The sequence below is a fragment of the Pseudoalteromonas sp. MMG006 genome, assembly GCF_018101025.1.
GTDB lineage: Bacteria > Pseudomonadota > Gammaproteobacteria > Enterobacterales > Alteromonadaceae > Pseudoalteromonas.
Genome location: NZ_JAGJEJ010000008.1, coordinates 115,344 through 173,014, shown reverse-complemented (window position 1 = coordinate 173,014; position 57,671 = coordinate 115,344). Strand labels below are relative to the sequence as shown.

Genomic DNA, 57,671 nt, shown 5'->3' with positions numbered 1-57,671 from the left:
TAATGGTTACCAATTCGGGGATCTAAACCCACCCCTTGTATTATTTGTTTTGCATTTAGTCCATGCGATTCGGCATAACTGTCAAGCTCGTTAAAATAAGAAACTCGCATTGCTAAATAGGTGTTCGAAAACAACTTAATGGCTTCAGCCTCAGTTGAATCAGTAAACAGTATTTCAACGTTTTCTTTAATGGCACCTTGCTTAAGCAAGTTTGCAAAAACCTCTGCACGCTCACTTTGTTCACCCACTACAATGCGCGAAGGATGTAAATTGTCGTATAACGCTTTGCCTTCACGTAAAAACTCAGGTGAAAACATTAAGTTTTCAACATTTAATCGCTGTTTAATATCTTTAGTAAACCCTACAGGAATCGTTGATTTTATTATCATGACTGCATTAGGGTTATACTCAATAATCTCTTTAATAACCGCCTCTACAGAACTCGTATTAAAGTAATTGTTCTCAACATCGTAATCAGTTGGAGTAGCTATGATGACAAAATCTGCATTTTTATAAGCTAAAGTTTTATCTGTCGTAGCTGTAAAGCTTAAGTCGCTACGCGTTAAAAACTCACTAATTTCAGCATCAACAATTGGAGATTGCTTATTATTTAGCAGCGCAATTTTCTTAGCGTCTATATCAAGTGCTACCACTTCATTATGTTGTGATAAAAGCATTGCGTTCGAAAGGCCTACATAGCCAGTACCTACCACAGCAATTTTCATATTCTTCCTTTAATTGATCTTTCTATAACTCAAATAATAAAAGTTATAATTTTTTTAATTTCAATAAAATAGCATCAACTTTTTTATAGTTAATAAGTACTAATAAGTACACTGAGAATAAAATGATAAAACCATAAAACATGACGAACTCAGGTATATTTAATACCTCACCTAACACACCAATACCGGCAAAAAGAGTAGCAATAAAACAAATCAAACATAGTGTTTGCAAAGGACTATACCCTAAGCGCTGGCATATATGATGTAAGTGCTCTCTATCGGGCTTAAAGGGAGATTTCCCCTGTTTTACTCGGCGTACCATAATTGCCGTCATGTCCATTAACGGCACTGCTATTAACCATAATGCCGTTACAGGCCGTATTATTGGGTTACCAGGAGTTTGGCTTGCACCAATAAGCAACCAAATAACAGTAAAGCCTATCATCATACTACCGGCATCGCCCATAAATACCTTACGCTTATGCCCCACTAAGCCTAAATTCATCAGTATATAAGGCACCACACTCACAACTAATAAAATACATAAATAGCTCAAACTTTGCTCGCCTGACAGCGCCAGCAAAATACCAATACTGCCAAATGTTACAATCGAAAGCCCGCCTAAAAGGCCATCAATACCATCCACCATATTAAAAGCGTTAATACAGCCAATAACAGCAAAAACAGTAATAATAGCGCCAAGGTAACCTAAATGAATATCACCAAATCCGAATAAATTGCCTAAGCTTATTAATTGCGCACTTGCATAATAAATCATTGCAAACGAAATCATAGCTTGAACTACCATACGTATTTTAACGCTTAGATCAAAGCGGTCATCTAACGCACCTACTGCTGTTAATCCGGTGATACATAACATGTAAAGGCCAGCATGATTAATCATATCAGGGTGAGAGTACACGTACTGCACTATAGTAATACAAATTGCCAACCCCCCCACTAACGGGATATTACCTGTATGCATTTTTCTGCCTGAAGGCTTATCCACCAAACCAACTTTACGTGCGACCTTCCGCATTAAAAAAAGTATCGCAAAAGCAATAAAAAAAGTAAAAAAAAGGTCGATGAACATAAAATTCCTATTTAATTTGAGCTTTAGTAAGTTATAAACGATTTAAAAACTAAAAAGAAAAGTTATTCTTTGAAAAGTTTCATCAAATAATCGAGATTTGCTTATATCTGGTGAGGTTGCTTCAATATAAGTCATTTAAACATTACTTTAATAATGTCTGTATTAATTTTATATCAATTTCTCAAAAAAAACTGAGGTATTTTTAATAAGTTCTTCCCTAAAATAGCAAAAATAACAGGTAACTTATTTTTCTTCATTGCTCGAATATCTTCTTGTGTTTTTAGTACTATATTTTTTAAGCTTCTATTGCTCGCACCACCTACCCGCATTTTAATGGTTACTTTTGGTAAATAGGATAAACTAATCTCTTTCGTCCATAAAAAACGTAATAATGAGTCATAATCGGCCGAAATTTTAAAATTCAAATCAAATAACCCATATTTCTTATATAGCTCTCGCTTCATATAAAAAGTAGGGTGCGGCGGCATCCAGCCGCTTTTTAGTTTTGTCTTAGAGTAAGTACCTGATTTCCACAAACGTACTACATTGTGAATGTTATCTTTAGATACATACTCAAGATCTGAATAAATTGCATCACATTTATCGGTAGTAAATGTGTCGACTATATCTTTTACTGCATCTGGGTAAGCAAAAAGATCGTCTGAATGTAAAAAGCCTACAACATCGCCTGTAGCAGCACTCACACCTTTATTTAGAGCATCGTATATTCCAGCGTCAGCTTCACTCACAACAGTACTCACACGAGGGCAATTCTGTTTAACAACACTTAATGTATTATCAGTAGAGTTACCATCTATAATAATATATTCAATATTTGGGTACGATTGTTCATTCAAGGTTTTTAGAGTGTCAATAATTGTTGATTCACTGTTATATGTTGCTGTTATAATGCTAACTTTCATAATGTCCTAACCATAATATTCTATACATTTACTTTCCTTTTCTACTTATTCATCAGCAAACTATTCAAACTATTGATATATTGTTCAATACTATAATTGTCCTTTGCATGTAATTTATTATTCAACTGAATACTTCTTAGTTTTTCATTATTTTTAAAGAAAACTTCAATTCCGCTCACTAAACTCTCAATTGATTTAGGCTCTATTAGAACACCATTAGCTGCTGTAACTACATCGGGTAAATACTTATAATTTGTGGTTACAATAGCATTGCCGCAAGCCATACCTTCTATTATAGAAATTGGAAATGCCTCAGAGTCATAGTATGTAGGTAAAACAAATATATCAGAGCGCTGTAGTAGCTTTATTTTTTCATCACCGAAAACTTTACCTAAATATACTATGCGTGAATGACCTGATATTTCATGCAAAAATTTATCTTTTATCTCAGCACACCCCATATATTTATCTGCAATATATCCTCCAGCAATATACAGATGTACGTTAGTATATTTTGTCGCTAATAATTTAAATGCAGATATCAAATCAAAAATACCTTTACTGCACATGATATTCGATAGATATACTAGATTAATTTCATTTATGTTTTTATTTTCAAGAGACTCATTTAAACTGTTATCATAAAAATTAGGTACGACTTCAACAGTCATATTTTGAAAATCTTGAAACTGATCTCTCATACGTTCTAATAACACAATAGAAGTATCTACTTTATTGTATGAATGAATCAAAAGCTTTTTATACCACTTCGGACTGCCATGTAAAAAGTCATAAAAATCAGAACCATGTAGATGATTTATAATTCGACTCCCTTTTACAGATGCAAGGTTTATCAATAGAATATCTTTTAAACTTCCAAGAAAGCTCCGACTACAAGTAAAATAAACAGTATCAAACTTTTTCACTGTTAATTTTATAAAAATAAAAAACAAAACTTGAATTGAGAAAAAAACTTTTCTAACCCCATCATAATCTTCACCGTTAGTATTAATTATATACTTTTCATTTATCTTCAAACTTTCAACTAGTCTTGTAAAAGCTAAAGATTGACCATGTACTGGGTAAATCAAAGGCCCAACAAATAAAATTTTCATTTACATTTCCCTCATAAAAAAGTCGTTCACATTACTGAATAAACATTCGAATACTTCAAAGGAATGCAATTTATATCAATATTAAAAGTTTTCACTTTAAAAAATTCCAACTAAGGGACCTTCTAAAAAACTCCACTCCTAAACTTGTAAAATATGAAACAAGCAATAAAAATAGAAAAATTAAAAGACTAAACTGAGGAAAGAAAATAATTGATGGGAATAAATAGTAACAATAAAAGCTATGCGTAAGCCAGATATTCATTGAGTGTTTACCAAGTTCGTGAATAACTTTTCCTCTCCCCCCCCTGGAGATGTAAATTAAAATATAAACGAAAAAAGGTGTACCCAATATCAAACCAACCGTTGCAAGGTAGTAATAAAGAATAGTAATTATAGCTATAGATAAAACAACTGTATTAACTTTAAAATTAAAAAATATATTAAAAATATTTTTTTTATTTTCAAAATGATTATGCAATATCCCTAAAGCGAATGGTAATTGCCAATAGAGAAAATCTTTAATTGAAATATAACTGCTATCTAACTTGAGATACCTTAGTATTGCAAAGCCAATAAAAAGAAAAATAATTACAAATAGAAAAGCAAATAAACTCTGCTTTAACTTCAGTAAAAATGGGGTGAATAATACGAGTAAAAAATATGTATCAAGAAACCACCACTCTAAATTATAAGAACTACTTAATGTAAATAAGTTTAAAATAAAAGTAACAGGACTAAAATTATAACGAGGGTTATCACTAAAAAACACTAAAGCTACAGGTATAAATAAAATAAATATAAATAAATAACCCAGATAAACCTGCTGTATTTTTATATAGTAATAACTCATAGGCTTCAATCCAGATTTTGAAAAACCATAGCCGGAAATATATAAGAATATCGGTACGCAAATCTTTCCGAAAGCCCCAACAATTAATTCAATATCAACCCCTGAAAAAAGATGAACATAATTAAACGGCACCCTTTCAGGGAAAGCAAACAAATGGTGTATTAACATTAAACATATTGCTACACCTTTGATAAACATAGAGTCTTTTTTACTCAACGAAAACATTTCTATTCCTTAGATAGCAAATAATTATATTTAATTAAAAGGAGTGGAAAAACATAAATACCGACATTCCCAGTCATTAAATCCCCACTAAATAAAGCAAGAATGAAGGAATAGAAAGTGCATACAAATAAATATATTTGGTAATCATCGTTAATTTTTTTCAATTTAAAAATCTTTACTGTATATAAAATTAAGAGACATAAGCCTATAATTCCTAACTCTAAAAAGGCCTCGGCATAAATATTATGAGGATATAAAAAAACAGCGGCGTAATCCCCAAAAACATAGAAGTTACCAAAACCTACACCAGACAAAGTAATATTCGAAAAGTCAAAAACATTTGAAATCATTTCTTTCCTGTAAAAAAATGATGCTGGCAACTCAAAATTACTCACGGTAAAGAACCAATAACAGGCAATACAAAGTAAAATAAAGATCAAATACTTCAACTGTAGAAAAAACCTATAAATAAAATAAAATATTTTAAATTTTTTATAAGTTTTATGTACACAATATATAAGAAAAAATAAACTTAACATTACCGCTAACAAAGGACCAATCGAAGATGTTTTAAAAACAACAAAAAGAGGAATCCCACATAATAACAGATATAAAAAACTCTTTGTTCGGACAAATAAAATTACGAACCATAAAAACTGAAATAATGCTAACCGACCTAGCCAAATCGGGTTCATATCCCATAATACTAGGCGTGAATTCTCATACCTCCCAAGTAACAAAGCTAAAATCGAGATGAAAAAAGAGTATAAAACAAGAAAGTATACTATAGTTTTTATCTGTTCTTTATTAACAATCAACAGCACAGGTATTAACATATTAAGTAAAACTAAAAAAAGCTGGCCTCTTTTGGTTTCACTATACGGGTTACTTGTAGGGTTTAACAAAAGACTAACTGTACAAAATACAAGAAATAGAATTGACGTCCAGAATATTTTACTTTTAAAGCCGGATAATGACATTTTTTTTTGTAGTAAAAGAGTAAATATTAATAGGCTTACTTGTATAATTGAAACACTACCAAAACCAATTGAACTTATAACATATTGATAAAATGCAATTGGAAATAAAGCTAAAAAAATCAACACGCCCGATAACTTATGCTTAAACATAATAAACTCTACTTGGATAGTTTTTCAATTAATTTCCTAACAAGTTCGGGCTTAGTATAACCACTATTTCTTGAGACTGGATTTGTGGATAAATGTTGCAAATAATCTATGAAATAAGCGGTTAAATTAGTTACATTAGAAAAACTTCCACCGCACTTTCTAACTATTTTAGCTGTAGGGCTTTCTATATTTCCCAAATAAAATACATTATTATTGAGTGCTGTATATTCAAACACTTTACGATTCAGTCGTTGCCCACTATCAGATCCTAATATTAATAAACCAGAAGAGTCAGCCATTAGTTGTAAGGCCTCTTTATGTGGAATATAGTCTTTAAACTCAAAGAACCGCAATAAAGAGCTATCAAGCGCATCTTGCATAAACTTATTTTTCCTTCCTACAAATAAAAACTTAAGTTTTTTTTCTAACAATAGTGATTGCACTTGTTTGTTTTTTACTAAGTTTACAAAGTCATCAAGATTCATATCAATATCAGCATTCCCAATATGAGAAATATACCCATTTGGTTCCAACGAAGGCTGTATATCAGCTATATCTTCTGGGTCATATCCAGTAGAAATAACCAGTGTATTTTTATTATGTAAGAAAGGGTATTGTATGAGTTGGTCATTTAACATTTCTTGTGAAACGTAATACGAAAGAAAAGCCGATTTCAATACAAAAGGTTCAATGACTTTTGATAATAAACGAAATACCTTACTTTTTATACCTCTGACCGGATAAGGGTCAGCGACCCATAAATCGCGGTAATCGAGTAAATATTTAGTACCAAATTTTTTATTTAAATATAAAGCTAATAAAGAATTCATAAATGTCGGCATAGAAACAAGTATATAATCCGGTTTTTCCTCCTTGGTTAGTTTTACAGCCTGTTTAAATGCTTGAAATAGGTATGCTACACCTAAATCGTTTACTATTATTTTTTTGGGTATACCGCACTTTTCGATTCTCACATCAGTTAAATCTTTAAGTAGTCCTTGGTGCGCATCATCTTTATGATCAAAAGTTAATACGGTAACATCCCACCCAAACCTAGAAAGATATTTAGCAAACTTCGCAGGGCGTATCGCACCAGTTAATTTTGAGGGTGGAAACTCAGGAGTTAAAAATAATATTTTAGACATTCGTAATTGCTTTACACATTTTATGCGCCTGGTTATCTATCGTAATACGCTTTGTTTTCTTTAAAGAATTGGCTTTATAAGTTGAAAGCTGCATACTTATATTGTGTAGTTTTTCACAAAAATCTATATGATTATTCAACTCAAACACTTGACCGTTATCGGTTACCAGTTCATGACGGCAACCGACTTTATTTGACACAAGAATAGCTAACCCGCTGTTAATCGCTTCATTTACAACCAAGCCCCAAGGTTCACTACTAGATGGAAGAATAAAAATATCGCTTTCATTAAAAGTTTTAGCCAATTCAACACCTTCCTGATAGCCTTTAAACTCGACTAAACTTGTGGTCTCTATATTTTTCAGCTTAGCCTCTTCTGGCCCCGAACCTACAATAATTACACGATAGTTAAATCCAGAATTTTGAGGGATATTATTTAGAATAAAAGCTAAATTTTTTTCTTTTGCTAAACGACCAACATACAAAATATTTATATAATCCTCGTTCAACCTTTCATTTTCAGAGTGTTGCTCATTGTTATCGTGAACAAATGGGGCAATTGCGTTCTCTGCGATAGTTATTTTATTAGGGTTTATATTATAGCTTTCTAAAAACTTTTTTGATTCAAGCCCTGGTACTATATAAGAACTAAAAAAAGACTTTAACAAAATACACTTTAATTTATGTTTTGCCCCTGAAATACGAGGCTTATCTGATAATGTAGATTCACAAAATAATATTGTTTTTTTTAGTAAAATCGTCCTAAAAAACATAATGAGTAAATATGTAAGATAATTATACCCAAATAAGACTACTATATGACTAAAACAATACTTCCCAAAGCCTGAGTTTATTATAGTATCAGAAGTTGTGGTGCTTTTATTTCTTCGTTGATAAATGTTAGGCAAAATTTCGTAATCAAAATTAATTGAATCATAGTCGACACTCCATTTTCTAACAGTCTCCTTTTCACATAAAAAAACAGCCTTCATATTTAAATCGTTTTCGGCAAACAGATCTTTTATCTTATTAAAAAGCGGTATTCGATAAGGTGCAACTGTGTTATTAATGAATACTATGTCTTTAGTACAAGCTTTCATACTTTTTAACCATTTCCTTTACATCAAATCTTTTAGCTGTATTTAAAGCTTCTAAACCGATAGCACGCGCTAAACTTTCAGATTGATATACTTCTTTTATTTTTACAATCAGCTGTTCTTTTGAACTAACTAAAAAGCCATCGAAACCATCTTTAATAATTTCAGCGTTTGCTCCTAAGTTGTAAGAAATAACAGGTAATCCAGAGCTCATTGCCTCAACAATAACCAAACCAAAGCCTTCTAATGGCTTATTTAAAAAAACAAAAAGATCACTATTTTGCAAAACCTCTGGGACATCATTTCTCCTTCCAAGAAATGATACAACATCGTCTGCCTGACAACTATGTGCCAATTGCTCTAACCTGCCACGATCGTGCCCGTCACCCACTATATTTACTTGTAGATTCGGGATTAACTTTTTAACCTCAGGAGATATATTTATAAGAGTGTCAAAATCCTTACTTCCATCTAGCCGGCCAACCATAGTAATAACAAAAGAAGAGCTATGATCGTATGTAACTTTTGGCGTAAATCGCTTAGTATCAATTCCATTATGAATCACCCGACTATTTTTAAAATTAACAGCAAAAGTTTCTTTATTCTTATTCTGTATATAGTCAGAGGCAAAAACGAACTGCCCCATGTTTCTTTTATAAAAATGTACCAGCAGTAAGTTTTTTACCCACTGCTTAGCAGGGCTTTTTAATGGAGCCGTTCCTATATGGTGAACAAAGTTTACATTTGGAATATCTAACCTAAGTACAAAAGGATAAAACCAAGTTACCACAGTACAAAATCCGCTTTCATCAACAAAATCCTTATACTTTTTTTTAAAGCAGGAGAAACTTGACTCTTTATGAGGTATCACTTTTATAGCACAACCCAAAGATTCAAACTCATTTCTCATCTCTAAATCATCTTGTAATGATAATATTGAATGAGAGTATTCGGGTGATGAATAACGTATTATGTTATACGCTAATGCTTGGTTACCGCCATACTTTAGATTTCGGAAAATATGTAAAACTTTTTTAGTCATTTTATGAGTTACTTTAAAAATAAAAATCAGTGCTTAAATACGCCTAGATAATTAAGTCTTCGACTTTTTTTCTAGGCGCGTGAAAAGGGATAAACTCTGGATATCCAAAAACAACTCCCATAATGATTAAATCATTTTTTGCTAAATTTAATTTTCTTCTTAATTTATCCTCAGATTCTTTAGTCTGGCTAGACCAATTCAACATACAAGATCCTATGCCTTTTTCCCAAAGACTACGACAGAACCCAGTAGCAAATATAGAGCCATCAATATAAGGAGCAAAAACCTCTGAACGTGCATCATAAGCAGTTAAATCAACAACAACAACAGCGATTTCATATGGCCCTTCAATGCAAGAAAAGCCACTAAAGCAGCTTGCAACAGCTGATTTATCTTTTCTCGCAAGGTAAATTTTTATAGATTCTCTTGAGCAACTTTTTGGGTATTTATTTGCACAAACCACACTAGACTCGATTTTGTTAGTTTCAACGTCAAGATTAAGAAAGCGCCTGACTGTCGGCAACTCCATCTGGCTATCGAAACCAAAAGTTTCAGGCATACTGCTTAAACGCTTAATTAGTAGATGGTTCTCAGCTGCTAGAATCTCGGTTTTATCACAAAGAGCTTTTAAATTTTTTTTAGCTCTCTCACCTCGATTAGGATCTGAGTTCTTCATAGTCATTGATTTATCAATACTATGTGCAACCTCTCGTATTTTATGATTTTTATCTCTTAAATCAACAACAGAGCCACTATAAAGAATATGTTGTCGCAACTTATAAATAAAAAATGATAATTTATCAAAATATCTATAGATGCTTTTAAAAAAGTTAAACAATGTATATTCCTTTCTATATATTAAAAATTGTTATATTTACTTTATTTAATTTAAACTTTTGAGAATCTGTTTCTTAAATAAGTAAAGTGATAGCATTAATGCAGGAAGTTGTAATATGACTTGAAATTCAATTGAAGTAATATAATACATAATTACACTTTGAAATAAAAATATAGCACTACAGCAAGTCAGTAAACTATAGTTAAATTTTATATCTTTATATTGAGGCGTTTCATACATTCTTATTCCTAATAAAATAATGAAAGAAACCAAAGTCGCAATTGACGCCCCCATAACTTCGTAATATGGAATTAAAATAATATTTAAAATTATATTTACTACTGCAGCAACTATTGTAGAAAAAAGTGCCTTTTTGGTTTTTTTTGCGACATTATAATTAATCCCTAAAAACCCAGCTAATGCAGAAAAAACAGCACCTAGTAGTAAAAAAGGAATATACTTCCAAGCGATATAAAAATCATCTGCAACCAAAATTAACATCAACGGCTTAATACAAATTAAAATCAATGATGATATTAAAAATAAAATTACAGCATAGCCATTAAAAACCTTTGTATGGTATTCACTTGAATCTTTTGCTGCATCTTGTTCAATAGCAGAGCTTTGCCAAGATTTAAAAAAAACGGTACTAAATTGGGCTAAAATAATAGGGAATTTTGTTGCAACACTATATATACCAACACTACTCATTCCAACCATAGCAGCTAAAAGGTACCTATCCGATGCATTTGAAATCCACCACATCACAGAGTTAGGTATAAGAGGAATGCCAAAATACATCATCTCTTTTCCGTACGTAAAATTTATACCCGAACGGAATGATTTATATGCTGTTGAAACAATAAATAATAATAAAAAATCTATAAATAATGATATGATTTTAGCGTAAATAAAGCCCAATAAGCCCATATCATATTCACCTACAAATACAAAAATAAACCCTACAAACGAGATGACTTGTACAAAGTCACTTATCATATAAAGATTTAATTTCTCTATTGCTCTTGTATATTGCTTAAGAATACTTTGCAATACAAAAGCGATTAACAATACACTAAAACATATAAGTAAATGCATATTGTTAAAATATAGGTTTACTAATGGTAAGGTTAAAATGGTAACAAAAAAACCTAGTATGGATATTATTAAACCTGCATTTAATACTTGTTCTTTATTGTACTTTTTATCCACGGAGAATCTAAAAACAGCTTCCCCCATATTTACTGAAACAAAAGGAGACAATAAAATAAGGCTAATTAAAACAATATCTATTGAGCCATACTCTGCCTGCGTTAAAACCCGCGTATAAAATGGAAGCAATAAAATATTTAATGCCTTTGAACCAAAGTTTCCTATCGCATAAATAACGGTATGCTTTAAAAGTTTTTTCTCCCTGCTCACTATTTTACTGCTTCTACTAAGAATTTAAGCGATCTCTCTTTTAAATCGTCAAGTTTCCTAACAACCATTGCATTATCATATTGAAAGAGTGTGGCAACATCTTTTTCTAGCGCAGCATTACAAGCTTTACTATCTAACTGTTGGGACAATATACCTAAATTATCAAGTATACTTTCAAGTCGCGTATTTCTAGAGCCATGAGCAACAGTTATAAACTTTTTCTCAAAAATAATAGAGAAAGCTGTCCCATGAAATGAATTAGTGCAAATATAATCAGCATTAACTATTAAGTCTAAAAATTCAATTGGCCCTTGGGTATACAATACCTTACCTGGTAACTTGAGTGATTTTAAAACTGTTTTTATATTTGCATTTGGACTAACAATTATAATTTTTTTATTTTCTTGTTTTGAGAGCTTTTTAGCTAATTTAAATAGCTCTTCATTATATTCCATAATATAAATCAAAATATAATTAGAAAAGCGTTTAGTTTTAGGAAGGATTTCTAACCATTGTTCTGCGGGTTTTAAAAATACAGGATCTAGAACTTGGGTAACACTCTTGTTTGGCAGAGCTTTTGCGACTATAGGAACAGCACTTTCTTCTCTAACTGAGACATTATCAACTAAGCTAATTGCTGTAGACAAATAGCTTAACTCACTTTCATTCAAATTATCTTTACCAATACTCGCTGCATACGATACTTTTTTTGCCAGACTTTTAGGAAGGTTTAAATAATATGGTGCCAACCTAGTTATTCCAGGGTTCCAAACTTGATCACTACCAGCAATTAACACATCATATTCTTCCCAAATCCCCTCATAATAGTTATCGCTCAACTTAATATGGTTAGAAAGAAAAGATTTAAACTTTGCGTTTTTTTGTTTTTTAAAAGGATATGACAACAGGTTACTTATTAATTTTATAACACTCTTATTTTTTGGAATGATAGAAAAAGAATAGTTTTTTGTTATTTCTATTGGTCTATAGTCCACTATATCAACATCTAAGTTAGATATTTTTTTAACTGTATCTTGTAAAGAATATGCTTGTAAAACTGCACCATAATTATCTACGCAATGATATGTTATTATTCCAATTTTTTTCACATTTAACCTCAATGATGCCATGAATGAACTTTATACTACTTAGATCTAAAATTATCTTGGTTCTTCAGAAACCAATTATAAGCTTTTTGTAAACCTACCTCTAAAGCGACAGAGTATTTCCAGCCTAAAGATTCTAGTCTATCTACACTCATTAACTTTCTCGGTGCACCATCAGGTTTAGTGGTATCAAATTTTATCTCACCTTCAAATTCGACGACTTTTGCAACGGTTTCAACTAATTCACGAATAGTACAGTCAACACCTGTACCTACATTTATATGGCTTAGCATTGGCTGAGTATTACTACTGTAAATTGAAGACTCTAAATTCATTACATGAATTGAAGCAGCTGCCATATCATCAACATATAAAAACTCACGCATAGGTTTACCACTCCCCCAAGCAACTACTTCGCTATCACCGTTTAATTTAGCTTCGTGGAAACGACGAATTAATGCAGGAATGACATGTGAATTTTCTGGATGAAAATTATCGCCTGGGCCATATAAATTTGTAGGCATAACGCTTCGGTAATCACGCCCATATTGGCGATTGTAACTTTCACATAACTTTATACCGGCAATTTTAGCAATGGCATACGGTTCGTTTGTTTCTTCTAATGTGCCTGTAAGTAAGGCATTTTCACCCATTGGCTGTGGTGCTAACTTAGGGTAAATACACGAAGAGCCTAAAAATAACAACTGCTGTATATTGGCTAAATGAGCACTGTGAATAATATTACATTCGATCATTAAATTTTCGTAAATAAAATCAGCGGGGTAAGTGTTATTGGCTACTATCCCACCCACTTTTGCCGCGGCTAAATATACTTGGTCTATTTGTTCTTGCTGAAAAAAATCTAGTACCGCCTGCTGATTGGTTAAATCAAGCTCTTTTCGGTTTCGTGTAATAATTTCTACATCGCTTTGTTGCTGTAACTGTCTAACAACAGCAGAGCCGACCATCCCATTATGGCCAGCAACAAATATTCTTTGTAATTTTTCCATTGTTAAGCGTTCTCTACCGAAACAGCTAAATCAAAACCATGTTTTTTTAATATGGCATGCTGCTTCGCTTTATTTAAATCGTTTTCGACCATTTCTGCACACATTTCTTCAACGGTGATTTCAGGAGTCCAGCCTAGTTTTGCTTTAGCTTTAGCTGGGTCGCCTAATAGTGTTTCAACCTCAGCTGGGCGGAAGTAGCGAGGGTCAACCTTAACAATCACATCGCCAACTTTTACAGCAGGCGCATTATCGCCAACAATTGCTTTAACTGTTGCGATTTCATCGATACCTTCGCCAGTAAATTCAAGCTCAATACCGGCTTCTTTAGCTGATAATGCAACAAATTCGCGCACACTAATTTGCTTACCTGTCGCAATAACAAAGTCGTCGGCTACATCTTGTTGAAGCATCATCCATTGCATACGAACGTAATCTTTTGCATGACCCCAATCGCGTAATGCATCCATATTCCCAAGGTATAAACACTCTTCTAAACCTTGCGAAATATTAGCAATCGCGCGAGTAATTTTACGTGTTACAAAGGTTTCACCACGGCGCGGTGACTCATGATTAAATAAAATGCCATTACATGCATACATACCATATGACTCACGGTAATTAACAACTATCCAATAGGCATACATTTTAGCCACTGCGTAAGGCGAGCGAGGGTGAAAAGGCGTTGACTCTTTTTGCGGTATTTCTTGCACTTCACCGTAAAGCTCAGAAGTTGATGCTTGATAAAACTTGGTTTTTTTCTCAAGTCCTAAAAAGCGTATTGCTTCTAACAAACGTAACGTTCCCATTGCATCTACATCAGCTGTATATTCAGGGCACTCAAAAGAGACGGCTACATGACTTTGTGCGCCTAAGTTATACACTTCATCGGGTTGAACATCTTTAATTATGCGCGTTAAGTTAGATGAGTCAGTTAAATCACCGTAATGTAAAAAAAACTTTTGGTTTTTCTCATGATTATCTTGATAAATATGGTCTACCCTTTCAGTATTTAATGACGATGCGCGACGTTTAATACCATGTACTTCATAACCCTTGTCTAATAAAAATTCAGCTAGGTACGAACCGTCCTGTCCTGTAATCCCAGTTATTAGTGCAACTTTTTTATCTGTCATTGTAAAATTCCTTTGCTCAAACTTAAATAACCGCAATTGCTATATATAAGTTTTAATAATATCAATTAATTTAAATCTTTTATCTTATTAAGAGTACTAACAACCAATTGCTTGGCTGTTAAAAAGCTTTCGGCTTCACCATAACAACGTAATTCAGGCGCATTTCCCGATGGCCTTAAGTGAATAATATCGTTATTTATAAAAGTAATCCTTAAACCGTCTGTGTGATGAATACTTTTCACTTCCATACTACCAAAACCAAGCTTTGCCATTAAATCGGCTATATTTTTTTTACCAAGCTCAATTATCCATAAGCTTTTTTCGGTAGCAAAGTTTTGTACTCTATCGCTGTATGTATAACGGCTAGGCAAATGCTCAAGTAAGCTAGTAATACTACTGTTTTTAGCGGCGGCTAAAAGCATTAAAGCTGGTAATATGGCATCTCGTGTTGGTAGCGCTTTTAATGGCATGTTATTAATTAACACATCACTACCAAGTAAAAAGCCGCCATTGGCTTCAAAACCAGCTACTGTATTGTATTTTTTATTTAAGTTAGCAAACTCAGCTATAACATACGGTGAACCGATTTTAGTACGTGAAACATGAGTAAACTTTTCACACTTTTCTATTGCCGTATTACAACTTACTGGTACAGCTAACGCTTCTATATCTAAAGCATTAGCGCAAAGCAAACCTAAAATATCACCACGTAACCAATTGCCATTTTCATCCGATACTAATGGTCTATCACCATCGCCATCGGTTGAAAACACTATATCTAAATTATATTGTTTAACCCATTCAAGCGCTTTTAATGTGTCTTCTTCCGACACTGCTTCGGTATCAATAGGTACAAACACATCACTGCGCTCTAACGCTATAACGTCTGCACCTAAAGCAGTAAATATTTTATGATATAAGTCTCGCCCAGCACTGGAGTGTTCGTAAATACCAATACGATTACCTTTTAAAAAATCAGAGGTAAATAATGATGTATAGCGGGTAATATATTCATTTTCAGCAGCTGTATTAACGTTTAGCTCGGTTAAGCTATTTAAAGCGTTGTAGATACTCACACTGTTTATTATTGCTTGCTCATCGGCTTTGGTTATTTCACCATCGGGCCGATAAAACTTAAGTCCATTTCGATCAAACGGGATATGACTCCCCGTTATCATAATACTTGGCATATTATCTTGCATTGCTTTATAAGCCAGCGCCGGAGTAGGAATAACACCGTAATATACAACATTTAAATTAAGTTGCTTTAGGCTTTCTGCACAAGCCTGTGCCATTGCATAACTACTAGGTCGGTTATCAATTGCAATGGCAACCGTATTAAAACTAAACACTGCTTGAATTGATTTAATAAAAGCGATTGCAAATGCAGCACACACATTAGGAGTAAAATCACTCACAAGCCCTCGAGCGCCACTGGTACCAAAAGCAATACCGCTTTGCGCGATAACAGCCGCGCTTGCTAATTTACTCTTCATTTTAATCCATACAAATTAAGCTATCTTTAGATTCGCCCATAGCGATCTTCAAAACGTACAATGTCATCTTCACCTAGGTAACTTCCGGTTTGTACCTCTATCATTTCAAGTGGTATCTTCCCTGGGTTTTCTAATGCGTGAATTGTTCCTAGGGGAATATAAGTAGACTCATCTTCAGTAACTAATATAGTTTTGTCACCATTTAGTACACTAGCAGTACCCGAAACTACAACCCAATGCTCTGAACGATGGTGATGCTTTTGAATAGACAGTTTTTCACCTGGATTAACTGTAATACGCTTCACTTGATCTCGCTTTCCGAAATCAATTGAGTCGTACTTCCCCCAAGGCCGGTAAACTTCACGATGAATTTTGTGCTCTGTTCGTCCTGTTTCTTTTAATTTTTTCACTATTTCTTTAACGTTTTGCACTTGATCTTTATTCGCAACTAAAATAGCATCTTTGGTTTCAATAACTACTAAATTATCTACGCCGACTGTCGTTACTAATTTATTTTCGGCATATATATAGTTATTGGTAGAGCCAACTGAAATAACATCGCCTTTAAACACATTATTATTTTTATCTTTAGCTGATACTTCCCATAAAGCAGAAAATGATCCTACATCGCTCCAACCGGCATCCATGGGCACAACCATTACATCGTTGCTTTTTTCCATAACAGCATAATCTACGGAGTCATCAGGGCAGGTTTCAAATATGTTTTTGTCAACGCGAACAAATTCTAAGTCTTGTTCAGGTGCTGCAATAGCTTTCTTGCAAACCTTTAGTATTTCAGGAGCAAATTTAGCAAGTTCATCAAGATAACGGCGAGCTTTAAATAAAAACATACCACTATTCCAATAGTAATCACCGCTTTCCAAGTATGCCTTTGCGGTTGTTGAATTGGGCTTTTCTACAAATTCACTCACAGAAAAAGCATCGCCTACTTTTTCACCCGATTTTATATATCCGTAACCTGTTTCAGGTTTAGTAGGTACAATGCCAAAAGTTACCAATTTATCGTTATTTGCATAGGGTAGTGCTTTTTCCACAGAGGAAGCAAATGCCTCAGAATTTTCAATTACGTGATCTGCTGCAAGAACAAGTAAAATAGGTTCTTCACCATCTGCAGCATTAGAGATAGCGTTTAATGCTGCTAGTGCTATTGCTGGGGCTGTATTTCTGCCAGCTGGCTCTAAAATAATTCCACTATGTTTAAAGCCACCTAATCGCATTTGCTCAGCAGCAATAAATCGGTGTTCTTCATTACAGATTACAACAGGCGCAGAATGCTCTATTCCAGCTAAACGGGCAATTGTTTGCTGAAGCATTGACAACTCCCCCGCAATAGTTAAAAATTGTTTCGGGTATAATTCGCGTGAAAGAGGCCATAACCGAGAGCCCGTGCCACCAGCCATGATAATAGGTGTGATCATAAATTGTTTTCCAATTTTTAATTTTTATGTAAGTAATTAAACATTTTACACTATCTGATTAGCCTGTCGGCTTCCTCGTCATGTTGAAAGTACCATTTAGTGTGTTTATGCACATTATCATTTAATAGTAATTCTCTTTCAGTAAACCATTTGTATTCAGAGTGCTGTTCTATCGGTAACGACAATAAATCACCATCAAAATAAATCTCGTAAGCTAATACAACGTAATGAGTTGAGAAGTTTTCATCAGAGAAATTATCATTATAAAAATGTTGATAAACACCCTTAAATTTTGATTCAACTTGAAATAACCCCAGTTCATCACTTATTAAACGTCTAAATGCGCTGTCAAACTTTTCATCTTTTAGTATTCTCCCGCCTGGCACAAACCATGCTTTTTTGGCAGGACGATTTTTACGTTTACCTAGTAATATATCGTTATTATTATTTCGTACAATTAAATCTATCGATACAAGTGGAGTCGACTTTATAACTGTTTTAAAAGTGTTTAATGGGAGCATATTGTCTAATTATTTTTACCTTGATTTGTAAAATACCTTACCAATACAAGTACCGTACTTAATAAACCACCTAACAACACACCCACAACACAGATCAACGCACGCTTTGGACCTGATTTTTCTTCTGGTACTAAAGCCGGGTCAATCGTTTTAAATACATATTCGTCTCGTACATTAGCAAACATAATGGTTTTGGTTTGCTCTTCTATTAATTTATAAAGCACACTGCGTATATCAGCTATTTTTGTTTGATTTAATTGTTTAGTTAAAAATTCACTACTTCTATTTGCCTCATCTACATCACGGTTTTTCATCTCGGCGTTTATATCTTGTATTAACCAGTTAACCCATTGCTGAGCAACAACTGGCGATTTATGCTCTACAGACAGGCTAATCATTCCTGTGTCTTTCAATTCGTTAACGCTAATAACCTCAATAAACACTTTGTAAGCTTCTTGCAGTGAAGGCTCTGCCTGTTTAGGTGCTTTCACTTCACGTAGCCATGTATTGTTAGCAGGGTCATATACATCTGGGTCATAAGTTAAGGTATTTGTACTTAAATCCCACGATTCAACCGCCATTAAATTAGGTAGTAAATTATGCTTTTGAATAAAATTACTGGTAAATTGGCGCGACTTTAGTATTTCGATAGCTAACTGGCTTTTATTACTTGTATTACCACCACCCAAATTAACACCAGCTAAACTAGCAAGTCCACCAAATTGGCCTGCTAATGCGCCCAAGCCACCATTTTGTTGCTCTTCAGCTGGGGCTAATAACGCCTCCGATTTATAAATATTAGGCTGATTAATGGCGTAAAAAACAGAGGCAACAGCAAATAATGCTGTGATTACGATAATTATCCATTTGCCTTGCCAAATTGCAGTAAATAGTTCACGAAGGTCAATTTCGTCATCTGCAGCATTATAATTAACCACTGGTGCATTTTTTTGATTTAGATTGTTTAAGTTATTTTCCATGTAAATCTCATAAGTTCAGCTATCAGCTGTCAAAATTGAATTAATAGCTTTAATTAAAAGCTATTAATTCAATATATTTAATACCGGGTTATTTAAAGCCTAACTTTATTAGATACCGCTTATTGCTGCTACTGCCACACCAAGTTGATAAAGTATCTGTGTAGCTGTACTCCAAAGTGTTAACCTGTCCATGTGGCCAGCATCCATTGGTACAACTATTGTATCACCTGGCTCTAACTGCTCAGCATTATTAGCTGCAAACCAGCCGCCGGTATGAGGTATTTTTACCGAGCCATTTGCTTTTATAATGTAAATACGGTCTTCGTCAGCGCGATCTTTTAAGCCACCACTTGAGTTAATGTATTCGTCAACGCTTACACCTTGCCTATATAAATGCGAGGTAGAGTAGTTAACCTCACCTATCACACTAATTGAATCGCGCTTGCTTGGCACATAAAGTGTATCGCCATCTTGTAACACTAAATTTTGTTTATTATTAACTATTAGTGGAAGGTCAATAACTAATCGCCCTACTGCCTCTACGCTGGCTAAATCATTAAGTAGTTTGTTCATTTCTTCATACGAAAGTGTATTACTACCTATTGAACCTTGAAAACTTTTTGAAGCTATGTCACGGCGCAGCTCTGTTGATAAACGTGCAAGCTGCTCTTGCTCTTGCTGTTTAATCGATGTGCGAGTAAACACAGCTGCTTTTTGCTCTGCAAACGTAGAAAAACCACCGGCACGCTCTAATAGCTCTGTTAATGTTTCGCCACGGCGTATTGTATAAATACCCGGAAATTTTACCTCGCCTTTTAATTCTACTTTTACGTTTTCTTGCCAATTTGGAATAGCAAATACGTTAATGCTGTCTTTACTTTGTAATGTAATATTACTTTGTAAGTCGCCGCGCATTGCACTTTCAAGGTCTAAGCGTAAGTGCTCTATTTTAGAGGCATCACTTGCTACAATACGCGTGATCTCAGCTTGCTTAACATAAGCAGACTCAAGTAAGCCGCCTGCTGCGGTTACTAAATCACGTACCTCACCGCCTACCATTAATGGGTAAATACCTGGGAAAGTTACGTTACCGCTAATTTCAACAAGCTGCATGGCTTGGCTCACAGAAGCCTGTTGTTTAAACTTAGCAATAATTGGCGCAAGTAAGTTATGACGACTAAATAATGCGTAGTCTTCTGGCTTAAGCTCTTGCTCTGCTGCTTCCTTGGTTTTACGTTTAGAAATTTCAGCAATGGTTAGTGCTTTATTTTCATCAATCACAAACTTGTCGTCTTGTTGACTAATACCAACGTATTTTTCAAATTGTTTTTGCTCGAACTTATGCCATTGTTCGGCTTTTTGCTGTTGCTCTTGCTGTTCTTGACTTAGTGCCATATTAGCAAGTGCTGATTTTTCAGCTTCTTTTTCTTCAAAACGGCTGAATACAACAATTTTGTCATTCGCTTTTAGGGCTAGGTTATTTTCAGGGTTTTTTATTATGGCTTGAGCTACATCAAACTGGTGCGCTTCTATATCACCATTAATGTTTATTTCGCGGATCACTAAACCATAGCTTAGATCGGCTTGTGGGAGTAAGTCTCCACGTACTGATTTTAAAACATCAGAAATACGCTTACCTTGATGCCACTGATAATTACCAGGGCGAGCTACCGCACCAATTAGGCTTATAGAATTTTGATATTGTGAGCTAACGGAATTAAAACGAATACGATCGCCATCTTGCGGGATATAGTTTATTTGTGATTTAGAAAAATCGATAGAAAGAACTTCTTTGCGGTCAAAATTAAAGCGCTCCACCACGGCATTTTTAGCATATGCATCGGGCTTAAGGCCACCGGCCATCGTTAGCAATTGCTTTGCAGACTCACCTTTTTTTAGCTCAAATATTGCAGGGCGTTTAACTAACCCCTCAACGCGAACCTGTGCACCTACAGGAGGAACAAACACAACATCACCCGGCTTTAATACTATGTCATTGCTGCTATCGCCTTTAATAAGTAGGTCATACAAATCAAAGTTAGCAACAACCTTACCGGCGCGTTTAACTTGAATATTACGAAGCGAGGCAATATCCGATACACCACCACTTACAAACAGTGCATGCGATACCGTTGTTAACGAAGAAACACTATAGCTACCTGGTTTATACGCTTCACCAAGCACTAAAATACGCATACTACGAAGCTGGCCAAGAGATACAAAAGCTTTTACGCCTATGACTTCTTGTTCTACTTTTACTTTTATTAAATCTTTAATTTCGGCAAACGTTAAGCCGGCAACTTCTACCGGGCTTAAATCAGGAATGCTTATTCGGCCTTCACGGTCAACAGTTACATCAAAACTGTCGCTTTCTTTTCCGTAAAAGCTTATTTTTAATTGATCGCCAGGCCCTACTATATAAGTATCGGGTACCGCTGCATTTTCGCTTGGCATAAAGGTGGTAGGCTCGCCAGCAAATAACTCATAACCGTACGGTTTTAATTCGTCTGTTTTTGGCTTAAAACGCTCTTCGTCGGTTAAGTTTGTTTTTTCTTGTTCCGGGCGTTCACCAATAGTTGATTGCTGCTTATCACTATTTTGAGCATTAGGTTGGCTTGTTCCGGTGATTGTAGATACATCTACACCATACTGTTTAGCAAGCGCTTCTTGTTGAGCTTTTGGCAGTTTTTTAAATTGCTCAATTTGAGAGGCGGTTGGCGTAAAAGCCATTGCGCTAAGACTACAAAGCAGTATAAAAGCACTAAAAAAATATGTTAAAACTTTCACGAGTAGGTATATCCCTAGTTCTACAACCAAAATCGGTCGCCATAATACATTAAATTTAGATAAATAAAAAAGGGACTTTCGCCCCTTTTTTCATTTTAATGTCATTTATATTCGTTAGTGTAGTTAAAAACTATAAACTAGCGTTAATGACGTTTCTGTATCTGTGCTTTCTTCATCGTCAGCAACGTCTGAGTTGTTGATAACGTTAAAAGCTACTTTCATTTGTAATGAACCATTAATTTTGGCAAGCAATGCAGTTTCTGAGCGAGTCTTAGTATTTGAGTCACCGTATTCAACAGCCACTAATTGAGTAAAACGCGCATTTTCAGAAATCTGCCAGTTGTAATCAAGCTTACCTAAAGCAATTATTTCACTGTCGCTTTCGCCAGCTAAAAGGTTACCGTTTTCGTCTACTTGAGTACTGTCATCTGAGTATTCAAAAAACTTATAACCCGGACCAAACTCTGCATTTAACCACATGTCGTCTTCGTTAAGTAAACGAAGACCGTAACCTGCAGATATTACAGACTCAGTTCTATACGCACCAAAGTAATCTGAAACGTGTGAACCATAAATGAATAAATGCGAGTGCTCTTCATTTAATTTGTAATTACCTTGCGCAGAAGCAGAGTACTTTTCGTTAGTACGCTGCTTTTCTTTGTCGCCGTTGTCGTCTTCAACTTCATCTTCTTTATAGATGCCGTCGATTTTGTACTCGTTATCCCAGTTTTCTAAGTGGTGTAATACTTTAAGGCCACCTTTAAGCGTGGTTGTTTCTGTATTACCACTAGTGACAATTGCACCAAGTTCACTCGTCACTTCCCACGTTTTTTGTTCTGCGTCTTCAGCGAATGCGTTGGTTGCAGCAGATGCTGCAACTAAAAGTGTTAAAAGCTTTAATTTCATTAAAAATAACCTATTTAATACTAAGAATTAGTCTTGCTTGTGTAAATGAACATCCATTTGTGGAAACGGAATATTAATATCTGCATCATCTAGTGCAATTTTAATATTTTCCATTAATGACCAGTATGTAGGCCAATAGTCGGCAGAATTAACCCAAGGGCGAACAACAAAGTTTACGCTAGAATCACCTAACTCATTTACAGCAACTGTATAGGCAGGATCTTTAAGTAAACGGGTTTCTGCGTCAAGCACTGATTTTAATACTTCTTTAGCTTTACGTAAATCAGCATCGTAACCAACACCAATAACTAAATCGATACGGCGTGTAGATTCGCGAGAGAAGTTAGTAATAGCACCAGACATAATTTGAGAGTTAGGTACAATGATTACTTTATTATCTGGAGTACGTAATTCTGTTGAAAATATTTCTATTTTTTTAACAGTACCCATTTTTCCGCCTGCTTCAACAAAGTCACCAGACTTAAAAGGACGAAGTAAAATAATTAGCACACCAGAGGCGAAGTTTGATAATGAACCTTGCAGTGCTAAACCAACAGCTAAACCTGCAGCACCCAAAATAGCTATAAATGACGTTGTTTCTATACCAATCTGTGAAAGTGCCATTAATATTGTTACAGCAAACACAAGTGCAAACACTATACTTGCAACAAATGACCCTACAGCTTTATCTACTTTCTTTTTAGCAAAGCCTTTTTCAGTTAAGTTAGAACAAAACTTAGCAACACGACTACCAATTAAAAAGATAACAAGCGCTACAACAGCTTGAATACCATAATGTAAAATTAGGCCTGAGTTTTCATTTAGCCAATTAAGTACTGAATCCATATTTACTCCGATTTGTTTATGTAAGCGATTTTCAGGAAATATTATACATTAATTTACAATTAATTCTCATAAAACAATGAATTCATACTACAAAAACGAAACATTTTTTATTTTTTAGCCAATAAATTTCCAACGCAATTTATTTATTTTGCATGAACTGAAGATCTCTAACGCTATCTTTTTAAATTATTTTATTTATTTTAGCTTTTAGGGCTTCACAAGGTTTATTATTTTATGTATTATGCGCGCCACACCAAACAAGGTGTTGTAGTGGCGGTTGTAGCTCAGTTGGTAGAGCCCCGGATTGTGATTCCGGTTGTCGCGGGTTCAAGCCCCGTCAATCGCCCCATTTTTCTCCTTTTATTTATCTCTCCTATAAAAATAAAAAAAACCTCATATAATATTTTTTTGTATTCTACTTATCCTGCATTTATACAAGTTAACAAAGAAATTTAAGACTTTTTTGCTATTTAATATTTTATCCATAGCGTCAAAAACATAAATTTAACCTTAAGTCTGTTTTCTTTACATGAAAACAAAAAGTGCTACCTTAGTTAAGCATGAATAGATTTTAGTACCAGCGACTAGTGCATCTTTACAGGATTTTAAAACAAACATGATAAAGCGTCTTACTTCTATTTTATTACTTAGTTACGTTACCTTACACAGTTTAAACGTTAAGGCTCAAGACGATATCCCTTATGTGAAGATGTTAGGTGAAATACAGTATCTAATTTCAAACAAACAATACTCAAAAGCATACAAACAAAGTCAAAAATATTATAAATACTTAGGTGAGCCCGACTTTGATTATTTGTTGGGTATTTCTGCTCTTAATTCAGGTGTATCGGCTCCCGCTGTATTTGCATTTGAAAGAGTAGTAGAAGACAAGCCACAGTGGTATGAAGCTCGTTTATATTTGATTAAATCTTATATTACGGCCAATAACTTACCTGCTGCAAACTCTCAAGCTTTAGCTTTAATACATAACAAGACTGCCTCTGATAGAGTAAAAACTGCCGCGCAAAATTTATTAGAAATATCTCAAAATAAACAACGTGTTAATGCACGTTCGTTTAATCAAAGTATTGAATTTGCTTATGGCAAGGATGGTAACGTTAATGCGGGGACGTCTGAAGATACTATATTAATTCCTAATTTAGGTGAGTTTTTACTTTCGCCAGATAGTAAAAGTACTGACGATAGTTATGTAAAATTAAATTATAGAGGCCATTATTTACACCCTATAGATCAACAAAGCGCTTTATCTGTAGGTATAAGTACTGACTGGTATAAATTTAGCGAGTTATCACAATACGACCGTATAAATACGCGTTTATCAGCTCGCTACCAGCAGCAGTTAAACAACACCCGCTGGTATGTGCAAGCAGGCGTTATCCCTTTGCTGTTAGATGGCGAACTATATAGAACAGAAACATCAGTTGTTGGCGGGGCTAACTACCAATTAGATAAACAGTTAAGCCTTTTTAGCGCAGTAACACTTGGCCATATAAATAACTCGTTTGATGAAAAGTTAGATAACTCTTTTTACTCGCTCAATATTGGCGCAAGCTATATGTCATCAAGTTGGTTACATAGTGTAAGTGCTAACCATAAAAGCGAAATTGCAAGTATTGATACTGGTGACTTTAATGCGAGAAATATTAACGGAGTATACTATCAAGTAACCGCTCTACTTGGCCAGCAGTGGCAGTTGTCGGCTCAAACTGGCTATCAGTGGATTGAATACCAAGATGAGCACCCTTTATTTATGCAAGATCGTGACGATAGCTTGTTAATACTTTCAAGCTCATTGCGGTACTTAGTCACTAAACAATTAGCCGTACAGTTAGCGTTAAACTATCAAGATAAAACTAGTAATATTTCGCTGTTTGAATACGACCGCTTTGATACTAATTTAAGCGCTAGTTACTCATTTTAATTTAAGGTAATTATGAAACATTTAATCCCATTATTAACCACCTTACTTTGTGTGAGTTTTTACGCGCAAGCTAATACAACGGCTGCTGGCAAAACTATTTTGGCCAGAGGTGCGGTAGTCGCTACCGATGCCACCTCCGATCAGCAAAGATCTTTAAAACGACGCGACACTGTATACGGCGTAGATAGAATAACAACCGGCGAAAAAAGTAAGGCCCAATTTTCAATGTCTGATGGGGGCTTAATTGCATTAAAAGAAAACTCAGTACTAAATATTGCAAATTATGATTTTGATGCAGTTACACAGCAAGGCTCTGCGTCAATAGAGCTAATTAAAGGCGGGTTACGCTCAATTTCAGGTGTTATAAAAAAGAACGGCGGTTCTTACAACGTTAAAACACCGGTAGGCTCTATTGGTATACGTGGAACACACTTTGAATTACAGCTAGTTGATGGCGATATGTACGTTGCCGTTTGGGACGGTGCTATTGACCTTACCTTAGAAGATAACAGCATTTTATCACTTGGTAGTAATGAACCCTTTTCATTTGCGCAAGTTACGTCTTTAGGGGATGTAATAAAAACCACCCAAGCCCCAGCTATTTTTACCCAAAGCATAGCTTCTATTAACATTAATGGTGAATCAGACGCTCAGCAGGAACAAATAACAGAAAATAGCGTTTCAGAAAATATCGCTTCAGAAAATATCGAAGATGCCGATATACTCCTCACTGATATTTACGCAGAACAACAGTTTCAAGCGGTTAGTAATGCGTCTTTAATTGACCAAATAGCCCAACGACAAGGTATTTTTAATTACCAAGCAACGAGTTTTGACGTTTCGTCAAGCTTAGGTGAAGTAAGCGACTTTTCTATGTCTATGGCGGTCGATTTTGATAATGGCACTGTTCCTGATGGAGAAATAAGTTTTAACGATGCTGGCGGAAATTGGTACGCTGCTTATAGCGGCTTTATTGATTTAACCAAATTAGATTTGGCCGTTACTTTTGCCTCACATAATAACAATAAAGCTACTGGTGAAATTGATGCTATTTTTTTAAACGATATAAATACCATCACTGGCGACTTTAATCTAAATGAAATAAGTAACCCAGTAATTAACACCTCAGGCTCGTTTAGATTAGAGCCCTAAAAAATTAATATATAAAGCTTTTTATTGGAGTATGTAAAATGACAGCAAAAAACCTTTTTTTGCACGGTTTAATGGTTTTTTTGCTAAGTGCATGTGGCGGCTCCTCAGAGGAGGCGTCTCAGCAAGAGTCTGTATCTACGCCTGTAGAGCTAGATTCCCCATCTTCCTTAGCTAATACAATTAACTTAGCGGGAGTCACTGGCGAAACAATCACTACTAAAGTACAAGTTTCTGGTGCTGTAGCTGCAAGTCGAGGTGTTGTAGGTTCAGCCATAGCCAACTCTCAGGCGACAATTACTCTTTCACAAATTGATGAAATAATACAAGGCAATATTACTTTTTTACTTAGCGTATCAGACCCTGACGGTATAAACGCAGTAAACTTAGTACTTCCGAGTGTGAGTAAAAGCTTACCTATATGTACACAAGAATGTGGAACCGATTTTGAACAATCTGTAATAGGCCTCAGCCCCTACTTTTACGGTATTGATGCTGGTGATTTACGCCTAGAAATATGGATTACTGATAGCCTTAACAACCAAGTTCTGGCAGATGCAATTACTTTTAGTTGGCAACCTTACAAAATTGAAGGCACGACGGTTCAGCGAGATAATCAAACTATAAACTTATCATGGCAGGCGAACGAAAACTTAAATCGTTATAATGTTTATTTAGCAACAGAAGCCGGTATTACCCCTGAAAATATAAACGATTTAGAAAACGGCCAGCAGTTTTTAGGTTTATCTGATACAACATTTAGTATTAGCGATACATTAACGGATAAAAGCTATCAAATTCTGATCACTGGCGTTGATGGCAGTGGTGAAAGTGGCTTTGCCGAAGTTATAAATGTTGCTCCTTTAGGGGGGACGCTAAACTTTGCTCCAATGGCATTTAACGATCAATATAACGTTAATGAAGACCAAGAACTACTAAGTAATGTACTAACTAATGATACCGATGAATACAACAGCACTCTTATTACAAACACCACTGCACAAGTAAGCCCCCAACATGGCAGTGTTATAATAAATTCAAGCGGCGAATTTACTTACACCCCACGCGCTAATTTCAACGGCGTTGATGCTTTTAGTTATCAGGTAATTAACGAGTTAGGCATGACAGATACTGGCATTGTGGAAATCACCATAAATGCTGTAAATGATGCACCCATTGCGCTTGATAATACCTATAATATAGACTCAGACGGTACTTTATCTATAATAGCCCCCGGCTTATTAGCCAATGATAGCGATATCGATCTTGATACACTTACCGTCGATACAACACCGGTAGCCTCACCTACTAAAGGCAGTATTACACTTAATACAGATGGTAGCTTTGAATATATAGGCAGCGCCAATATGCAAGGTACTGATAGTTTTCAGTACCGTATAGTTGATGCTCAAGGCGCACAAGCTGTTGCAAATGTAACCATTAATGCTTTCGATCAGAATAGCCCTCCTTCAACGTCTAATGACAGCTATAGCCTAGCTGAAGATACCACTCTTGTAGTTGACGCTGCGCAAGGGTTACTGGCGAATGACACAGATCCGAATGATGATACCTTTATTATTGATGATAGTTATTTAGTCTCCCCTTCTCATGGCCAATTACTGTTAGCCACAGACGGTAGCTTTTCATACATTCCAGATCCCAATTACTACGGAATTGATGAATTTCAATACCAAGTAATTGATGCTTTAGGCGCTACGGCATCCGCAACGGCAACACTTACAATAAACAGCATGCCAGATAACCCGGTAGCCCAAAACGATGAGTACCAATTTCAATATAACCAAACACTTAGTATTGCAACTGAAAACGGCTTACTCAAAAATGACGTAAATATAGAGCCTGGCGGTTTAACGATTAACACAACCCCTGTTGTAAATGTGCAAAGTGGTACGCTAACACTAAGTAATGATGGCTCGTTTACTTACGAGCCGAACTCAGATTCATTAGATGTGGATAGTTTTACTTATTCGGTTATTAACGAACAAGGCTTAGAGGCATCTGCACAAGTTATTTTAATTAAAACAGGCTCAAACTCTCCAGCAAAAGCTAATAATGATCAATATACGTTAGCAGAAGACAGCCCTAGTACGCTATTAAATGTATTAGAGAATGATACTGATGCTAATGACGATACAATTACACTTATAAATATAGCCAATACAGTGGGTACAGCACAGATTGTTAATAATAGTATTGAGTATACACCTGAGCCTAATTATTTTGGCGAAGTCACTCTAAGTTATACAATTTCTGATGGCGTTACAGATGTTGCACCACTATCAAGCACTGCAACTGTAATGCTTACAATTATACCTATTAATGACACGCCTATAGCCACGCCAGATAGTGCCTCTATGGAAGAGGATGCATCACCTATATTGATTGATGTACTCGCTAATGATAGCGATATAGATGGTGATAATTTAACTATTACAGATGTTGTTACTGACTTAGGCATGGCTTCTGTTGTTGGTAATAAAATAGAATATACACCCACGCCAAACAGTAATGGTGTAGCCATTGTTTCTTACACAATATCAGATGGTAACGGGGCGAGTGACAGTGCTAATTTGCAAATAACGATCTCCCCTACTAACGATGCCCCAGAGGCAAATCCAGATAGTATTACCATTGCTGAAGACGCTCAGGGAACACTGATAAATGTACTCAGCAACGATACTGATTTAGATGGTGATAACTTGACCATTAGCTCTGTAACAAGCGATATGGGGAATGCCTCACTTATAAATAATTTAGTTCAATATACGCCAAGCGCTAATGCAAATGGCACCGCCACTATTAATTATATTTTAACTGACGGTGTCGAAAGTGATACAGGTACTCTAACGGTCATAATTACACCAGTGAATGATGCACCCACTGCGATAAATCAAGCATTTTCCATAGATGAAAATGCAACTGATGGTGAGTTAATCGGCACTATTTCTGCAACCGACATTGAAAATAATACGCTTAGTTTTAGTTTAAACAGCGGTGAGACAGGGCTATTTAATATAAATAGCGCCAGTGGGTTGTTAACCGTAAATGGTACCCGCCCATTTGATTACGAGACTGCAACTCAGCACACTGTAAATGTTGATATTACAGATAATGGTTCACCAAATGAAACAACTACAATAACGGTTACCGTTAATATTACTGACGAAGCTACTGTACTTATACCAGTTGAAGATGACACTTTTGGGCGGCCACTTAGTGGACAAATTGATCTTTCGCGTGTTTTTTCTGACGGTGAATTCAACGACAGTATTGAGCTTAATACTAACCTTTATTTTGTAGGTTACAATATCAATGAAGATTCAGACATTATTATTGCCTCTTACTCAAATAACGGCGATATAAACACTGAATTTAATGGTACTGGTTTTAAAACTATTGATTTTGGTGAAGATGAAAAAGCCACTGCTGTTATCTCTGGTGGTGGTGATTTATTTATAGGTTATTCAAGTTTTGATGGCGTAGTTACAGAAGCCTGCTTATTAAAAATAAGCGTTACCGGAGTTGTAAGTACTAACTCAGGCGAAGGTAATACCGGCACAAAATGTACAACACTTGCAGGCGAGTCTGTAATAAACGACCTAGAGTTCACAGACAATAAAGTTCAAGGCGTTGGTTACTCGGCAAATGGCACAGATAAAGACAGTTTATTTCTTAAATTTGATATATCGACTCTCGCTTACGAATCCGGCAGCCCAGGTATAGTGGATGTAAGTGGTAATAATCGTGATGACGAAGCGCATGCAATTAGAAATTTTGGGAACTCTGAACTTCTGGTTGTGGGTAGCGCTATAGGTGAAGAAAACGATTTAGATGCGACTGTTAGGTATCTTCTTCCTGACGGTAACAATAGCGGTAGCTTTAACTCAGGTAACGCACTTATTTTAGACTTATCTGATGAAGAAGGTGACGATGAGTTACTTGCGATTGGCGGCATAAATGCCGTGGACTTTATGGCCTTTTTAGGTGGCTATGTCACCCACTCTTCTGGTGAAAAAGAAGCCGTTATAATCTCAGTTGATAGTGATGGCAATATAGATGAGGATATTGGCAATGATGAAGGTATCGCGATCTATGATATCGATGATAACTCTGGTACGGGTGACGGCGGTGCAATAATTACAGGCGTAAAATACGCCTCAATGAGTAACCAGCTAATACTTTCAGGTACAACTGGTATTGATGCTAGTGATACCGATAAAAAATCGCAGTTATTCTCAGCACGTATATCTATGTCTGATAGAGAGCTCGACGCTGGTTACGGTGATTCTGGTATTAATATAACCTCAAACATAATTGGTCATCAATCCGCTAACGCTTCAACTATCGATGAAAACGATACATTATGGCTCTCAGGTAAGTTTAACGATTCGACTAATGAACCTTTTATAACTTCAGTAACCAGTAATGCAAACCTGTTTACTGATTTTTCAGCAGATGGGTATACTAGTTTAAATAATTTAACTATCAGTTCTGATGATCAATCTTCAAACATTTTAAAACTTCAAAATGGCCTCCACGCCAACAAATATATTAGTGCATCGGTGGCGCAATATAACACCAGCAACAAACTGGTATTAACGCGCTATACGAATAGTGGAATTATTGATACTAGCTTTAGTATTGATGGACACAAAACGATTGATATTAATATTGCTTTTAAAAACATAACTACAGTTGAGCTCAGCGATGGAAGCATAGTTATTGTTGGTACACGTATAAACGGTATAAGCGAAGAAGGCTTTATAGCAAAAGTAGATCAAGATGGTAACCTTGATGATGATTTTGCAACTGACGGGGTTTATACAACAACAGATATTATTGATACTGATGTTTACTTTTCCGATGTCGCGATTGATAGCGGTGATCACATTGTTGCTGTTGGAACCGCAACCAGCCAAGGCGTTTTAAGATCATTTGCAACCATGGTAAAAAGTGATGGTAAGTTAGAGGGTAGTTTTGGTTCTAGTGGCGCTTATTATGGTGAAGTAGATGAGTTTTTTGAAACTATCTATATAGACGACAATAAAGATATATTTATTGCTGGGAAGCAAGTTACTGGAAGCGATTCACAGTTATTAATGGTTAAAATAGACGATGATGCCAACAACATATTTACCTATGTTGATACCAGCCTCACGACAGACTTAGCAGACAGAGCTGCAAAAGTGTTAGCTGATAACTCAGGAAGCATTTATCTGATTGCAAACGAAGGTACCACACCTAATCAAGCTGTTACTTTAAAACTAAAGCCTGATGGCACCCTAGATACCACCTTTGCGCTTAATGGTGTTGGGCAATATCAACTCGCGTCGGGGAGCGATACAAAAGTTGCCGATGCAGCGTTAGATACTTCAGGTAATATCATTCTAATTGGTATGAGTGAGGCAAAAGGGTTGATTGCTCGTGTTTTAGCTGACGGCACAATAGACACTTCGTTTGGCCAAAATGCACTTGGCTATTATCAAGCTGAACAATGCGATAGCACCCATGAATTTACATCAATACTTTTACAAACTGATACTCAAATTGTACTTAGCAGTACATGCTTTGACAGCACCTCTAACAACGTGAGTATATCTAAGTTTGATTTCTATGCAGATGGAGTTAAGCCTTAAATATGAGAGTTGAATTTTTTGGGGTTAGAGGGTCTATGCCTTCGCCAGGTAAAAATACACATATTTTTGGTGGAAATACTTCGTGTGTGTATATAGAACAAAGTAATGGACAAAGTTTAGTTTTAGACTCAGGTACCGGCATAGTAGAGCTTGGTGAGCGCTTATTAAAAAATACACACCCCATAAATATATTGCTAACACATAATCATTGGGATCACATTCAAGGCTTCCCCTTTTTTAAGCCTATTTATCAAGCTGATCGTGAGATTACCATTACAGTGGGAGATGTTGACGACGCGGCTAGTAAAAATGCAATATTAAAACAAATGGAAGGTTCTTACTTTCCCGTTACGCACCAAGATTTACCTGCAAATATTACGCTTGATACACAGCGTTCGTCACAAGAAAGCTTCACAGTTAACGATTTTTTTGTAACCACAGCCCCACTAAATCATCCTGGCGGTGGCACTGCATATTGCGTAAATGCAAATGGAGTAAAAATAGCTTACGTTACTGATAATGAGCTCAACCCACCAGGAGAAGTTAAAACAACGGTTAATGAGTGGGCACAGTTTATAAAAGGCGCCGATTTATTAATACATGATGCCCAGTTTACAAATGATGACATGCCAATAAAGCATGGCTGGGGTCATAGTACAATAAATCAGGTGGCTGAACTTGCTGCAAAAGCTGAGGTTAAAAACATTGCTGTAATTAGTCACGATCCTGCGCGTTCAGATACCGAGCTATTAGAAATAGAACAATACTTACAAGCTAACTATAAGAGCTTATCAATAGAATGCGCTCGTGAAGGCCGAGTTTTTAAATTTGCACCCATTAAGGATTAGCGCCAATTAATAACTCTCTTATCCCAAAGATTTATAGACACTTTTTTATCGGTGTAACCATTACACTTTTAGTCGCTGCTGTTGAGCTGTTTTCTTCTGGCGCTCTTGCTCAATTATTAAACAGGGTTGAAGGTATACTTTACGACTCAAGATTAGTGTTAACCCTCCCCTCTACAGCAAAGCAATATGATGAATCAGTGGTTATTATCGATATAGATGATAAAAGTATGGCAGAACAGGGGCGCTTTCCTTGGAGCCGTTCAAAAATAGCTGAGCTAGTTAATAAATTAACTGAAGCCGGCGTTATTGTTATTGCTTTTGATATATTTTTTTCCGAACCAGAAATAAACCCCATTAGCCAAATAGAGTCACAGTTCCCTAACTTTATAAACAGTAACAAATTGAAAGTTAGCGAGGTTAAACAAAAAATTGATGCCGATTCCAAATTGGCTAAAGCACTGTCTAATAACGATACCGTACTAGGTTTTTTGTTAAATAATGACGCTCACCAGCACACCAACCCACTGCCTAGCAGTAGTGTTTATTGGGCCCTTAATGATCAAAAAAACTCACAGTTTAACGTATTTTCAGGCGCTGCCGTTAATATACCCACGTTGCAAAACAACGCTTCTGGCAATGGCTTTATTAATGCACACAGTGAGCATGACGGCTTTATTCGAAAAGCATCTCTTGTAAATAAAATAGGGAATACACTTTACCCCTCTTTAGCGCTCGAAGCTGCCAGACTTTATACACTTGCTGACAAAATTGAGACTCGCTCTCATATTTTAAATGGGATTACACTATTTGACGCAATTAAGTTGAACAATCAGTGGATACAAACCGATGAATACGGAAAAATACTCATTCCATATAAAGGCCCCGAAGGTAGTTTTACGTATTATTCAGCAACAGATGTTTTAAAAGACAAAATTGGAGAAGCTGAGCTTGAAGGGTCAGTTGCTTTTATTGGCACATCAGCCATTGGCTTAGCTGATTTAAGAGCTACGCCAGTTGGGTTACAGTACCCAGGAGTTGAAGTACATGCCAATATATTTCGAGGATTAATTCATCCTGAAATACTTCCTGCACAGCCTAGTTGGTCATCTGGCGCAACGTTATTAATAATCGTGGTTGTGGGTATTTTATTAACTATTTTAAGTTATAAAAAAAATGCTAGATACATTGTGACGGTGACTTTGTCTGTCGCAGCCTTAGTTGTATTATTTAACTTTTACTTATGGAGCATAGAAAAAATAAGTTTGCCGCTGCTTTTGCCCCTGCTACTCATCGCAATATTATCTGGTTACTATATATTTGTGGGCTCAATAGCAGAAATGAAACACAGTCGAAAAATAAAATCGATGTTTGATCAATATGTGCCTCCTGATCATATTAACCAGCTTATTAATCAGTCCAGTAATCTTCCACAGCAAAGTGTTAAACGAAACATGACCGTATTATTTGCAGATATTCGTGGCTTTACTTCATTATCTGAGAATATGTCTGCCCACCAATTAAGTGAATACTTAAATCAATATCTCTCTGCAACAACTGAAATTATCTTCAAGCACAGTGGTACAATAGACAAGTATGTCGGCGATATGATTATGGCCTTTTGGAATGCCCCTCTTAAAGACGATGAGCATGCAAAACATGGTGTAGAAGCCGCAATCGCCATGATCCAAGGGTTAAACTCGATTAACGAAGCATTTTTAGAAAAAAAACTACCCACTATCAACATTGGTATTGGTTTAAATACTGGCGACATGAATGTCGGGGACATGGGATCTAAATATCGTAAAGCTTATACTGTATTAGGCGACGCAGTTAATTTAGGTTCAAGAGTTGAAAGCTTGACCAAGTTTTATGAGGTAGCTATTCTGGTTACTAAAGAAACAATGATAGCATGCCCACATATTTCCTTTAGGTTAATTGATAAAGTACAAGTTGTAGGAAAAACGTCAGCGACAGAGTTATTTGAGCCTATCGACTTTACTGATAATTTAAATACAGCTCAAATAGCTGAGCTTAGTAAGTCAGCAGAAGCTATGACGCATTATTACAATAAAAATTGGCAAGAATCACTTACCTTATTTATTGAGCTAGAAAGTACATCGGTATTTAGCTCTCATATTTACGCCATTTTTATTAAGCGAATTAATGAAACCAATTTGAACACATTATCAAAGGACTGGAACGGTGCCTTCAGACATCAAACAAAGTAATAAAAATATGCCACAACACATTAAAGATAAAAAAAATCTTCGTCATCTCGTTGATATTAGTATCAGATTAACGACAGAAAAAGATTCGAGTAAATTACTTAACGAAATTTTACAGGTAGTGATGTCTGTTGCTAACGCTGATGCTGGTAGTATTTACTCTATTACTGACAACAAGCAACTTAAATTTGAAACGGTAATTAACAAAACATTAGGGTTACACCTAAGAGGTGACGAAGACAGCCCAATCGACTTCCCAAATATAGATCTTTTTATAGATGGTAAAGAAAACGAAACTGCAATCGTAGCGCATTCAGTAAACTCAGGTAAGTATATAAACATTCCAGATGTGTATGCTGCGCTCCCTTTCGATATGAGCGCAGCTCGTAATATGGACTCGCTCACTGGCTATCGTACCAAATCAATGTTAACGATCCCTTTAAAAGATCATGTCGATGATATTATTGGCGTTATACAGCTTATCAATGTTAAAGATGAAAATGACGACATTATTCCTTTTAGTGAGGAGTTAGTCACCCTCACACGATCTTTTGCATCATTAGGTGCTATTTCATTGACTAACTCTACCCTTATTAGAGGTATGGAAGAGTTATTTACCACTTTTGCAGAAACAATTGCAATGGCAATCGATGAAAAGTCACCACACACTGGCGGCCATTGTAAAAGGGTACCAGCGCTTACTCTAATGCTTGCTGATGCTGTACATGATAATAACAAAGGACCTTTGGCATCCTTCACTATGTCTGAAGCCGATAGACATGAACTTGATGTAGCAGGCTGGCTTCATGATTGTGGAAAAATCGCTACACCTGATCACATTATGGAAAAATCGACAAAGCTTGAAACCATATTTGATCGCATAAAATATATAGATGCAAAGTTTGAAGTTATTAAACGTGATTTAAACATTTCTTACCAACGGGAAATTATCTCTGCGCTTAAGCTAAATAAACCTATTGAAGTAAAACAACTAGAGCGTTTACTTGATACTGAACTAAAACAACTCTCTTTAGATAGAGCACTATTAAAGCGCATTAATGTAGGCGGAGAGTTTTTAGGTGAGAACGAACTAAACAAAATTCAAAGAATTGCCAATAAATACACATTAGAAATTAATGGTAAAACAATGCCATTGCTTAACGATGATGAAGTAGAAAACCTATCCATACGCAGAGGCACATTAACTCAAGGTGAGCGTGACATTATGAAGCGTCATATGGATGTAACTAAGAATATTTTAGATGCCCTACCGTTTCCTAAGCATTTGAGTAATGTCAAAGAGTATGCGCTTGGACATCATGAAAAACTAGACGGGACAGGTTATCCCCGAGGCCTTACTAAAGATCAAATGTCGGTTCCTGCTAGGCTCATGGCTATTACTGACATTTTCGAGGCGCTGTCTGCCGTAGATAGACCATACAAAAAAGCAAAGCCGGTAAGCGAATGCTTAAATATCCTGGGGTTGATGGTTAATAATAATCATCTTGATGCCGACATTTTTGCAATTTTTATAGAATCTGGAGTGTATAAAAAATACATACTTAAGTATGCTAATCCAGAGCAATTAGATGAAGTAGACCTTGAAAATCTACCTGGGTACACCCCAATAGCGTAATACTACAAAAAAATGCCACCTTGCGGTGGCATTTACACACGGGGTTATTTCTACTTATAGAAATACTTTTTATTTTTATTACAATTTTTATGTTATTTATTAACAAAAATATGGTCATAAAGGTAGCACTAAGCGCTTTATGTAGCAACCGTAAAAGGGAAAGTTCATCTTTATGCCACACTTATGCAATAAACTTAAATGTAACGAAACCCACCTATGTGATGTAACTAAATTTTTATACAAACGTATTTTTCTTCAAGATATTCATCAAGCCCCTGATGCCCACCTTCGCGCCCAAGGCCTGATTGCTTAACGCCACCAAAAGGGGCGACAGGATTTGAGATAGCCCCTTCATTAACACCTACCATGCCAAACTCAAGCCCTTCGCTTACGCGATAAACTTGCTTAGTATTCTGGCTATAAAAGTACGCAGCTAACCCATAAGGTACATCATTAGCTAATGCGAGCACTTCACTCTCTTCATCAAAAGGAATAACCGTTAATACCGGGCCAAATACTTCTTCATGGTAAATATCCATCTCAGTGGTTACGTTAGTGACGATTAATGGGTTTTGGAAACTACCACCCAAATCGCTATTATTGCCAATTAAATCGGCTCCTTTATCAAGGGCATCTTGAACAAGCTGCTGTACTTTATCTTTCGCTTTTGGGTAAATAAGCGGACCAATATCAACACCCTCTTCAAAACCATTTGCCACTTTAAGTGCTGCCACTTTAGGGGCAACTTTAGAAAGCACTTTATCAATAATACTACGCTGTATAAAAATTCGATTTGCCGCAACACACGCTTGCCCACTATTTCTAAATTTAGCTGCCATGAGGCCTTCAATTGCTTCATCTATATCGGCATTATCAAAAATAATAAACGGTGCATTGCCGCCAAGTTCCATAGAGGTGCGTTTAATTGTATCTGCACATTGCGAAAGCAACTGCTTACCTACCCCTGTTGAGCCGGTAAACGTAAATTTGCGCACAACGTCTGAGTCTGTAAGCATTTTGCCTACTGTTTTTGAATCTTGTGAGACAAGTACATTAAAAGCACCTTTTACAAAGCCCGCTTGATCAGCAAGGTATGCTAATGCGATGGCGCAAAGAGGTGTATGCTCAGAAGGCTTTAATATAAAACTACAACCTGCAGCATAAGCAGGGGCAACTTTACGCGTCACCATTGCAACAGGGAAGTTCCATGGCGTAATACCCGCTACAACCCCTACAGGTTGTTTAAAACTGGTTAAACGGTGGTTATTGTCGGTAGGTGGGATCACATCGCCGTAACTACGCTTTGCTTCTTCAGCAAACCATTTAATAAATCCAGCACCGTAGTCTATTTCACCAAGTGACTCTTTAAGTGGTTTACCTTGCTCTTTAGTCATCAGCTCTGCAAGCGTTTGCTTGTGCTTTATAACTAGCTCATACCAGCGCATCAGCGTTTCACTACGCTCAGTAGCATTCGTTGACTTTAACTTTACAAAAGCGCCTTGTGCGGCAGTTATAGCGCTATTTACACCCTGCTCGTCTATGTCACTTACTTCTACAATACTTTTGTCGGTAGCGGGATCGTCAACGCTAAAGCGCTGGTTGGTTTTATAAAATTCACCATTAATAAACGAGTCAGAAAAAATTAGATTACTCAAAATAAACCTCCAAAATTACGTTTTAAGGTGTTAGCTTTTAATGCGTGGCATAGAGCCAAGGCTAACTCTTTACGACTACAAAATAACCTACGAGCTTTGCTCGTCACGCCAGCAAGCTGTGCGTCTACCAGTTTGGTGTAAGCGTTTTAATATGCTGTAGACGGTGAGCTTACTCACGTGAGAAGCACAGCTTCTATATTCAAAACCTAGAGTTAAAACACATAACGCAAGCAAGCTTCGCGTCTACAAACAACATACGAGCTTTGCTCGTCACGCCAGCAAGCTGTGCGTCTACCAGTTTGGTGTAAGTGTTTTAATATGCTGTAGACGTTGAGCTTACTCACGTGAAAAACACAGCTTCTATATTCAAAACCTAGAGCAAAAACGCATAACGCAAGCAAGCTTCGCGTCTACAAAAAACTTACGGGCTTTGCTCGTCACGCCAGCAAGCTGTGCGTCTACCAGTTTGGTGTAAGTGTTTTAATATGCTGTAGACGTTGAGCTTGCTCACGTGAGAAGCACAGCTTCTATATTCAAAACCTAGAGCAAAAACACACAACGCAGACAAGCTTCGCGCCTACAAAATAACTCACGAGCTTTGCTTAAAAACGCGACGTAAAGTCGCTGCTACATGCTCACACACCTTTTAAAAACAAAAAAGCCGCTGTATCAAACAGCGGCTTTTAATAGATTAGTCGTTAATTAAAAACTAGTGCTCTTCATTAACGATATTGAGATTGTACTTTGGTATTTCAACCACTAAGTCTTCATCTCTAATAATTGCTTGGCAACCTAGGCGCGATTCAGACTCTAAGCCCCATGCTTTATCTAGCATATCGTCTTCTAGTTCATCACTTTCTTCAAGTGAGTCAAAGCCTTCGCGAATGACTAAATGGCACGTTGTACATGCACACGATTTTTCACATGCATGTGGAATACTAATGCCATTTTTTAGTGCTGCATCAAGTACGGTTTGGCCAGCAGGTGCTTCAATTGCTGCACCGTCAGGACACAACTCCGGATGTGGAAGAAAAATAACTTGTGGCATTCTAATCTCTCTTAAATATTGTCTACTGACTGCCCTGTAAGGGCCTTTTTAATTGATGCGTCCATTCTGCGTGATGCAAATTCACTGCTCGCATTATCAACTTTTTCAATCGCTGCTTTAATATCACTTGGCTGTTGTGCAGTTTCGCGCACTTTAGCAAGCTCTGCGATCTCGGCTTTTAGATTAGCTAATTGCACTTCATCTAATAAGTTTGCGTCTACAGCAAGCGATGCTTCTAATGCTTCAATAACTCGCAGTGCTTCTACTTGCTGCTCTTTTAGCATACGCGCTTGCATATCGTCTTTAGCATTACTCATCGACTCTTTTAGCATACTAGCGACTTGGTCATCAGATAAACCAAACGAAGGCTTAACTTGAATATCGGCTTGAACACCTGTTGATTTTTCCATTGCCGAAACACTTAATAAACCATCAGCGTCTACTTTAAAAGTAACCCGAATGTGCGCAGCGCCGGCTGCCATTGGTGGAATGCCTTTTAAGCTAAATTTAGCAAGCGAGCGGCAATCATCAACGAGTTCACGTTCACCTTGCAGCACATGTAAAGACATGGCCGTTTGACCATCTTTAAACGTAGTAAATTCTTGAGCACGCGCTACCGGAATTGTAGTATTTCGCGGAATAATTTTCTCAACTAAGCCGCCCATAGTTTCAAGACCAAGCGACAAAGGTAATACATCAAGCAATAACATGTCAGAATCTGGCTTGTTACCAATTAGTACGTCTGCTTGAAGTGCAGCACCCAATGCAACCACCCGATCCGGATCAATTGAAGTAAGTGGCTCTTTATCAAAAAAGCTTTGTACTTGGCTACGTACAAGTGGCATGCGTGTAGAACCGCCAACCATAATAACTTGCAGTACTTCTTCGTTTTCTATGCCTGCGTCTTTTACAGCACGACGACATGAACGAAGCGTTTTTTTCACAAGAGGTATTGCTAGTTCATCAAACTTTTCGCGCGTTACTTCTACTGTGTATTTTTGCTCATCAAACTCAAGCACTACATTTACTTTTGCATACTGGCTAAGCGCTTCTTTACAGGCCTTTGCTTTATTAATAAATAAACGCAATACCGATGGAGATAATACCGATACACCTGTTTGCTGCTTAAAGTAGTCAACGAGTAGTGAATCAAAATCGTCACCACCTAGGCTTGAGTCGCCACCTGTGGCCATAACCTCAAATACACCTTGGTGTAAACGAAGTATCGATATATCAAATGTACCGCCACCTAAATCGTAAACAGCAATAATACCTTCTTGACCAGAATCTAAGCCGTAAGCTACCGCTGCCGCTGTAGGTTCATTTAATAAACGTAATACGTTGATACCGGCAAGTTCTGCAGCATCTTTAGTACTTTGGCGCTGAGCGTCATCAAAGTACGCAGGAACTGTAATAACAGCACCTAAAATTTCTTGGTTACCAAAGCTTTTTTCAGCGCGGGCTTTTAATGCCCCTAAAATATGGCTAGACGCTTTAACCGGGCTGATTTTTCCAGCCTCTGTTTGAATCGCTAAAGTGCCATTGTCTTCGCAAAAGTCATAAGGTAACTGGCCATAACTTTGCTCAATTTCAGCTTGAGTTTTACCTAAAAAACGTTTTACTGAAATAAGCGTATTAGCAGGGTCTTGTGTTGCAGCTTGTACTGCATCTGCGCCCACTGTAATACCGCCAGCCTGATAACGCACAACCGATGGTAACATCGCTGCGCCTAACTCATCAGTTAATGTACGGGCTTCACCGCTTTGTACTGTAGCCACTAGTGAGTTAGTGGTTCCTAGGTCAATACCGACTGCTAGTTTGTGCTCATGTGGTGCCGCGCTCTGCCCCGGCTCAGCAATTTGCAATAATGCCATAATACTCTTTAAACTCGTGTTGCTTGCTGTTTAGCAAGTAATTAATCGTCGAATAAACTGTCTTCAATGCGCTCAAGTTCGTCACGTAATTTATAAACAAACTTTAGTTTACGAATATTATCTGCCGCAAGTTGATACTGCTGCTCATTGTTACTCGCCAGCTGCTCGGCCAATTGTGCGCTGTATTGCTCATTTAACTGTTTTATTTGCTTTTCAAAATTGGCAATAGCGGTATCGGGATCGCTTGCAGATGAGAGCTCTTCAAGCTCTTCTCGTAATTCCATTTGTTGCATTAAGAACATAGGATCTTGAAGCGTTTGCTGCTCTGCACGAATATCAACACCTAACTCACTGAGCATATACTCAGCACGTTTTACTGGGTGCTTTAAAGTTTGTAGCGCATCGTTAATTTCAGCAGCACTTTGTACAGCCATTAACTTATCGCGGGCACTCGCATTTGCGTGGCGATCAGGGTGCACAGTACGTTGTAGCTCTAAGTAGTGCTTATTAATCGTTGCTAAATCTATATTGTAATCAACGGGAACTGCAAATAACTCAAAATAACGCATAACTTCAACCAATATAATTCACAAATAATAAAGCCCTACAATTACTGGCAGGGCTTATAAATACTACAAAGGTAGTTGAGCTTAAACGGTAAAGCTTTCGCCACAACCACACTCGTCAGCTTGATTAGGGTTATTAAATTTAAACCCTTCATTTAAGCCTTCTTTAGTGTAATCGAGCTCTGTGCCGTCAATGTAAACAAGGCTTTTAGCGTCAACAATTAAGGTAACACCTTTAGCTGCAAATGTTTCATCGTCTTCGTTTAGCTCGTCAACAAACTCAAGTACATAAGCAAGACCTGAACAACCCGTCGTTTTAATGCCAACGCGCAGGCCTAAACCTTTACCGCGGTTTGCTAAAAATGATTGTACGCGGTTTGCTGCCGCATCTGTCAATGTCACTGCCATGAATTTCTCTTAGTTCGCTTGTTTGCTTTTGTAATCTGCAATTGCTGCTTGAATTGCGTCTTCGGCTAAAATTGAGCAGTGAATTTTCACTGGCGGTAATTCAAGCTCTGCACTGATATCAGTGTTTTTAATTGTTGCAGCTTCGTCTAACGTTTTACCCTTAACCCACTCTGTTACAAGTGAAGATGAAGCTATTGCGCTACCACAACCGTATGTTTTAAATTTTGCATCTTCAATAACGCCTTCAGACGATACTTTAATTTGCAATTTCATTACGTCACCACATGCTGGTGCGCCAACCATACCCGTTGCCACTGACGGATCGTTTTTATCAAGAACACCTACGTTACGTGGGTTTTCTACGTGGTCGATTACTTTATCACTATAAGCCATAATTCTATCCTCATTACCTGCTACGGTACGTGCTCACTCGTATTAGTGGTGAGCCCATTCAACTGAATCTAAATCAATACCTTCTTGATGCATTTCCCATAAAGGAGACATTTCACGTAGGCGACCGATAGAGTTTTTCATTAATTCAACGGTGTAATCAATCTCTTCTTCTGTAGTGAAGCGACCAATACTAAAACGAATTGAGCTATGTGCTAATTCGTCGTTACGGCCAAGCGCACGTAGTACGTAAGAAGGCTCTAAACTTGCAGATGTACACGCAGAACCTGACGATACTGCAATATCTTTAACCGCCATAAGCAACGACTCACCTTCAACAAAGTTAAAGCTGATGTTTACAATACCAGGTACTGACTGATCTTGTGCGCCGTTAAAGTAAACCTCGTCCATATCAGCCATAATGCCGTCAATTAGACGCTTACGTAATGCACTGATATGTGCGTGATCTTTTTCAAAATCTTGTTTTGCAATTCTAAATGCTGCACCCATACCCACTAATTGGTGAGTAGCTAGTGTGCCAGAGCGCATACCACGTTCATGGCCGCCACCGTGCATTTGAGCTTCAAGGCGAGCACGTGGTTTACGACGAACGTAAAGTGCACCAACACCTTTAGGGCCATATACTTTATGACCAGAGAACGACATAAAATCAACTTTAAGTTGTTGTACATCGATTAATACTTTACCTGCACTTTGCGCTGCATCTACGTGGAACATAATTTTACGTTCACGGCACATTTCGCCAATTGTGTTGATGTCTTGAATTACACCTAGCTCGTTATTTACATGCATAATGCTTACAAGTACGGTGTCTTCACGCATTGTGTCTTCAAGCTTTTTAAGATCTAATAGGCCGTTTTCTTCAACGTCCATGTAAGTAACATCAAAACCTTGGCGCTCTAGTTCACGACATGTATCGATTACAGCTTTGTGCTCAGTTTTAGCGGTAATAACGTGCTTACCTTTCTTTTTGTAAAACTGTGCAGCACCTTTAATTGCAAGGTTGTTTGATTCTGTAGCACCCGATGTGAAAACAATTTCACGTGGGTCTGCATTGATTAGATCAGCAATATCTGTACGCGCTTGATCAACCACTTCTTCAGCTTGCCAACCAAAACGGTGCGAACGTGACGCAGGATTACCAAAATTACCGTCCATTGTAAGGCATTGCATCATTTCTTTTGCAACACGCTCATCAACAGGCGTGGTAGCTGCGTAATCTAAATAAATCGGTAACTTCATTTCTCTCTCCGCTGCGGGTCAACCTTAAAGTTGACAGCTTACTTGAATGTTTTCCAACTGCTTAATTGCATTGTTGATACTGTTATCTTGGCGCGATGCGATTTCTTTCACATCTGATTTTTCCACCAATTCAGCAAGGGTAATATTATTCAAAAATTCTTCTATACGCGCACTTAAATCAGACCATAAGTTATGAGTCAAGCAGCGCATACCACTCTGACAGCCGGTATCGGCACCTTGACAACGTGTTGCGTCTACCGATTCGTCTACGGCGCTAATTACATCGCCAACCGAAATTGCATTCGCTTCTCGTCCTAGTAAATAACCACCACCAGGTCCACGAACAGAACTTACTAGGCCATTTTTACGTAAACGAGCAAATAATTGTTCAAGGTAAGACAAAGAAATCTCTTGTCTTTGTGAAATATCAGCAAGGGCTACAGGACCTACACTTGCATGTAGTGCAACATCCAGCATAGCTGTAACGGCGTATCTGCCTTTTGATGTTAACTTCATAACGCCCCCTGCACAAAAGAGTGCAAATTTTAATTACCAGAGTAAAATAGTCAAGTATTATAACTTGATAAAAATTTGATTAAACCTACAGTGCTTGTTGCTGAGTAGGCTAACAAACTTTCAATACTTGACCTGTTTGGTCAGGTATTACAGACATTGTAATTACCTGAGTATTTTAGTCAAGTATTAGCTAACTATTTAACCGTGGTTTTTATAACCAATAACTATACCTTACTTAGGAATAGACTTATTAATAGATGTTAGAATACCGCGTAAAATATTCATTTCGGCATCTTCAGGGCGAGCACGGTTAAACAAACGGCGTAACTTAGTCATCACAAGGCCTGGATGTTGTTTAATAATGAAGCCTGTTTTGAAAAGCGTGTCTTCAAGGTGATCATAAAATAGCTCTGTTTGTTTTGAGCTTGGATAAACAGCATCGTATTCTTCAACCTTTGCAGGCTGTTGGTTTAAAAATGCCATACGTGTTTCGTAGCTCAGTGTTTGTACTGCCATTGCTAAATTAAGCGAGCTGTATTGTGGGTTTGCAGGAATACATACATGGTAATTACAAAGTTGAAGCTCTTCGTTTGTTAAGCCACTATTCTCACGGCCAAATACAAGCGCTACTGGGCCATTTACAGCCTCAGCGACTAGCTTTTCACCACATTCGCGAGGCTCAACCATAGGCCAAGATAGCGTACGTGAGCGTGCACTTGTGCCAATTGTTAACGCACAATCAGCAATAGCATCTGCTACCGTATCAACAATAACCGCGTTACCTAAAACATCTGTAGCACCGGCTGCAAGTGCGCTTGCATGGCTGTCTACTTCACAGGCAGGATCAACTAAATAAAGTTTTGATAAACCCATGGTTTTCATGGCGCGAGCCGCAGAACCAATATTGCCTGAGTGTGAGGTATTTACTAAAACGATGCGAATATCATCTAAGATCATTGCTGTGCTACTTAACTATGCCAAAAAATTGCGCGAATTCTAACATGAAACCCACATAAGATCCTAGATCCTTAAGGCCGTTCAGCTAACGTAATAGCAGCCTTTAAACCATGGCCGCTTTTACATAAACGTCAAAACGATTCTTTTTGGTTTTAATTTGCATGCTTGGGGTTTTGTTATTTAAAAACGGTGCGTAATCAGGGCGCTTTACTACAACGCGCTTACTGGCAAGTGGATAGGCAAAATCGAGTAAATCATCCGCGTCGGTATCTGCACCAACAAGCTCTTGAAATACACGCATTTCCTTTTTTACTAGCGCTGATTTTTCACGGTGTGGGAACATAGGATCTAAATACACTACATCAGGCATACTTTCGCATTGCTCAAGTAATGTATGGCTTGAGCCAAATATAAGGCTCATATTTTGTTGCATCCAAGGGCCTATTTCAATGTCGTCGTAGGCACGCTGCAAACCATCATACAATAAAGCAGCTACTACAGGGTGGCGCTCGTGTAATATTACTTTGCAGCCTAGTGAGGCAAGTACAAAGCCATCTCGACCAAGGCCTGCGGTCGCATCAAGCACAACGGGAGTTGCCCCCTTATTTAGCCCAACCGCTTTAGCTATTGATTGGCCTTTGCCACCACCAAATTTACGCCTGTGGGCCACTGCGCCTGTTACAAAGTCTACATTAATGGCGCCTAATTTTGGCTCATCAGTTTTTAAAAGGCTCAACCCTTTATCGTCGTAATGTAAGCTAAAACCGCTACAACTTTGTGCCCACTGGGCTAAGTTAAAACGCGTTTCTAGCTCATTTAAATATGGGCACAACTCTTTAAAAGCACACTGAATAACCACTTTACACTCCGACGATAAAATACGCCTTCAGTATAACAAGCGTTAACGCCCTAAAATAGCTCTATATCATTATGATGATTAATATTTTGCTGTGCGGCTTCGGCTTTGCTTCGTAAATTTGCAAGCAGCTCGTTACGGCTTTCTGTTACTTGTTTGAGTTGGTACTTAATAAATGCCAAATCACTATTTGCTGAAGCAAATAACTGCATGGTTTCATTTAGTTGAGACAGATAGAGCGTTAAATCAGCATGATTGGCCTGTTCTTTTTGCTGCTTTACAGCACAATCAAGCTCATGTAGCTGCTCTATAAATACTTTAGCGGTGGTGTTTTGCGCAACATTTTGACTATTTAATTGTTTAACAATATCTTGCAGTGCGGTGCTTATTTGAGCCGCCTGCTCATAACTACTTTCGCTTCTTTCCATAGTTACGACCTTCTCGTTTGTAACCTCTAAAATATGCGGGAATAAATCTTTAAATCGCCCATATAGCACGCTGTTTTCTATTGGCATATTTTTTATGAGTAAAGAAACTTTTGGGTAATTAATAATTGTACTACTGCCAATATCTACAAAACGCTTTGAGTGTCGGTGCTGCTCAAGCAGTTCTTGCTCAAGCGGACATACACCACTTTGCTGACTATAAAAAATACCTTGGCTTTTGTACCAAAAGACAACCACCACATCTAAATCTAATGGTGTGAAAAATGCTAAAAAATACTCACTTAATGTTTGAAAATTATTAGCATGATAACTTTGCCCAACGTAACGCATTATGCGTCCCATATCACCAGATTCAGCCATCGCCATTTCAGCTGTTTTATTTGCTTTTTCTATATCAAGTTTTAGTCTTGCACATTGCTGCCTGTATTCGTAGAGCACTTTTATACGCGCTGTCAATTCTTCTGCATTAAAAGGTTTTGTAATGTAATCGGATGCGCCTAAACTGTAACCTTTAACACGATCACTTAGCTCAACTTTTGAAGAAAGAAACATGACAGGAATATCTTTAGTACTTTCGTTTTGCTTGAGAGTTTTACATACATCGTAGCCAGAGAGACCCGGCATTTCTATATCGAGTAATATAATATCAGGGTTGTACTTAGTAGTGAGACGTAATCCTTCATCGCCATCCTCAGCATGTATTACTTTGCAAAACCCAGCTAAAGATTCTTCAACTATATGATGAACATACTTATCGTCATCAATTGCCAGCACCAACTTTGTCATGCCTTAGTCCATTTAAAAAGGTATGTTAAAAGCATAGTACGGGAAGATAAAATTACTAAAAATTATTGGTTAAAATATAAAAACAATAAAAAAGCGCCATTAAGGCGCTTTAGTAAGAATAAGAAATAAAGTTGCCTTAAGCCGCTATACCGCTGTGACGAAGTAATGCGTCAACACTTGGCTCTCGACCGCGAAACTTTTTGAACAGTTCCATAGGTTCTTCACTACCGCCTTTTTCTAAAATATTTTGCATAAAGGCTTGGCCTGTTTCTGCGTTAAAAATGCCCTCTTCTTCAAATTTAGAAAATGCATCCGCTGAAAGTACTTCTGCCCATTTATATGAGTAGTAACCCGCGCTGTAACCACCTGCGAATATGTGGCTAAAACCATGCTGAAAACGATTAAACTCCGGCGGTTTAACTACTGAGGTACGGCTACGCACATCATCTAATACCGCTTGAATTTGGCACTGCTCACCCGCTTTGTAATCGTTATGGATTTTAAAGTCGAATAACGAAAACTCAATTTGACGTAGCATTTGCATGCCTGAGTTATAATTTTTAGCAGCTAGTAGCTTATCTAATAACTCTTTAGGTAGTGGCTCTCCAGTCTCATAATGCCCTGAAATAAAGCTTAGTGCTTCTTCGTCATAACACCAGTTTTCTAAAAACTGACTAGGAAGCTCTACTGCATCCCATGCAACACCATTAATACCCGCTACAGGCGCTGCATCAACTTGAGTCAACATGTGATGGATACCATGACCAAATTCATGGAACAAAGTAGTTACTTCATCATGTGTAAATAGCGCAGGTTTGTCACCTACGGCTTTATTAAAGTTACACACTAAATATGCAACAGGTGTTTGTAGCTCGCCATTAGCGCGCACTTTACGCCCCATGCAGTCGTCCATCCACGCTCCACCGCGTTTACGGTCACGTGCATATAAATCTAAGTAAAAACGACCACGTAATGTATTACTGCTGTCATAAATTTCGAAAAAGCGAACATCGCAGTGGTAACTATCAAAGTCGTTAACTTCTTTTACGGTAATTCCAAATAAACGGTTAACGGTTTCAAATAACCCGCTAAGCACTTTATTTGCAGGGAAGTACGGACGTAGTACTTCATCTGAAATAGCGTATTTTTCTTGTTTTAATTTTTCGCTGTAGTAGCCGAAATCCCATGCTTGAAGCTCAGATATGCCATGCTTTTGCTCAGCATAGGCTTTTAGCTCTGCGACTTCTTGCTCTGCTTGAGGTTTAGATTTAGCTGCTAAATCTTCTAAAAAGGAAAACACTTGCTCTGGAGATTCAGCCATTTTAGTTGCAAGGGATTTCTCGGCATAACTGCTAAATCCTAATAACTGGGCAAGCTCATGACGAAGCGCAAGCTCCTCACTCATAATTGCTGAGTTATCGTATTCCCCGGCATTAGGACCTTGATCTGATGCGCGTGTACAAAATGCGGTGTAGGTTTCTCTGCGTAATTCACGGTCATCTGCGTAAGTCATTACTGGCAAATACGATGGGAAGTCGAGCGTGAATACCCAACCATCTAAATCTTTACTTTTTGCTGTTTCGCTTGCAAGCGCTAATGCTGACTCTGGTAAGCCCGCTAATTGGCTTTCGTCGGTAATGTGTTTTTGCCATGCAAGTGTTGCATCCATAACATTATTACCAAATTTAGAAGCCAGTTCAGATAAACGTACGCTAATTTCGCCGTAGCGTTTTTGATCGTCATCGCCAAGTGCTATACCTGAGAGCTTAAAGTCACGAAGTGCATTGGTAATTGTTTTTTGCTGAGCAGTCGTTAGCGTTTTAAATTCGTCGCTATTATAAAGCGCGTTATAGGCCTCATATAAACCTTGGTGTTGCCCTACAAATGTTGAATACTCAGATATAAGAGGTAAACACTGCTCGTATGCTTGACGTAACTCATCGTTATTCATAACAGAATTTAAATGCGAAACCGGAGAGAACATGCGTGATAATTTATCGTCGGCTTCTTCTAAAGGTAATACTAAATCATCCCACGTGTACGAACCCTTCGCTAGTACATCGTCTATGGCTTTGCGGCTTTGTTCAATACCGTGCTTTAGTGCTGGTACTACATACTCCGGCTTTATTTTTGAAAATGGTGGTAAGCCTTCAAGGCCAATGAGTGGGTTAATTTGTAATTCGCTCATGAATTCTCTCAATTTAATTGACTATGAATTTGAAGTTGGGGCAAAACAATGAAATACAAGCCTCCATTGATAGGTCTAATATAGGTTACGATAAAACTGATCGTCATATTAAAGAGTTTCGTTTGTTGTATTTATCGGTTTTTTACAGCATCGCCTTGGGTGACTTGCACTTTTCATATGCTATCATCGGCACATTATAGTTGAATATATTTTTTGAGGATTAAACATGGCTCAGCATTTTGATTACATAGCAATTGGTGGCGGTAGTGGCGGTATAGCCTCAGCAAACCGTGCAGCAATGCGTGGCGCTAAAGTGGCACTTATCGAAGCAAAACACATGGGTGGCACCTGTGTAAATGTAGGGTGTGTGCCTAAAAAAGTTATGTGGCATGGTGCTCAAGTAGCTGAAGCTATTAACTTATATGCGCCTGACTATGGTTTTAATGTTGAAGTTAAAGGCTTTGATTGGAGCAAGTTAGTAGAAAGTCGTGAAGCCTACATTGGCCGAATTCACAAAGGTTATGATAGTGGCCTGGCGAGTAACGGCGTTACTGTAATCAAAGGTTTTGCTAAATTTGTAGACAGCAAAACGGTTGAAGTAAACGGCGAGCATTACACCGCTGATCATATTTTAATTGCTGTAGGTGGGCGTCCAAGTATCCCTAATATTGAAGGGGCTGAACACGGTATTGATTCTAACGGCTTTTTTGAGCTTAAAGAACAACCTAAGCGCGTTGCAGTAATTGGCGCTGGTTACATTGCGGTTGAGCTTGCAGGGGTTTTACACGGCCTAGGCACAGAGACCCATTTGTTTGTTCGTAAGCATTCTCCACTTCGTAACTTTGACCCATACATCGTTGACACGCTTGTTGATGTTATGGCTGCTGAGGGCCCTACTCTTCATACTGAATCTGTACCTCATAAATTAGTTAAAGAAGATGATGGCTCTGTAACGCTACATTTAGATAATGGTAAAAGCCAAAATGTTGACCAAGTAATTTGGGCAATTGGTCGCCAACCAACAACAGACGCTATTAATGTTGCAGCTGCTGGCGTTGAAGTTAATAGCGATGGTTTTGTCAAAGTTGATGAGTTTCAAAATACCACAGCTAAAAACGTTTATGCTGTTGGCGATATCATCGAAAACGGTATTGAACTTACGCCTGTAGCCGTTAAAGCTGGGCGTACTTTATCAGAGCGCTTGTTTAACAAAGAGCTCCCTGATGATTTAAAAATGGATTATAACTTAGTGCCAACGGTTGTATTTAGCCATCCACCAATTGGCACTATTGGCCTAACTGAGCAAGAAGCGATTTCTCAGTATGGCGAAGAAAACGTTAAAATTTACCAATCTGGATTTACGGCGATGTACACGGCTGTAACGAAACACCGCCAGCCTTGTAAAATGAAACTTGTATGTGCTGGCCCTGAGGAAAAAGTAGTTGGCCTTCACGGAATTGGTTTTGCAGTTGATGAAATGATTCAAGGATTTGCAGTGGCCATGAAAATGGGCGCGACTAAAGCTGATTTTGATGCTGTTGTTGCGCTGCACCCAACAGGCTCAGAAGAATTTGTAACGATGCGCTAAGCATCTATTTGAAACTATAATAGCCTTTACTATTTATTTAGTAAGGGCTTTTTTATGCTCAGTATATTTATACCTTAATGCACAACAATCACACTAAAACCATTACAAACAAAACATCAAAAGTACATTAAATACACATCTAACCCATTAATTTAACAACAAAAATATTAGACCTAAAAATATAAAAAAAGTTTCCATATTGTTTTGGCTTTCATGCCTTTTTGTAATTAGAATCTCGCACAATAGTCACCTATTTGGTTTTATATGTTTTTACTGCGATCTTTTATTTACTTACTATGCTTAGCAGGCATTGCCTCTTTAATTCAACTAGAAGGCTTTACGCTTCAGCAAAATGCACTTTATAGCGAAGAAACGCTTACTGAACACATGCAAGACATTTTAACAATGCTAAGCTTTATTTTGTTTTTTTATGCCTCGCGCATCAACTCGAAACTCAAGATAGCTTGCGTATTACTTGCGACTCTAGCAGCAATCATGTTTGTAAGAGAATTTGATACATACCTCGATATGTATGTGTTTGATGGGGCTTGGCAAGCTATCGTTTATTCAATACTCGCTTGTATAATCGTTTACCTAATCACAAAAAGAGGCACCATTTACAGCTCTATCCAAGCTTATGCGCAAACACCAAGTTATGGAATTTTCTTAGCAGGCTTAGTTACGCTACTGGCTTTTTCTCGTATGATGGGTAAGGGCGCATTTTGGCATGCTGTAATGGGAGATAACTACGTGCGTATAGTTAAAAACATTGTGGAAGAAGGGATAGAAACGCTTGGTTATACTTTAATTTTAATTTCGGCTATTGAGCTTGTACTTTTTTGTCGCAAGCAACTTAATAATTAACATCCTCACCCTAGTGGTTAAGCCTTAATCTAAACCGACTTAATCTTTTTGAAGTTAAGTTTGCTAATTGATTTAATAAATCAATATACTAGTGTTTAGATTTACGAGTGTTTTGGAATTTATGCTTAAAGATATTTTGTCTCACCCATTTCTTATTTCACTGCTTTTGCTTGTGGTTGCTTTTGTTTTAAAAGTACTTGTAGATAAGCTAGCAAAAAACCGAGCTGAAAAAAAAGAAAAAGACATTAGGTATATATTACACAATATTAAGCATTTTATTAACTTTGTAATGGTGCTGTCGCTATTATTTGTGTGATCGACCGAAATTCAAAATTTTGCGCTTTCAATTGCAGCTTTTGCAGTTGCTATTGTGCTTGCAACACGTGAGTTTATTCAATGTGTTATCGGCTTTTTTTATCTTGTAACAACGCGCCCATTTAGAGTAGGTGATTGGATACAAGTAGGTGACTATTTTGGTGAAGTAGCCGAAACCGATTGGGTAAAAACCACTATGCATGAAATTGATATTCGTACATATCAGTTTTCAAGAAAGACCATATATATTCCAAATAACAAGCTTATTACTAGTTCTATTAAAAACTTAAACTTTGTAAAACGCTTTGCAACTCATCACTTTACTATTGTGCGCAGAGAGAGCTTTAACCCTTATCCCATTCACAGCTTACTCACTGAAAAAGCAAAACAATACTGCGAAGAATTTGAAGACGTAGCGAGCCGCTATAACTCAATGATTGAACGAAAGTTAGATGCAAAAATATCAGGACCAGAGCCTGTTATACATTTTGGCACCACTGAATTAGGTGAATTTAAAGCAAGCTTTACGCTATTTTGCCCAACCGATAAAGCGCTTGAAATAGAGCACAAATTAACAGAGTCTTTTTTTGCATTATGGTACGAAGAGGCTGAAAAAAATAAAAAGGATGAAGGAAAAGCCTAAACTTTACATTCGTCACAAAAAGCGCGAATTCACTTCGCGCTTGGCAATATTTAAGCTGTACCGCCAACAGTAAGCTGATCAATTTTAAGACTTGGCTGACCCACACCTACAGGTACGCTTTGCCCATCTTTACCACATACACCCACACCTTTATCAAGTGCAAGGTCGTTGCCTACCATAGAGATTTGCTGCATAACCTCTGGGCCGTTACCAATTAGCGTAGCGCCTTTAATCGGCTGTGTAATTTTACCATTTTCGATTAAATACGCTTCTGATGCGCTAAATACAAATTTACCTGATGTTATATCTACCTGCCCGCCACCAAAGTTTGGTGCAAAAACACCTTTTTTAACTGAGCTGATGATATCGGCTTGGCTATGCTCTCCACCTAACATATAGGTATTAGTCATGCGTGGCATTGGTAAGTGCGCATAAGATTCACGACGTGCGTTACCGGTTGGATTTACACCCATTAAACGTGCGTTTAGCTTATCTTGCATATAGCCTTTTAAAATGCCATTTTCGATAAGTACATTGTATGCAGCAGGTGTACCTTCATCATCTACATTTAGTGAACCGCGACGGTCTGCCATTGTGCCATCATCAACAACGGTACATAACTCTGACGCTACTTTTTGCCCTACTTTGCCGCTAAATGCTGATGCGCCTTTACGGTTAAAGTCGCCTTCAAGACCATGCCCTACGGCTTCGTGTAAAAGCACACCAGGCCATCCATTGCCAAGTACAACTTCCATCGTACCCGCTGGTGCATCAATAGCCTCAAGGTTTACTTTAGCTTGGCGTACTGCTTCTTCTGCAAATCCCATCCAACGCGGTTTACCATCAACTAACTCTTTAAAATAACCGTAATCTAAACGCGCGCCACCGCCTGCGCCACCACGTTCACGGCGGCCGTCTTTTTCAAGCAGTACTGAGCAGTTTAAACGAATAAGAGGACGAATATCGGTTGCAAATGTACCGTCACTTGCAGCAATCAATACCTCTTCGTACACTGCCGACATTGAGCTAATTACTTGCTCTGCATCGGGTGCGAGTTCACGAATGTAGTTTTCAAGCTCACGTAATAAGCTTACTTTATCGTTATCACTCATGCTTGAAATTGGTTGGTGCGGCGCAAATTGCTCTTTTGCTTTTACATCACTAAATACTTTTATTGCTTTATCTTCGCCTGCATCTGCAATGCTACGAGCCGCAGTAGCCGCTTTATTTAACGCTTCTAGGTTTATTGCATCAGAGTAAGAAAAACCTGTTTTTTCGCCGCTTACTGCACGCACACCGACACCACGTTCAACGTTGTAAGAGCCCTCTTTAACTAAACCATCTTCAAGCACCCACGATTCGTGATGGCTTGATTGAAAGTATAAATCGGCGTAATCCACTTTATGCTGATGAATATAGCCGAGCGTTTTTTCGAGTTCTTCTCGATTTAGCTGGCTGTCGTGTAATAAATGCTGTTCAACCGAATTCATAATAAATGCTCTCTAAATCGTTGATGAGATTGCACAGGCATATCTCTTCTAATTTTATTTAATTGGTTTAAGTCTACGTGACCGCTTATAAACCCAACTCCGCTTGGCAGCACTGAAAGTTGCTCGCCCCACGGTGAAATAATAATGCTGTGGCCATACGTTTGTCGGCCATTTTCATGTGTTCCGTATTGCGCAGCGGCAATTACATAACATTGTGTTTCTATTGCACGCGCCGTTAATAACGGTTGCCAATGTGCTTGCCCTGTAGGGACTGTAAATGCACTGGGTACTAAAATAATTTCAGCGCCTTGGCGAGCGAGTTCATTAAATAGCCCACTGAAACGCAGATCATAACATACTGTTAGGCCAATTTTACCAAAGGGAGAGTCTACAACCACAACATCATTACCTGCTTGGGTAGAGTCTGACTCTCGATAGCGACCTGTTTTATCATCTACGTTTACATCAAATAAATGTATTTTGTTATACGTTGCAACCAGCTCGCCTTGATTATTATATAAGTGCGATGCTGCATAATATTTATGTTCGTTAAATGGCTCAGGCATTGTGCCAGCATTTATCCAAATATTATGGTGTTGGCACAACTCACTAAGTTGTAATTTATATTGCTCAACTTGCTTATCAACAAGTAACGTATCGTTTGCGCTTTTACTAAACACTAAAAAAGCCTCAGGCAAACATACAAGTAATGGTCTAGTTGCTGGAAGTGTTTTAAGTGCTTGCTTTAAGCTTGCTATGTTGTCATCAGGGTTTTGCACGGAACACATTTGCAGGGCTACTATTGTTGGGGTGCCGAGTATTTCAGTGTTGTTCATTGCGTTACTGTTACTTGTGCATCTTTAAGTTTTAAATCGACTGATGCTTGTGGCTGATTTTGAGCCGCTTGTGGCAAAGTAACCTCACGGCTTTTTCTATCAAGTTCTTGTACCACCGGATCGTTCATTTTACCTGTCACCTTAAAATTGATCTCGGAGATCACCCTGGCTGAATGAATTACTTTATCAAGTGCCAATGCTGCAAGCCCTGTTACAGGGTTTACCATCCAAGCCACGATTACAGGAATACTCGAGGTAACTTGCGGAGCAACTGCTAGGTCGTAGTCTATATCGAGGGTATTTAAATTTGCATAGCCTTTAATAGTTAAATCGGCGGGTACACCATCCATTTGTGTATCTTTTGTATAAGCAATGCCGTTTTCTAATTGCATAGTGCCTTGCAGGCTATTGTAAAAAAAACCTTTTGAAAATACGTCTCTAAAATCAAGCTTTAGCTTACGCACTAACGAATCAAGACTAAGCAATGAAAATACCCGTGCGCCACCATCACTGATTTCAGTTAAGTGCCCTTCTCCTAAATCCCAATCTACCTCGCCACTTAAGCTTTTAACATCAAAATCATACGGGGCGGCTTGCCAAGTAAGGTTATAATTAAGATCTGCTTTAGAATCTTTAATGGCTGTGGTTATATCAAACTCATCAAAGAGCGTACCTATATCATCACTTTTAAGCTCTCCACTGAGCTGTGTTAATCCGTTTTGCCACTGACCATTAGTACGCAATATATGATCGCCTTTATCAACCACAAGCTCTGAGATTGATAGACGCTTACCATCGCCAACAAGCGACGCGCTTACTTTATCAAGCTGGTAGCTCGATATTTTACAATCACTGCATTCAAACTCAATTGCGGGCACTTTAGTAAGCCAATTTAAATTTTCTTTTGGGAGTACGTCTGTGACTTCAAGCGGTTGCTCTACTTTTTCAGCAAAGTTAAGCCTTAAGTAGTCAGCGTTAATTCTAATTGGTTGGCTAGGTTGTGATATAGGAATGTATACTCCTGCACGCATCTCTTTTGCATTTAATTTCAAAAATAAGTCGCTTTGCAACGGCGCTAGACGCATCTCAAAATCGTTAAAAATAATATTACTTGCATCAAGCGTGTTGATATTTGCAACCACTTCGCTAAGTGGCGGCATAATACCTTGTGATTGCACATCTGACTTAGATTGTGCGGCATGTATAATTTGATCTATTAATTCTATCCAAGGAGATAATTTAGTTTTTTCGAGGTTTATATTCACACTTAAATCTTTTTGGTTAAGCCCTAAATCTTGCTTACCCAATACAATATTCACATTGCTAAACTGTGGCTTACCACTTTCTAAAATAGCATTAAAAAACAGCTGTTTATTTGCATTGGCAGTTATCAGGTTTGAAATATCATCACCTTGCACTACGCCATCAAGCGGCCAAACTTGCTGACTAGTTTTATTATAAGGTGCAGGTAAAGTGCTTGTTAAACCTAGTAGGTCAGAATTTACTTGAGCGCGGTAATTAAAGCCTTGTTCGGTGAAGTTTAATGTAAGGCCTATATCTACCTCACTTTGCCCACTCAAATAGCCGTTTAATATGCCTTGGGCTTTAGCGATTAACGTATCGGCATCTAGTTGCGCTTTAATATTAATATTTGCGGTGTAATCCTTTGCGTTACTTTGGCTGTCGTAATCAATTTT

At 37.3% G+C, this 57,671-nt stretch carries 44 protein-coding genes, 1 tRNA gene and 1 pseudogene (2 of these 46 cut by a window edge); 10 read left to right on the top strand and 36 right to left on the bottom strand.

Going from position 1 to position 57,671, the window contains the following annotated elements; translation table 11 throughout:
• The 21 genes from J8L73_RS10355 to J8L73_RS10255 all read right to left on the bottom strand — a co-directional run.
• Window positions 1-725 carry the 5' portion of a nucleotide sugar dehydrogenase gene (locus tag J8L73_RS10355; RefSeq protein ID WP_211016797.1) on the bottom strand. The gene continues 442 nt to the left of window position 1, outside the view, so the window shows 725 of its 1,167 coding nt (coding positions 1-725); the start codon lies at window positions 723-725; its stop codon lies off the left edge, out of view.
• A 43-nt stretch (window positions 726-768) separates the two neighbouring features.
• Window positions 769-1,818: a UDP-N-acetylglucosamine--undecaprenyl-phosphate N-acetylglucosaminephosphotransferase gene (gene wecA / locus J8L73_RS10350; RefSeq protein ID WP_211016795.1), complete on the bottom strand. Its 1,050-nt coding sequence runs from the start codon at window positions 1,816-1,818 to the stop codon at window positions 769-771.
• Between the two features lie 173 nt (window positions 1,819-1,991).
• Complete coding sequence (locus J8L73_RS10345) at window positions 1,992-2,741, bottom strand: glycosyltransferase family 2 protein (RefSeq protein ID WP_211016792.1); 750 nt, start codon at window positions 2,739-2,741, stop codon at window positions 1,992-1,994.
• A gap of 41 nt (window positions 2,742-2,782) precedes the next feature.
• Window positions 2,783-3,856, bottom strand: coding sequence for a glycosyltransferase family 4 protein (locus J8L73_RS10340; RefSeq protein WP_211016790.1), 1,074 nt, complete (start codon window positions 3,854-3,856; stop codon window positions 2,783-2,785).
• A gap of 91 nt (window positions 3,857-3,947) precedes the next feature.
• Window positions 3,948-4,931 carry an acyltransferase gene (locus J8L73_RS10335; protein ID WP_211016788.1) on the bottom strand — a complete coding sequence of 328 codons (984 nt, stop codon included), beginning with the start codon at window positions 4,929-4,931 and terminating at the stop codon, window positions 3,948-3,950.
• A gap of 2 nt (window positions 4,932-4,933) precedes the next feature.
• Window positions 4,934-6,061 (bottom strand): hypothetical protein, encoded by a 1,128-nt coding sequence (locus tag J8L73_RS10330; RefSeq protein WP_211016786.1) that lies wholly within the window; start codon window positions 6,059-6,061, stop codon window positions 4,934-4,936.
• 8 nt (window positions 6,062-6,069) lie between these two features.
• A complete protein-coding gene (locus J8L73_RS10325; RefSeq protein ID WP_211016784.1) occupies window positions 6,070-7,206 on the bottom strand; it encodes a glycosyltransferase in 1,137 nt (378 codons plus the stop codon).
• Window positions 7,199-8,305: a glycosyltransferase gene (locus J8L73_RS10320; protein ID WP_211016783.1), complete on the bottom strand. Its 1,107-nt coding sequence runs from the start codon at window positions 8,303-8,305 to the stop codon at window positions 7,199-7,201. Before J8L73_RS10320 ends, J8L73_RS10325 begins: the two co-directional genes overlap by 8 nt.
• Window positions 8,289-9,344: a glycosyltransferase family 4 protein gene (locus tag J8L73_RS10315; protein ID WP_211016781.1), complete on the bottom strand. Its 1,056-nt coding sequence runs from the start codon at window positions 9,342-9,344 to the stop codon at window positions 8,289-8,291. Before J8L73_RS10315 ends, J8L73_RS10320 begins: the two co-directional genes overlap by 17 nt.
• A gap of 43 nt (window positions 9,345-9,387) precedes the next feature.
• Window positions 9,388-10,182: a hypothetical protein gene (locus tag J8L73_RS10310; protein WP_211016779.1), complete on the bottom strand. Its 795-nt coding sequence runs from the start codon at window positions 10,180-10,182 to the stop codon at window positions 9,388-9,390.
• Between the two features lie 45 nt (window positions 10,183-10,227).
• A complete protein-coding gene (locus J8L73_RS19500; RefSeq protein WP_211016771.1) occupies window positions 10,228-11,604 on the bottom strand; it encodes an oligosaccharide flippase family protein in 1,377 nt (458 codons plus the stop codon).
• Window positions 11,604-12,713 carry a polysaccharide pyruvyl transferase family protein gene (locus J8L73_RS10300; RefSeq protein ID WP_211016769.1) on the bottom strand — a complete coding sequence of 370 codons (1,110 nt, stop codon included), beginning with the start codon at window positions 12,711-12,713 and terminating at the stop codon, window positions 11,604-11,606. Before J8L73_RS10300 ends, J8L73_RS19500 begins: the two co-directional genes overlap by 1 nt.
• Before the next feature lie 35 nt (window positions 12,714-12,748).
• Window positions 12,749-13,720: a GDP-L-fucose synthase gene (locus J8L73_RS10295; RefSeq protein ID WP_211016767.1), complete on the bottom strand. Its 972-nt coding sequence runs from the start codon at window positions 13,718-13,720 to the stop codon at window positions 12,749-12,751.
• Window positions 13,721-13,722: 2 nt separating this feature from the next.
• Window positions 13,723-14,853 (bottom strand): GDP-mannose 4,6-dehydratase, encoded by a 1,131-nt coding sequence (gene gmd / locus J8L73_RS10290; protein ID WP_211016764.1) that lies wholly within the window; start codon window positions 14,851-14,853, stop codon window positions 13,723-13,725.
• Between the two features lie 65 nt (window positions 14,854-14,918).
• Window positions 14,919-16,349 (bottom strand): phosphomannomutase, encoded by a 1,431-nt coding sequence (locus tag J8L73_RS10285; protein ID WP_211016763.1) that lies wholly within the window; start codon window positions 16,347-16,349, stop codon window positions 14,919-14,921.
• A gap of 26 nt (window positions 16,350-16,375) precedes the next feature.
• Complete coding sequence (locus J8L73_RS10280) at window positions 16,376-17,788, bottom strand: mannose-1-phosphate guanylyltransferase/mannose-6-phosphate isomerase (protein WP_211016754.1); 1,413 nt, start codon at window positions 17,786-17,788, stop codon at window positions 16,376-16,378.
• Window positions 17,789-17,838: 50 nt separating this feature from the next.
• On the bottom strand, window positions 17,839-18,309 hold the full coding sequence (locus J8L73_RS10275) for a GDP-mannose mannosyl hydrolase (protein WP_211016752.1): 471 nt from the start codon (window positions 18,307-18,309) through the stop codon (window positions 17,839-17,841).
• 5 nt (window positions 18,310-18,314) lie between these two features.
• Window positions 18,315-19,289 carry a Wzz/FepE/Etk N-terminal domain-containing protein gene (locus tag J8L73_RS10270; protein WP_211016743.1) on the bottom strand — a complete coding sequence of 325 codons (975 nt, stop codon included), beginning with the start codon at window positions 19,287-19,289 and terminating at the stop codon, window positions 18,315-18,317.
• A gap of 108 nt (window positions 19,290-19,397) precedes the next feature.
• Entirely contained in the window at window positions 19,398-22,076 is a 2,679-nt protein-coding gene (locus J8L73_RS10265; protein WP_211016741.1) for an SLBB domain-containing protein, read from the bottom strand.
• A 123-nt stretch (window positions 22,077-22,199) separates the two neighbouring features.
• Window positions 22,200-22,982, bottom strand: coding sequence for a DUF481 domain-containing protein (locus J8L73_RS10260; RefSeq protein WP_211000370.1), 783 nt, complete (start codon window positions 22,980-22,982; stop codon window positions 22,200-22,202).
• A gap of 27 nt (window positions 22,983-23,009) precedes the next feature.
• Window positions 23,010-23,828 (bottom strand): mechanosensitive ion channel domain-containing protein, encoded by an 819-nt coding sequence (locus J8L73_RS10255; RefSeq protein WP_211000369.1) that lies wholly within the window; start codon window positions 23,826-23,828, stop codon window positions 23,010-23,012.
• Window positions 23,829-24,101: 273 nt separating this feature from the next.
• Here J8L73_RS10255 and J8L73_RS10250 point away from each other — a divergent pair.
• From J8L73_RS10250 to J8L73_RS10220, 7 genes are all read left to right on the top strand, one after another.
• Window positions 24,102-24,177, top strand: a tRNA-His gene (locus tag J8L73_RS10250).
• A gap of 267 nt (window positions 24,178-24,444) precedes the next feature.
• Window positions 24,445-25,770, top strand: coding sequence for a surface lipoprotein assembly modifier (locus J8L73_RS10245; protein ID WP_211016739.1), 1,326 nt, complete (start codon window positions 24,445-24,447; stop codon window positions 25,768-25,770).
• 12 nt (window positions 25,771-25,782) lie between these two features.
• Window positions 25,783-26,922 carry a FecR family protein gene (locus tag J8L73_RS10240; RefSeq protein WP_211016737.1) on the top strand — a complete coding sequence of 380 codons (1,140 nt, stop codon included), beginning with the start codon at window positions 25,783-25,785 and terminating at the stop codon, window positions 26,920-26,922.
• Window positions 26,923-26,960: 38 nt separating this feature from the next.
• Window positions 26,961-32,576: an Ig-like domain-containing protein gene (locus tag J8L73_RS10235; protein WP_211016735.1), complete on the top strand. Its 5,616-nt coding sequence runs from the start codon at window positions 26,961-26,963 to the stop codon at window positions 32,574-32,576.
• A 2-nt stretch (window positions 32,577-32,578) separates the two neighbouring features.
• Entirely contained in the window at window positions 32,579-33,424 is an 846-nt protein-coding gene (locus tag J8L73_RS10230; RefSeq protein ID WP_211016733.1) for an MBL fold metallo-hydrolase, read from the top strand.
• Window positions 33,425-33,429: 5 nt separating this feature from the next.
• On the top strand, window positions 33,430-35,652 hold the full coding sequence (locus tag J8L73_RS10225; RefSeq protein WP_211016808.1) for an adenylate/guanylate cyclase domain-containing protein: 2,223 nt from the start codon (window positions 33,430-33,432) through the stop codon (window positions 35,650-35,652).
• 7 nt (window positions 35,653-35,659) lie between these two features.
• A complete protein-coding gene (locus J8L73_RS10220; protein WP_211000424.1) occupies window positions 35,660-37,285 on the top strand; it encodes an HD family phosphohydrolase in 1,626 nt (541 codons plus the stop codon).
• A gap of 227 nt (window positions 37,286-37,512) precedes the next feature.
• Here J8L73_RS10220 and J8L73_RS10215 read toward each other — a convergent pair whose 3' ends face one another.
• From J8L73_RS10215 to prlC, 12 genes are all read right to left on the bottom strand, one after another.
• The gene (locus J8L73_RS10215) at window positions 37,513-38,940 is read right to left on the bottom strand and encodes an NAD-dependent succinate-semialdehyde dehydrogenase (RefSeq protein WP_211016731.1); all 1,428 of its coding nucleotides are present in this window, start codon (window positions 38,938-38,940) and stop codon (window positions 37,513-37,515) included.
• 709 nt (window positions 38,941-39,649) lie between these two features.
• The gene (fdx, locus tag J8L73_RS10210; protein ID WP_058547557.1) at window positions 39,650-39,988 is read right to left on the bottom strand and encodes an ISC system 2Fe-2S type ferredoxin; all 339 of its coding nucleotides are present in this window, start codon (window positions 39,986-39,988) and stop codon (window positions 39,650-39,652) included.
• A gap of 11 nt (window positions 39,989-39,999) precedes the next feature.
• On the bottom strand, window positions 40,000-41,862 hold the full coding sequence (gene hscA, locus J8L73_RS10205) for a Fe-S protein assembly chaperone HscA (RefSeq protein WP_211000363.1): 1,863 nt from the start codon (window positions 41,860-41,862) through the stop codon (window positions 40,000-40,002).
• A 41-nt stretch (window positions 41,863-41,903) separates the two neighbouring features.
• Entirely contained in the window at window positions 41,904-42,431 is a 528-nt protein-coding gene (gene hscB, locus J8L73_RS10200) for a co-chaperone HscB (RefSeq protein ID WP_058547559.1), read from the bottom strand.
• Between the two features lie 81 nt (window positions 42,432-42,512).
• On the bottom strand, window positions 42,513-42,836 hold the full coding sequence (gene iscA, locus J8L73_RS10195; RefSeq protein ID WP_006791976.1) for an iron-sulfur cluster assembly protein IscA: 324 nt from the start codon (window positions 42,834-42,836) through the stop codon (window positions 42,513-42,515).
• Window positions 42,837-42,845: 9 nt separating this feature from the next.
• Window positions 42,846-43,229 carry a Fe-S cluster assembly scaffold IscU gene (gene iscU, locus J8L73_RS10190; protein WP_138682518.1) on the bottom strand — a complete coding sequence of 128 codons (384 nt, stop codon included), beginning with the start codon at window positions 43,227-43,229 and terminating at the stop codon, window positions 42,846-42,848.
• Between the two features lie 42 nt (window positions 43,230-43,271).
• Window positions 43,272-44,489, bottom strand: coding sequence for an IscS subfamily cysteine desulfurase (locus J8L73_RS10185; RefSeq protein WP_058547561.1), 1,218 nt, complete (start codon window positions 44,487-44,489; stop codon window positions 43,272-43,274).
• Between the two features lie 24 nt (window positions 44,490-44,513).
• A complete protein-coding gene (iscR, locus tag J8L73_RS10180) occupies window positions 44,514-45,005 on the bottom strand; it encodes a Fe-S cluster assembly transcriptional regulator IscR (RefSeq protein WP_058547562.1) in 492 nt (163 codons plus the stop codon).
• A gap of 231 nt (window positions 45,006-45,236) precedes the next feature.
• Entirely contained in the window at window positions 45,237-45,962 is a 726-nt protein-coding gene (gene trmJ / locus J8L73_RS10175; protein WP_211016729.1) for a tRNA (cytosine(32)/uridine(32)-2'-O)-methyltransferase TrmJ, read from the bottom strand.
• Window positions 45,963-46,065: 103 nt separating this feature from the next.
• Window positions 46,066-46,821 carry a class I SAM-dependent methyltransferase gene (locus tag J8L73_RS10170; RefSeq protein WP_211016728.1) on the bottom strand — a complete coding sequence of 252 codons (756 nt, stop codon included), beginning with the start codon at window positions 46,819-46,821 and terminating at the stop codon, window positions 46,066-46,068.
• Between the two features lie 50 nt (window positions 46,822-46,871).
• Window positions 46,872-48,050 (bottom strand): response regulator, encoded by a 1,179-nt coding sequence (locus J8L73_RS10165; RefSeq protein ID WP_211016726.1) that lies wholly within the window; start codon window positions 48,048-48,050, stop codon window positions 46,872-46,874.
• A gap of 136 nt (window positions 48,051-48,186) precedes the next feature.
• Complete coding sequence (prlC, locus tag J8L73_RS10160) at window positions 48,187-50,238, bottom strand: oligopeptidase A (protein ID WP_211016724.1); 2,052 nt, start codon at window positions 50,236-50,238, stop codon at window positions 48,187-48,189.
• A gap of 226 nt (window positions 50,239-50,464) precedes the next feature.
• Between prlC and gorA the strand changes: the two genes are divergently transcribed.
• From gorA to J8L73_RS10145, 3 genes and pseudogenes are all read left to right on the top strand, one after another.
• Complete coding sequence (gorA, locus tag J8L73_RS10155) at window positions 50,465-51,826, top strand: glutathione-disulfide reductase (RefSeq protein ID WP_211016722.1); 1,362 nt, start codon at window positions 50,465-50,467, stop codon at window positions 51,824-51,826.
• A gap of 264 nt (window positions 51,827-52,090) precedes the next feature.
• Entirely contained in the window at window positions 52,091-52,690 is a 600-nt protein-coding gene (locus tag J8L73_RS10150) for a hypothetical protein (protein ID WP_211016720.1), read from the top strand.
• Window positions 52,691-52,811: 121 nt separating this feature from the next.
• A pseudogene (locus J8L73_RS10145) lies at window positions 52,812-53,648 on the top strand (mechanosensitive ion channel family protein).
• Between the two features lie 50 nt (window positions 53,649-53,698).
• Here the strand turns inward: J8L73_RS10145 and tldD are convergent.
• The 3 genes in view from tldD to J8L73_RS10130 are tightly spaced (each overlapping or abutting the next) and all read right to left on the bottom strand, a layout consistent with a single transcriptional unit that may run on beyond the window.
• On the bottom strand, window positions 53,699-55,138 hold the full coding sequence (gene tldD / locus J8L73_RS10140; RefSeq protein WP_211016718.1) for a metalloprotease TldD: 1,440 nt from the start codon (window positions 55,136-55,138) through the stop codon (window positions 53,699-53,701).
• A complete protein-coding gene (locus tag J8L73_RS10135; RefSeq protein WP_211016717.1) occupies window positions 55,135-55,974 on the bottom strand; it encodes a carbon-nitrogen hydrolase family protein in 840 nt (279 codons plus the stop codon). The genes tldD and J8L73_RS10135 overlap by 4 nt, the downstream gene beginning before the upstream one ends.
• A protein-coding gene (locus J8L73_RS10130; protein WP_211016715.1) for a YhdP family protein crosses the window boundary here: on the bottom strand, window positions 55,971-57,671 show its end. 2,154 nt of this gene lie beyond the right edge of the window; the window shows 1,701 of its 3,855 coding nt (coding positions 2,155-3,855); its start codon lies off the right edge, out of view; its stop codon occupies window positions 55,971-55,973. Before J8L73_RS10130 ends, J8L73_RS10135 begins: the two co-directional genes overlap by 4 nt.

What these genes read in the sequence shown, in the direction of transcription:
- wecA (WP_211016795.1), bottom strand. Translation starts at nt 1,818, where the DNA reads ATGTTCATCGACCTTTTTTTTACTTTTTTTATTGCTTTTGCGATACTT.
- J8L73_RS10345 (WP_211016792.1), bottom strand. Translation starts at nt 2,741, where the DNA reads ATGAAAGTTAGCATTATAACAGCAACATATAACAGTGAATCAACAATT.
- J8L73_RS10340 (WP_211016790.1), bottom strand. Translation starts at nt 3,856, where the DNA reads ATGAAAATTTTATTTGTTGGGCCTTTGATTTACCCAGTACATGGTCAA.
- J8L73_RS10335 (WP_211016788.1), bottom strand. Translation starts at nt 4,931, where the DNA reads ATGTTTTCGTTGAGTAAAAAAGACTCTATGTTTATCAAAGGTGTAGCA.
- J8L73_RS10330 (WP_211016786.1), bottom strand. Translation starts at nt 6,061, where the DNA reads ATGTTTAAGCATAAGTTATCGGGCGTGTTGATTTTTTTAGCTTTATTT.
- J8L73_RS10325 (WP_211016784.1), bottom strand. Translation starts at nt 7,206, where the DNA reads ATGTCTAAAATATTATTTTTAACTCCTGAGTTTCCACCCTCAAAATTA.
- J8L73_RS10320 (WP_211016783.1), bottom strand. Translation starts at nt 8,305, where the DNA reads ATGAAAGCTTGTACTAAAGACATAGTATTCATTAATAACACAGTTGCA.
- J8L73_RS10315 (WP_211016781.1), bottom strand. Translation starts at nt 9,344, where the DNA reads ATGACTAAAAAAGTTTTACATATTTTCCGAAATCTAAAGTATGGCGGT.
- J8L73_RS10295 (WP_211016767.1), bottom strand. Translation starts at nt 13,720, where the DNA reads ATGGAAAAATTACAAAGAATATTTGTTGCTGGCCATAATGGGATGGTC.
- gmd (WP_211016764.1), bottom strand. Translation starts at nt 14,853, where the DNA reads ATGACAGATAAAAAAGTTGCACTAATAACTGGGATTACAGGACAGGAC.
- J8L73_RS10285 (WP_211016763.1), bottom strand. Translation starts at nt 16,349, where the DNA reads ATGAAGAGTAAATTAGCAAGCGCGGCTGTTATCGCGCAAAGCGGTATT.
- J8L73_RS10280 (WP_211016754.1), bottom strand. Translation starts at nt 17,788, where the DNA reads ATGATCACACCTATTATCATGGCTGGTGGCACGGGCTCTCGGTTATGG.
- J8L73_RS10275 (WP_211016752.1), bottom strand. Translation starts at nt 18,309, where the DNA reads ATGCTCCCATTAAACACTTTTAAAACAGTTATAAAGTCGACTCCACTT.
- J8L73_RS10270 (WP_211016743.1), bottom strand. Translation starts at nt 19,289, where the DNA reads ATGGAAAATAACTTAAACAATCTAAATCAAAAAAATGCACCAGTGGTT.
- J8L73_RS10260 (WP_211000370.1), bottom strand. Translation starts at nt 22,982, where the DNA reads ATGAAATTAAAGCTTTTAACACTTTTAGTTGCAGCATCTGCTGCAACC.
- J8L73_RS10255 (WP_211000369.1), bottom strand. Translation starts at nt 23,828, where the DNA reads ATGGATTCAGTACTTAATTGGCTAAATGAAAACTCAGGCCTAATTTTA.
- J8L73_RS10245 (WP_211016739.1), top strand. Translation starts at nt 24,445, where the DNA reads ATGATAAAGCGTCTTACTTCTATTTTATTACTTAGTTACGTTACCTTA.
- J8L73_RS10240 (WP_211016737.1), top strand. Translation starts at nt 25,783, where the DNA reads ATGAAACATTTAATCCCATTATTAACCACCTTACTTTGTGTGAGTTTT.
- J8L73_RS10235 (WP_211016735.1), top strand. Translation starts at nt 26,961, where the DNA reads ATGACAGCAAAAAACCTTTTTTTGCACGGTTTAATGGTTTTTTTGCTA.
- J8L73_RS10230 (WP_211016733.1), top strand. Translation starts at nt 32,579, where the DNA reads ATGAGAGTTGAATTTTTTGGGGTTAGAGGGTCTATGCCTTCGCCAGGT.
- J8L73_RS10220 (WP_211000424.1), top strand. Translation starts at nt 35,660, where the DNA reads ATGCCACAACACATTAAAGATAAAAAAAATCTTCGTCATCTCGTTGAT.
- fdx (WP_058547557.1), bottom strand. Translation starts at nt 39,988, where the DNA reads ATGCCACAAGTTATTTTTCTTCCACATCCGGAGTTGTGTCCTGACGGT.
- hscA (WP_211000363.1), bottom strand. Translation starts at nt 41,862, where the DNA reads ATGGCATTATTGCAAATTGCTGAGCCGGGGCAGAGCGCGGCACCACAT.
- hscB (WP_058547559.1), bottom strand. Translation starts at nt 42,431, where the DNA reads ATGCGTTATTTTGAGTTATTTGCAGTTCCCGTTGATTACAATATAGAT.
- iscA (WP_006791976.1), bottom strand. Translation starts at nt 42,836, where the DNA reads ATGGCAGTGACATTGACAGATGCGGCAGCAAACCGCGTACAATCATTT.
- iscU (WP_138682518.1), bottom strand. Translation starts at nt 43,229, where the DNA reads ATGGCTTATAGTGATAAAGTAATCGACCACGTAGAAAACCCACGTAAC.
- J8L73_RS10185 (WP_058547561.1), bottom strand. Translation starts at nt 44,489, where the DNA reads ATGAAGTTACCGATTTATTTAGATTACGCAGCTACCACGCCTGTTGAT.
- iscR (WP_058547562.1), bottom strand. Translation starts at nt 45,005, where the DNA reads ATGAAGTTAACATCAAAAGGCAGATACGCCGTTACAGCTATGCTGGAT.
- trmJ (WP_211016729.1), bottom strand. Translation starts at nt 45,962, where the DNA reads ATGATCTTAGATGATATTCGCATCGTTTTAGTAAATACCTCACACTCA.
- J8L73_RS10165 (WP_211016726.1), bottom strand. Translation starts at nt 48,050, where the DNA reads ATGACAAAGTTGGTGCTGGCAATTGATGACGATAAGTATGTTCATCAT.
- prlC (WP_211016724.1), bottom strand. Translation starts at nt 50,238, where the DNA reads ATGAGCGAATTACAAATTAACCCACTCATTGGCCTTGAAGGCTTACCA.
- gorA (WP_211016722.1), top strand. Translation starts at nt 50,465, where the DNA reads ATGGCTCAGCATTTTGATTACATAGCAATTGGTGGCGGTAGTGGCGGT.
- J8L73_RS10150 (WP_211016720.1), top strand. Translation starts at nt 52,091, where the DNA reads ATGTTTTTACTGCGATCTTTTATTTACTTACTATGCTTAGCAGGCATT.
- tldD (WP_211016718.1), bottom strand. Translation starts at nt 55,138, where the DNA reads ATGAATTCGGTTGAACAGCATTTATTACACGACAGCCAGCTAAATCGA.
- J8L73_RS10135 (WP_211016717.1), bottom strand. Translation starts at nt 55,974, where the DNA reads ATGAACAACACTGAAATACTCGGCACCCCAACAATAGTAGCCCTGCAA.